This window comes from Leptobacterium flavescens (assembly GCF_010671605.1).
GTDB lineage: Bacteria > Bacteroidota > Bacteroidia > Flavobacteriales > Flavobacteriaceae > Leptobacterium > Leptobacterium flavescens.
The window spans coordinates 862302-918676 of record NZ_JAABOO010000002.1 but is presented as its reverse complement, the minus strand read 5'-3'; the positions used below and the strand labels follow the sequence as shown (position 1 = coordinate 918676).

General features: G+C 41.3%; 61 protein-coding genes (2 of these 61 cut by a window edge). 28 read left to right on the top strand and 33 right to left on the bottom strand.

Annotated elements, in window-relative coordinates:
- Positions 1–899: the 3' portion of a thioredoxin-disulfide reductase gene (trxB, locus tag GWK08_RS11710; RefSeq protein WP_163607374.1), read on the top strand. 76 nt of this gene lie to the left of the window's left edge; only the last 899 of its 975 coding nucleotides appear in the window; its start codon lies off the left edge, out of view; its stop codon occupies positions 897–899.
- Between the two features lie 101 nt (positions 900–1000).
- Here the strand turns inward: trxB and GWK08_RS11705 are convergent, their stop codons facing one another.
- From GWK08_RS11705 to GWK08_RS11685, 5 genes are all read right to left on the bottom strand, one after another.
- Positions 1001–1726 carry a head GIN domain-containing protein gene (locus tag GWK08_RS11705; RefSeq protein ID WP_163607373.1) on the bottom strand — a complete coding sequence of 242 codons (726 nt, stop codon included), beginning with the start codon at positions 1724–1726 and terminating at the stop codon, positions 1001–1003.
- Positions 1727–1871: 145 nt separating this feature from the next.
- A complete protein-coding gene (locus GWK08_RS11700; protein WP_163607372.1) occupies positions 1872–3584 on the bottom strand; it encodes a PspC domain-containing protein in 1713 nt (570 codons plus the stop codon).
- Positions 3581–3919, bottom strand: a complete 339-nt coding sequence (locus GWK08_RS11695) for a PadR family transcriptional regulator (protein WP_163607371.1) — start codon at positions 3917–3919, stop codon at positions 3581–3583. The genes GWK08_RS11700 and GWK08_RS11695 overlap by 4 nt, the downstream gene beginning before the upstream one ends.
- A gap of 76 nt (positions 3920–3995) precedes the next feature.
- A complete protein-coding gene (locus GWK08_RS11690; RefSeq protein WP_163607370.1) occupies positions 3996–4535 on the bottom strand; it encodes a hypothetical protein in 540 nt (179 codons plus the stop codon).
- A gap of 22 nt (positions 4536–4557) precedes the next feature.
- A complete protein-coding gene (locus GWK08_RS11685) occupies positions 4558–5028 on the bottom strand; it encodes a DUF4870 domain-containing protein (protein WP_163607369.1) in 471 nt (156 codons plus the stop codon).
- Positions 5029–5173: 145 nt separating this feature from the next.
- On the opposite strand from GWK08_RS11685, the gene GWK08_RS11680 reads away from it, so the two are divergent.
- From GWK08_RS11680 to GWK08_RS11670, 3 genes are all read left to right on the top strand, one after another.
- Positions 5174–5635 (top strand): DUF4442 domain-containing protein, encoded by a 462-nt coding sequence (locus GWK08_RS11680; RefSeq protein WP_163607490.1) that lies wholly within the window; start codon positions 5174–5176, stop codon positions 5633–5635.
- Between the two features lie 80 nt (positions 5636–5715).
- Positions 5716–6516 carry a TIGR00266 family protein gene (locus tag GWK08_RS11675; RefSeq protein ID WP_163607368.1) on the top strand — a complete coding sequence of 267 codons (801 nt, stop codon included), beginning with the start codon at positions 5716–5718 and terminating at the stop codon, positions 6514–6516.
- Positions 6517–6617: 101 nt separating this feature from the next.
- On the top strand, positions 6618–6815 hold the full coding sequence (locus GWK08_RS11670) for a hypothetical protein (protein ID WP_163607367.1): 198 nt from the start codon (positions 6618–6620) through the stop codon (positions 6813–6815).
- 39 nt (positions 6816–6854) lie between these two features.
- On the opposite strand, the gene GWK08_RS11665 is transcribed toward GWK08_RS11670, so the two are convergent.
- Positions 6855–7790 carry a LysR substrate-binding domain-containing protein gene (locus GWK08_RS11665; protein ID WP_163607366.1) on the bottom strand — a complete coding sequence of 312 codons (936 nt, stop codon included), beginning with the start codon at positions 7788–7790 and terminating at the stop codon, positions 6855–6857.
- A gap of 116 nt (positions 7791–7906) precedes the next feature.
- Here GWK08_RS11665 and GWK08_RS11660 point away from each other — a divergent pair, with 116 nt between their 5' ends.
- Positions 7907–8386 (top strand): Dps family protein, encoded by a 480-nt coding sequence (locus GWK08_RS11660; protein WP_163607365.1) that lies wholly within the window; start codon positions 7907–7909, stop codon positions 8384–8386.
- A gap of 49 nt (positions 8387–8435) precedes the next feature.
- Here GWK08_RS11660 and GWK08_RS11655 read toward each other — a convergent pair whose 3' ends face one another.
- From GWK08_RS11655 to GWK08_RS11625, 7 genes are all read right to left on the bottom strand, one after another.
- Entirely contained in the window at positions 8436–8864 is a 429-nt protein-coding gene (locus tag GWK08_RS11655; RefSeq protein WP_163607364.1) for a DUF2141 domain-containing protein, read from the bottom strand.
- A 145-nt stretch (positions 8865–9009) separates the two neighbouring features.
- Positions 9010–10341, bottom strand: coding sequence for a DUF58 domain-containing protein (locus GWK08_RS11650; RefSeq protein WP_163607363.1), 1332 nt, complete (start codon positions 10339–10341; stop codon positions 9010–9012).
- A complete protein-coding gene (locus GWK08_RS11645; protein ID WP_163607362.1) occupies positions 10341–11390 on the bottom strand; it encodes an AAA family ATPase in 1050 nt (349 codons plus the stop codon). The genes GWK08_RS11650 and GWK08_RS11645 overlap by 1 nt, the downstream gene beginning before the upstream one ends.
- Positions 11391–11400: 10 nt before the next feature.
- On the bottom strand, positions 11401–12597 hold the full coding sequence (locus tag GWK08_RS11640; RefSeq protein ID WP_163607361.1) for a DUF4350 domain-containing protein: 1197 nt from the start codon (positions 12595–12597) through the stop codon (positions 11401–11403).
- Positions 12594–13370 carry a DUF4129 domain-containing protein gene (locus tag GWK08_RS11635; protein ID WP_163607360.1) on the bottom strand — a complete coding sequence of 259 codons (777 nt, stop codon included), beginning with the start codon at positions 13368–13370 and terminating at the stop codon, positions 12594–12596. The genes GWK08_RS11640 and GWK08_RS11635 overlap by 4 nt, the downstream gene beginning before the upstream one ends.
- The gene (locus GWK08_RS11630) at positions 13348–14295 is read right to left on the bottom strand and encodes a hypothetical protein (RefSeq protein ID WP_163607359.1); all 948 of its coding nucleotides are present in this window, start codon (positions 14293–14295) and stop codon (positions 13348–13350) included. The genes GWK08_RS11635 and GWK08_RS11630 overlap by 23 nt, the downstream gene beginning before the upstream one ends.
- The gene (locus GWK08_RS11625) at positions 14282–15259 is read right to left on the bottom strand and encodes a stage II sporulation protein M (protein WP_163607358.1); all 978 of its coding nucleotides are present in this window, start codon (positions 15257–15259) and stop codon (positions 14282–14284) included. Before GWK08_RS11625 ends, GWK08_RS11630 begins: the two co-directional genes overlap by 14 nt.
- A gap of 22 nt (positions 15260–15281) precedes the next feature.
- Between GWK08_RS11625 and GWK08_RS11620 the strand changes: the two genes are divergently transcribed.
- Together GWK08_RS11620 and GWK08_RS11615 are read left to right on the top strand one after the other, a co-directional pair.
- Complete coding sequence (locus GWK08_RS11620; protein ID WP_163607357.1) at positions 15282–16025, top strand: RDD family protein; 744 nt, start codon at positions 15282–15284, stop codon at positions 16023–16025.
- Entirely contained in the window at positions 16025–16627 is a 603-nt protein-coding gene (locus GWK08_RS11615; protein WP_163607356.1) for a trimeric intracellular cation channel family protein, read from the top strand. Before GWK08_RS11620 ends, GWK08_RS11615 begins: the two co-directional genes overlap by 1 nt.
- Here GWK08_RS11615 and GWK08_RS11610 read toward each other — a convergent pair whose 3' ends face one another.
- The gene (locus tag GWK08_RS11610; protein WP_163607355.1) at positions 16628–17344 is read right to left on the bottom strand and encodes a peptidylprolyl isomerase; all 717 of its coding nucleotides are present in this window, start codon (positions 17342–17344) and stop codon (positions 16628–16630) included.
- Here GWK08_RS11610 and GWK08_RS11605 point away from each other — a divergent pair.
- Both GWK08_RS11605 and GWK08_RS11600 read left to right on the top strand, forming a co-directional pair.
- Entirely contained in the window at positions 17343–17984 is a 642-nt protein-coding gene (locus GWK08_RS11605) for an NUDIX hydrolase (protein WP_163607354.1), read from the top strand. The two genes, GWK08_RS11610 and GWK08_RS11605, sit on opposite strands and share 2 nt — an antisense overlap.
- 48 nt (positions 17985–18032) lie before the next feature.
- Positions 18033–18836 carry a lysophospholipid acyltransferase family protein gene (locus GWK08_RS11600; RefSeq protein WP_163607353.1) on the top strand — a complete coding sequence of 268 codons (804 nt, stop codon included), beginning with the start codon at positions 18033–18035 and terminating at the stop codon, positions 18834–18836.
- Here GWK08_RS11600 and GWK08_RS11595 read toward each other — a convergent pair.
- Both GWK08_RS11595 and GWK08_RS11590 read right to left on the bottom strand, forming a co-directional pair.
- The gene (locus GWK08_RS11595) at positions 18833–19471 is read right to left on the bottom strand and encodes a hypothetical protein (protein WP_163607352.1); all 639 of its coding nucleotides are present in this window, start codon (positions 19469–19471) and stop codon (positions 18833–18835) included. The genes GWK08_RS11600 and GWK08_RS11595 overlap by 4 nt on opposite strands.
- Positions 19472–19475: 4 nt before the next feature.
- Positions 19476–19970 (bottom strand): RNA polymerase sigma factor, encoded by a 495-nt coding sequence (locus GWK08_RS11590; RefSeq protein WP_163607351.1) that lies wholly within the window; start codon positions 19968–19970, stop codon positions 19476–19478.
- A 130-nt stretch (positions 19971–20100) separates the two neighbouring features.
- On the opposite strand from GWK08_RS11590, the gene GWK08_RS11585 reads away from it, so the two are divergent.
- Positions 20101–21408 carry an NAD(P)/FAD-dependent oxidoreductase gene (locus GWK08_RS11585; RefSeq protein ID WP_163607350.1) on the top strand — a complete coding sequence of 436 codons (1308 nt, stop codon included), beginning with the start codon at positions 20101–20103 and terminating at the stop codon, positions 21406–21408.
- Here GWK08_RS11585 and GWK08_RS11580 read toward each other — a convergent pair.
- The 3 genes from GWK08_RS11580 to xerD form a co-directional block, all read right to left on the bottom strand.
- Entirely contained in the window at positions 21395–22102 is a 708-nt protein-coding gene (locus GWK08_RS11580) for a lysoplasmalogenase (protein ID WP_204336045.1), read from the bottom strand. The two genes, GWK08_RS11585 and GWK08_RS11580, sit on opposite strands and share 14 nt — an antisense overlap.
- 318 nt (positions 22103–22420) lie before the next feature.
- Positions 22421–23665: a metal-dependent hydrolase family protein gene (locus tag GWK08_RS11575; protein WP_163607348.1), complete on the bottom strand. Its 1245-nt coding sequence runs from the start codon at positions 23663–23665 to the stop codon at positions 22421–22423.
- A gap of 12 nt (positions 23666–23677) precedes the next feature.
- A complete protein-coding gene (gene xerD / locus GWK08_RS11570) occupies positions 23678–24574 on the bottom strand; it encodes a site-specific tyrosine recombinase XerD (protein ID WP_163607347.1) in 897 nt (298 codons plus the stop codon).
- Between the two features lie 344 nt (positions 24575–24918).
- Here xerD and GWK08_RS11565 point away from each other — a divergent pair, with 344 nt between their 5' ends.
- The 3 genes from GWK08_RS11565 (at position 24919) to GWK08_RS11555 (ending at position 26699) form a co-directional block, all read left to right on the top strand.
- Positions 24919–25449 (top strand): porin family protein, encoded by a 531-nt coding sequence (locus GWK08_RS11565; protein ID WP_163607346.1) that lies wholly within the window; start codon positions 24919–24921, stop codon positions 25447–25449.
- Between the two features lie 104 nt (positions 25450–25553).
- Positions 25554–25967, top strand: coding sequence for a type II 3-dehydroquinate dehydratase (gene aroQ / locus GWK08_RS11560; protein ID WP_163607345.1), 414 nt, complete (start codon positions 25554–25556; stop codon positions 25965–25967).
- A 12-nt stretch (positions 25968–25979) separates the two neighbouring features.
- Positions 25980–26699 (top strand): Dph6-related ATP pyrophosphatase, encoded by a 720-nt coding sequence (locus GWK08_RS11555; RefSeq protein ID WP_163607344.1) that lies wholly within the window; start codon positions 25980–25982, stop codon positions 26697–26699.
- Positions 26700–26705: 6 nt separating this feature from the next.
- Here the strand turns inward: GWK08_RS11555 and GWK08_RS11550 are convergent, their stop codons facing one another.
- The 8 genes from GWK08_RS11550 to GWK08_RS11520 all read right to left on the bottom strand — a co-directional run bounded on the left by GWK08_RS11550 (position 26706) and on the right by GWK08_RS11520 (position 31395).
- Positions 26706–26987: a DUF3817 domain-containing protein gene (locus GWK08_RS11550; RefSeq protein ID WP_163607343.1), complete on the bottom strand. Its 282-nt coding sequence runs from the start codon at positions 26985–26987 to the stop codon at positions 26706–26708.
- Between the two features lie 54 nt (positions 26988–27041).
- Positions 27042–28433 (bottom strand): dihydrolipoyl dehydrogenase, encoded by a 1392-nt coding sequence (lpdA, locus tag GWK08_RS11545; RefSeq protein ID WP_163607342.1) that lies wholly within the window; start codon positions 28431–28433, stop codon positions 27042–27044.
- Positions 28434–28502: 69 nt separating this feature from the next.
- Positions 28503–29075: a DUF1572 family protein gene (locus GWK08_RS11540; protein WP_163607341.1), complete on the bottom strand. Its 573-nt coding sequence runs from the start codon at positions 29073–29075 to the stop codon at positions 28503–28505.
- Positions 29076–29079: 4 nt separating this feature from the next.
- Positions 29080–29211 (bottom strand): hypothetical protein, encoded by a 132-nt coding sequence (locus tag GWK08_RS19330; protein WP_262887807.1) that lies wholly within the window; start codon positions 29209–29211, stop codon positions 29080–29082.
- Between the two features lie 30 nt (positions 29212–29241).
- Entirely contained in the window at positions 29242–29646 is a 405-nt protein-coding gene (gene msrB / locus GWK08_RS11535) for a peptide-methionine (R)-S-oxide reductase MsrB (protein ID WP_163607340.1), read from the bottom strand.
- Entirely contained in the window at positions 29633–30157 is a 525-nt protein-coding gene (gene msrB, locus GWK08_RS11530; RefSeq protein WP_163607339.1) for a peptide-methionine (R)-S-oxide reductase MsrB, read from the bottom strand. Before msrB (GWK08_RS11530) ends, msrB (GWK08_RS11535) begins: the two co-directional genes overlap by 14 nt.
- 55 nt (positions 30158–30212) lie before the next feature.
- Positions 30213–30713, bottom strand: a complete 501-nt coding sequence (gene msrB / locus GWK08_RS11525; protein WP_163607338.1) for a peptide-methionine (R)-S-oxide reductase MsrB — start codon at positions 30711–30713, stop codon at positions 30213–30215.
- A gap of 133 nt (positions 30714–30846) precedes the next feature.
- Positions 30847–31395: a collagen-like protein gene (locus GWK08_RS11520; protein WP_163607337.1), complete on the bottom strand. Its 549-nt coding sequence runs from the start codon at positions 31393–31395 to the stop codon at positions 30847–30849.
- 217 nt (positions 31396–31612) lie between these two features.
- Between GWK08_RS11520 and GWK08_RS11515 the strand changes: the two genes are divergently transcribed.
- The 7 genes from GWK08_RS11515 (at position 31613) to GWK08_RS11485 (ending at position 42554) form a co-directional block, all read left to right on the top strand.
- On the top strand, positions 31613–33553 hold the full coding sequence (locus GWK08_RS11515; RefSeq protein WP_163607336.1) for an alpha-1,4-glucan--maltose-1-phosphate maltosyltransferase: 1941 nt from the start codon (positions 31613–31615) through the stop codon (positions 33551–33553).
- Between the two features lie 12 nt (positions 33554–33565).
- The gene (locus tag GWK08_RS11510) at positions 33566–35203 is read left to right on the top strand and encodes a trehalose synthase (protein ID WP_163607335.1); all 1638 of its coding nucleotides are present in this window, start codon (positions 33566–33568) and stop codon (positions 35201–35203) included.
- Between the two features lie 10 nt (positions 35204–35213).
- On the top strand, positions 35214–37118 hold the full coding sequence (gene glgB / locus GWK08_RS11505; RefSeq protein ID WP_163607334.1) for a 1,4-alpha-glucan branching protein GlgB: 1905 nt from the start codon (positions 35214–35216) through the stop codon (positions 37116–37118).
- 61 nt (positions 37119–37179) lie between these two features.
- Positions 37180–39579 carry a glycoside hydrolase family 31 protein gene (locus GWK08_RS11500; RefSeq protein ID WP_163607333.1) on the top strand — a complete coding sequence of 800 codons (2400 nt, stop codon included), beginning with the start codon at positions 37180–37182 and terminating at the stop codon, positions 39577–39579.
- A gap of 46 nt (positions 39580–39625) precedes the next feature.
- Positions 39626–40441 (top strand): M48 family metallopeptidase, encoded by an 816-nt coding sequence (locus tag GWK08_RS11495; RefSeq protein WP_163607332.1) that lies wholly within the window; start codon positions 39626–39628, stop codon positions 40439–40441.
- A gap of 82 nt (positions 40442–40523) precedes the next feature.
- Entirely contained in the window at positions 40524–41831 is a 1308-nt protein-coding gene (locus GWK08_RS11490; protein WP_163607331.1) for an MFS transporter, read from the top strand.
- 219 nt (positions 41832–42050) lie between these two features.
- The gene (locus GWK08_RS11485; protein WP_163607330.1) at positions 42051–42554 is read left to right on the top strand and encodes a DUF6252 family protein; all 504 of its coding nucleotides are present in this window, start codon (positions 42051–42053) and stop codon (positions 42552–42554) included.
- A gap of 79 nt (positions 42555–42633) precedes the next feature.
- Here GWK08_RS11485 and GWK08_RS11480 read toward each other — a convergent pair whose 3' ends face one another.
- Genes GWK08_RS11480 through GWK08_RS11465 form a run of 4 tightly spaced genes read right to left on the bottom strand, consistent with a single transcriptional unit; the run spans position 42634 to position 45592 of the window.
- Complete coding sequence (locus GWK08_RS11480) at positions 42634–43383, bottom strand: head GIN domain-containing protein (protein WP_163607329.1); 750 nt, start codon at positions 43381–43383, stop codon at positions 42634–42636.
- A gap of 31 nt (positions 43384–43414) precedes the next feature.
- Positions 43415–44497 (bottom strand): DUF4097 domain-containing protein, encoded by a 1083-nt coding sequence (locus GWK08_RS11475; protein WP_163607328.1) that lies wholly within the window; start codon positions 44495–44497, stop codon positions 43415–43417.
- Positions 44478–45038: a hypothetical protein gene (locus GWK08_RS11470; protein ID WP_163607327.1), complete on the bottom strand. Its 561-nt coding sequence runs from the start codon at positions 45036–45038 to the stop codon at positions 44478–44480. The genes GWK08_RS11475 and GWK08_RS11470 overlap by 20 nt, the downstream gene beginning before the upstream one ends.
- Positions 45035–45592, bottom strand: a complete 558-nt coding sequence (locus GWK08_RS11465) for an RNA polymerase sigma factor (RefSeq protein WP_163607326.1) — start codon at positions 45590–45592, stop codon at positions 45035–45037. The genes GWK08_RS11470 and GWK08_RS11465 overlap by 4 nt, the downstream gene beginning before the upstream one ends.
- Before the next feature lie 288 nt (positions 45593–45880).
- On the opposite strand from GWK08_RS11465, the gene lon reads away from it, so the two are divergent.
- Both lon and cmk read left to right on the top strand, forming a co-directional pair.
- Positions 45881–48331: an endopeptidase La gene (gene lon / locus GWK08_RS11460; protein ID WP_163607325.1), complete on the top strand. Its 2451-nt coding sequence runs from the start codon at positions 45881–45883 to the stop codon at positions 48329–48331.
- A 102-nt stretch (positions 48332–48433) separates the two neighbouring features.
- Entirely contained in the window at positions 48434–49135 is a 702-nt protein-coding gene (gene cmk / locus GWK08_RS11455) for a (d)CMP kinase (protein ID WP_163607324.1), read from the top strand.
- Between the two features lie 21 nt (positions 49136–49156).
- On the opposite strand, the gene GWK08_RS11450 is transcribed toward cmk, so the two are convergent.
- Positions 49157–49537 (bottom strand): LysM peptidoglycan-binding domain-containing protein, encoded by a 381-nt coding sequence (locus tag GWK08_RS11450; protein ID WP_163607323.1) that lies wholly within the window; start codon positions 49535–49537, stop codon positions 49157–49159.
- Positions 49538–49902: 365 nt separating this feature from the next.
- On the opposite strand from GWK08_RS11450, the gene rpsA reads away from it, so the two are divergent.
- Positions 49903–51684, top strand: coding sequence for a 30S ribosomal protein S1 (gene rpsA, locus GWK08_RS11445; RefSeq protein WP_163607322.1), 1782 nt, complete (start codon positions 49903–49905; stop codon positions 51682–51684).
- 63 nt (positions 51685–51747) lie between these two features.
- Here the strand turns inward: rpsA and GWK08_RS11440 are convergent, their stop codons facing one another.
- On the bottom strand, positions 51748–52833 hold the full coding sequence (locus tag GWK08_RS11440) for a serine hydrolase domain-containing protein (protein ID WP_163607321.1): 1086 nt from the start codon (positions 52831–52833) through the stop codon (positions 51748–51750).
- Positions 52834–52957: 124 nt separating this feature from the next.
- On the opposite strand from GWK08_RS11440, the gene pyrR reads away from it, so the two are divergent.
- The 5 genes from pyrR to pdxH all read left to right on the top strand — a co-directional run.
- Positions 52958–53497, top strand: coding sequence for a bifunctional pyr operon transcriptional regulator/uracil phosphoribosyltransferase PyrR (gene pyrR, locus GWK08_RS11435; RefSeq protein ID WP_163607320.1), 540 nt, complete (start codon positions 52958–52960; stop codon positions 53495–53497).
- A 5-nt stretch (positions 53498–53502) separates the two neighbouring features.
- Positions 53503–54432, top strand: coding sequence for an aspartate carbamoyltransferase catalytic subunit (locus GWK08_RS11430; protein WP_163607319.1), 930 nt, complete (start codon positions 53503–53505; stop codon positions 54430–54432).
- 4 nt (positions 54433–54436) lie between these two features.
- On the top strand, positions 54437–54769 hold the full coding sequence (locus tag GWK08_RS11425) for a ribonuclease Z (RefSeq protein WP_163607318.1): 333 nt from the start codon (positions 54437–54439) through the stop codon (positions 54767–54769).
- Positions 54769–55674, top strand: coding sequence for a ribonuclease Z (locus tag GWK08_RS11420; RefSeq protein ID WP_163607317.1), 906 nt, complete (start codon positions 54769–54771; stop codon positions 55672–55674). The genes GWK08_RS11425 and GWK08_RS11420 overlap by 1 nt, the downstream gene beginning before the upstream one ends.
- Positions 55675–55780: 106 nt before the next feature.
- Positions 55781–56375, top strand: partial view of a pyridoxamine 5'-phosphate oxidase gene (pdxH, locus tag GWK08_RS11415; protein ID WP_163607316.1) — the 5' portion only. Its footprint extends 53 nt past the window's final position; the window shows 595 of its 648 coding nt (coding positions 1–595); the start codon lies at positions 55781–55783; its stop codon lies beyond the right edge, outside the window.

The window sequence follows — 56375 nt, the reverse complement described above, 5'->3', positions numbered from 1 at the left end:
CTGCAAGAGCAGATCTGAAACCGGTAATGTACACTGGAATGGAGCCCGGAGGGCAGCTGACAACCACTACCGAAGTAGATAACTTTCCGGGATATCCGGAAGGAGTAGACGGCCCTACCATGATGGTGCAATTGCAACAACAGGCCGAGCGTTTCGGAACTGAAGTTCGCATCGGAATGGTAACCAAAGTCGACTTTAACAAGGAAGAGGGAGGTATCCATAAAGTAACAGTAGATAACAATAAGGAAATAGAGGCGGAGACGGTAATTATTTCTACCGGAGCTACTGCCAAATACCTGGGACTGCCCAGTGAGCAGCGTTTAAGAGGCGGTGGAGTTTCTGCCTGTGCCGTATGCGACGGTTTCTTTTATAAGGGACAGGATGTTGCTATTGTAGGAGCAGGAGATACCGCAGCAGAAGAAGCTACTTATCTGGCCAATATCTGTAAAAAGGTTACCATGTTGGTGAGAAAAGATTATATGAGAGCTTCCAAAGCGATGCAGCACAGGGTAAACGCCATGAAGAATATAGAAGTGCGTTATAATACCGAAGTTGATGAGGTTCTTGGAGAGCAGGTAGTTGAAGGTTTGAGAATGGTTAATAATCAGAGTGGGGAAAAGGAAGATATTTCAATAACCGGACTCTTTATTGCCATTGGTCATAAACCTAATACCGATATCTTTAAAGAGCAGTTGGATATGGACGATACCGGATACCTTATTACCGAAGGAAAGTCTACGAAGACCAATATTCCCGGAGTATTCGCGGCCGGAGATGTTCAGGATAAGGAATACAGACAGGCAGTAACTGCTGCGGGTACAGGATGTATGGCTGCATTGGATGCGGAGCGTTACCTGGCATCGGTAGAATCGCTTAAAGAAGAGCAGGTAGAAAGCTAATCAGTTTAACTGAATTACAATAAAGTAAAAGGGCACCCTCGAGAGGATGCCCTTTTTAGTTGGTTAGATTTAGATATTGGTTAGGTTGATTGGATGTTTATCTATTGTTTGTAAACGCCTCCTGCAGAAGATCTTCTCTTTTTAACCACAGGATCTCCCGAGTAACGTACATCTCCTCCGCTGGAAGCATTTGCCGTTAATTCATCCGTAGCATTTACTTTAATATCCGCGCCGCTGCTGGCATCGGCAATACACTTAGAAACTACCAGTTTCCCCGCTCTGATATCACTTCCGCTGCTTGCGTCGGCAATCAGAAGGTCGGCAGTTCCGGAAACAACGATATCGGCACCGCTGCTGGTATCACATTCTACCTCGGTAGCTTCTACTTCTACCTTAAGATCGGCACCGCTGTTACTGCTCAGTTCGATCTTGTCTGCTTTTATTACATCAGTTCCGTAAAGATCAGCTCCGCTGGTACTTCTCAATGCGGCGATATCCGGCAAGCTTACATGAACCTTTTTGGACTTGGCACGTCCGATTCGCTCTTCGGTATGAATGTGAAGTACTCCGTTTCTGATGTCTGTTCTGATAAGCTCGATGACATTTTCATCGGCTTCTACCGTAATGCTGGTTTTATTATCCTGCGTTACATACACGTCCAGGCCCTCAGTAGCTTTAACTACTGTGAAATCTTCATCTGCAGCTCTTTTTTCAGTAACTACATTCCCGTTTCCTCTTTTACCTTCCCCGAGATTAATATCGAATTGGCAGGAGACAAACAGTAAGGAGATCAATACTGTAATAATGATTTTTGATAGTGTTGTCATAACGTTACGCTTTAGATTGTTTTGTTTTTCTTGATTGTTTTTTTATCAGATTAACAGTTGCCAGTCCTTTTTTTGGTTGGTTTTCGTTTTTTTGATTGGTTGTTTAGGGACTGACAACCATTAATCGTCACTACTAACTAAATTTTTATGTGGTTTCTATTTTTAATCCGTTTTCATCAAGCTTCATTTCCAGCTTGTCTCCGTCTTTGTCCTCTACCTTGATATCAATACCCTCTTCGTCTATCAGAACACGATTTGTCTCGTCTTCTTCACTGTCATCTTCATCTTCACAATCAATACAATGTAGTTCGTTGTCATCATTCATTTTCCATTTGTGGTTAATGATACTCGACCTGCTGTAGTTAGGCTCGTAATTCGTACTTCTTCCTATACCGCTGTATGTCGAATCGTCAAAGACTATTACTGTTCCTTCCGGAACATAGATGGAAATTCTTATCTCCTGATCCCTGAATTTATTCTCCAGCGGAGTGGTCAGGAAGTCGTCCAGGATCAAGGTATTATCCTTAAGCTCATAATTGTATTCTATGTTTTCCGCTCTGTTTCTCGCACTTTTAAAGTTGCGTCCGTCAGCTTCCTTGCGAATGTTGATATAAGCCAGGGAATCTTCTGATTGTCTGATATTAAAGATAACATCTTCAGAGTAAATACGCTCATTGTCATTTCTGTCTACTACAATATCGAACCTTGAATCTCTGTAATAATGATCCGAATAGTTATTACTATCGTTCATTTTAATATGCAGCGTATCCTGATCTGCCAGATAAAGCTCCTCCTTAACTACAGTACTTCCTGTATAAGCGTGCTCAGAAGCTTGTCTTACTCCCATAATAAACAGACCTACAACAGACATCAGCCATAGTCCAAGCAGACTGAATTTTGCAATATTTCCTATTGACTTAAGGTTGTTTACAAGGATCTTCAATCCTAAGTAAAAGAGGAAGAAGAACGGGATCCCTACGGCAAAGAACGTAATAAGCGATGCCAGCCAGATCGGGGTTCCTGAAGTGTTAAAGATATCCACAAAATCGATTCCTGGTATATGGATGATATCTGCTATCCCTACGGTAAACAGGCCTACAAAAAGACCAATAAGGGTAGCCGCACCTGTTATCAGGAGGATGATCCCGATAAACTTCGCAATAATTTTAAAGAAGAAAACTATGATATCACCCAGGGTATCGAAAAAACCCTTTGAGCCGGATTTTACGTTGTTGCCTATCTTTTCATAATCGACATCCTTTACCTTTTCGGCTACATTATCGAATCCTTCCTTAACTTTTTTTTCAATATTGCTGATATTGACCGGATCTCCGGTCATTGCAATCTTCTGGGAAGTAGTACTGGCTTCAGGTGCCAGGATCCAGAACAGGATATAAGCTATCAATCCGAAACCGGAAAAAATAGTGAAAAGGATAAACAGAAGGCGTACCCAAACGGCATCTATTCCGAGATAATATCCTAAACCGGAACAAACCCCTCCTATATATTTATCATCCATATCCCTGTAAAGCTTCTTGGAACTGGCCGTACTGCTTTTGGTTCTCTTTTTAGGCTCATCGTCAAAGATCTCTTCATCCACCAGGTAGTCCTCAGGTTGTCCCATTACCGCAATTACAGCATCAACTTCCTTAGTGCTGATCACCTGTCTGTCATTTTCCATCTTTTCGGTAAAAAGCTCAGCAATACGCGCCTCTATGTCAGAGATGATCTCATCTCTTCCCTGAGTATCGGAGAATGAACGTCTAATAGCATCTAAATAGCCCTGCAATTTTAGATACGCATCTTCATCAATGTGAAAAAACGTTCCTGCTAAATTTATGTTTATAGTTTTATTCATTTTTCTTGTTTTTGGCTTGTTACTATATTAACTGCATTTTTTAGTTCATCCCACGTAGTGGTCAATTCTTTTAAAAATATTTTCCCCGTTTCCGTTAACTGATAGTATTTGCGCGGAGGCCCGGAGGTGGATTCTTCCCATCGATAGTTGAGTAAACCCGTATTTTTCAGCCTGGTCAGCAGAGGATAAATTGTTCCTTCTACCACCAACATTTTAGCGTCTTTAAGTGTGTTTAAAATCTCCGAAGCATATTTATCTTCATCCTTGAGGATGGACAGTATGCAGTATTCCAGCACACCTTTACGCATTTGCGCTTTAGTGTTTTCAATATTCATAGAGTTTGTTTTTTGATATTGTTAAAACTGTTCATTTTTTGATCGATTGATTGATTGATGAAATTGGTTTGCTTATTTAAATGGTCTTTATATATTGATCGGACATAATTATTGCGCTGGTACACAGGGTGATGAGGACTATGCTCAGCACATTTAATTTTACCGAATATTTCTGCTCTATGGTGGTTGTCCTTACCAGGTAAAACAAGGTCAGGCAAACTAAAATCGGGAGTATCCAGTACCCAAGCCCCAAAAAGTGACTTATCCTTGCTTCGTCATTCGGATTGATGGGGGTAAGGCCCATGGCCAGAAACCTCATAAAGAATGCGATCAGCAAAAAGGGATAGAAATAATAATTCCCGGTCCTTCTTATAATGTAAAAGAACAATACCGCCTGAAAAATCGTGAACAGGGGGCCCGCTGCGGTAACCATATTCCTGTCAAAGGAATTTGCGTACTCCCCGCTTTTTAAAAAGGCAGAGTTAAGGGTCATCCCCATATCGTAACCCAACGACTTTCCCATTGCCCAGTGAGCTAACTCGTGTAAGCCGAAACTTAGAAGAACCCCCAGGATCAACAGTGCTATGTATTTAATATTTATTCGTTGCGTTTTCATTTCTGCCGTTTATTGTAAACAATTATTTTATAAAGTTGATGGTAAGGGGATAACGGTATAATACTCCCTCGTTAGCTCTGATGGTGGCGGTAATTGTACAGTAAATATCCAGTACAAATAAACCAAGTGCCAATACTCCCGCTATTCCCAGATAGGCCAATCCGCCTCTGAACCTGAAACCATTATCGAAATCGAGATCGAAATGATGGGTATTGTGTTCAAAAATGTCGGCAAAGCCTATAAAATCCCAGGAGGTAAACAGTATAACCGGAATGGCAATAATACCAAGAGCCATACTGTACAATAGGATACTGATCTGAAAATTCAGGGCTTGTTTTCCGTGATGATCAATATAATCTGATTCGTTTTTGTTTGATGTCCATAATATAAGCGGAATGATAAAATTCCCGAAAGGGAAAAAGTATTTGGCAAAGGTAGATATGTGTACGAATGCCGCCAGATTTTTTTGATGTTTGTTGATTGATGAGTCCATTACATATTATTTTCTTATGCAAATATATATCCAAAAGAAGGTATTATGCAAAACAAAGTACTAAATATTAACAAAAAATTAACATTTGATGATTTCAGCTTGCTATAAATATTTTTGATAACTTGTCATGGATAAATTGTATTCTATGGGACTTACTCCGGCTAAACTTAACTTCTTCACTCTCTTTAAATTACCTGCTGCATGGCTATGCGGAGTTCGGGTAAAACATATAGATGATACCAGCTGTACCGTAAGGGTAAAACACCGCTGGATCAATCAAAATCCGTTCAATTCCATGTTCTGGGCCGTTCAGGGAATGGCCGCCGAACTCACCACAGGAGCCCTGGTAATTTCCAGGATCAGAGCCAGCGGAAAGGATATTTCCATGCTGGTTGCCAATAACAACGCTACCTTTAGTAAAAAGGCCAGAGGGAGGATAACATTTAACTGTAAGGACGGTCATCTTATAGATAAAGCCATTACAGAGACCATAAATACAGGAGAAGGCAGAACCGTATGGATGAGGTCTGAAGGAGTGGATAAAGACGGGGATGTGGTATCTGCTTTTAACTTTGAGTGGACCGTTCGCCTGAGACCCGCCAAATAGTCGCTTTAAAGTTGTAACATAATATAAAGCTGTACTACTTATAATTTGAAATAACATCATAATCAAAAAACATAAATTAAATGACATCACACGAAATTGATTACCAGATCTACGGTGAAGAAATGCAATACGTAGAAATAGAACTGGATCCACAGGAAGCTGTTGTTGCAGAAGCAGGAAGCTTTATGATGATGGATGACGGAATTAAAATGGATACTATTTTCGGGGACGGTTCCAATCAGGATAAAGGCGTATTAGGAAAGCTTTTTTCTGCGGGGAAACGTCTTCTTACCGGGGAAAGCCTGTTTATGACGGCTTTTTTAAATGAGTTTCACGGAAAGCGCAAGGTGAGTTTTGCTTCTCCCTATCCGGGAAGGATCATTCCTATAGACCTGACCGAGTTTAACGGAAAGTTTATTTGCCAGAAGGATGCTTTTCTCTGTGCCGCCAAAGGTGTTACCGTGGGAATAGAATTTTCCAAGCGCCTGGGACGTGGGTTTTTCGGAGGTGAAGGCTTTATCATGCAAAAGCTGGAAGGTGACGGGATGGCCTTTGTTCATGCCGGAGGTACCATGGCCAAAAAAGAACTCGCAGCCGGAGAAACTATGAAAGTCGATACGGGCTGCATTGTAGGATTTACACAGAGTGTGGATTACAATATTGAGTTTGTAGGCGGGATCAAGAATACTGTTTTCGGGGGCGAAGGACTTTTCTTTGCCAGGCTGAGAGGCCCGGGTACCGTATATATTCAATCTTTACCTTTTAGCCGTCTTGCCGGAAGGGTGCTTGCTGCCGCTCCGCAGGGAGGAGGAAAGGACAGAGGAGAGGGTAGTTTGCTCGGCGGATTAGGTAATATTCTTGACGGCGATAATCGTTTTTAATTTGTTTAACACAAGTACTTTTAAATTTAACTTTTCGGCAACAATAATAAACAAGTTTAAGCCGTTTATTTGTAGTTAAGTAACTAAAACGATCTTTTGATATGGCCAGAGCTATGTTTGAATATACCCAAACTATTCTACAAAAGGTTAGCTTTGATCCTGTTCTGTTCTGCAAAGAACTTGAAAAAGCGGTAAGGCGCCTGCTTCCTTATGAAATTGAAGAGTTGAGAATTTGGTTAGACCAATTCACAAACGGGAAGCCAGAATTAACACATTGTCTAATTTATTTAAATCCATAAAAAAGCCACCGTTCAGGTGGCTTTTGTTTTTTATCTCTTTTAGCGTACCGGGCTTATGATCTCTACATTCTGAAAAGCAATTGCTCCTCTGATGATCCCGGAAATTGCATCCTGCAAAGCTTCTATGATATGTATCTTTAATTCGCTTTTATGATAGATCAGACTCACTTCCCTGGCCGGATTCGGTTCATTAAAGAAACGCAGGCTCTGTTTTTCATTTTCTTTAAGGTCCATGGTATGTAAATAGGGTAGAAGTGTCATTCCCAGGCCTTCGTTAGCCAGTTTTATCATCGTTTCAAAACTACCGCTTTCCAGCTGAAAATGATCGTCCTGATAAGCTTTTACATTCTTACATAGATTAATGACCCCATCCCTGAAACAATGCCCGTCTTCCAGCAGAAGGATATCATCTATATTAAGATCTGTCGCATCTACCTTCTTGTTCTTGTGTAATCTGTGGTTTTCCGGAATATAGGCTACAAAGGGCTCGTAATACAGAACACGCTCTTTTATATTCTCATTATGGAGCGGTGTTGCCGCTATGGCAGCATCCAGGTGACCTTCCTGGATCTTCTGTATAATGGCCTCTGTACTTAACTCTTCGATCTTTAAATTTACTTTGGGATATTTCCTGATAAAATTATTGAGGAACATGGGGAGAAGGGTAGGCATAATGGTCGGGATGATCCCCAGTTTAAATTCCCCGCCTATAAATCCTTTCTGCTGATCCACGATATCCTTGATCCTTCCGGATTCATTAACTATGTTCCTTGCCTGATCCACGATCTTTTTCCCCACCTCTGTAAGCTGTATGGGTTTTTTACTCCGATCGAATATCAGGATATCCAGCTCATCTTCCAGCTTCTGGATCTGCATACTTAAGGTAGGTTGGGTAACAAAACTCTTTTCTGCCGCCAACGTAAAATTCTGATATTCCGCAACGGCCAATACATATTGAAGTTGTGTTATGGTCATATAATAGTTTTAGATGATAAAAATATAAAAACTATCGATAAAATCTATGCTTTAAGTGAAGAATATCGTTAGTAATTTTGAAATGATAAAATTTAGTAACTGATAAATAGTTTGATATGCAAATAAATAGTTTAGGATTAGATACCCGAAAAACAGAGGAACTTACGGTAGAATTAAACAGCTTACTGGCTAATTTCCAGGTGTTTTATCAGAATTTAAGAGGAATTCACTGGAATATCAGAGGGAAGCGTTTTTTCGACCTGCACGCCAAGTTTGAAGAATTATATAATGATGCCCAGTTAAAAGTAGATATGATCGCAGAACGTATATTAACCCTAGGAGGTACTCCGTTACACACTTTTGGGGACTATGTTCGTGTAGCATCCGTTCCGGTAGGAAAAGATATTTCGTTAGATGAAAGTGCCATTAAACTGGTAGTCGATTCCCTTACCGAACTGCTGAAGATCGAGCGTAATATCCTCGAACAGTCTGATGATGCCGCCGATGAGGGAACAAATTCCATGATGAGCGATTTTATTACCGAACAGGAAAAGACGGTCTGGATGATGAAGGCCTGGCTTGATGAAAAGATATAATACAAAAAACGCCTTTCAGTTCGAAAGGCGTTTTTTTTGGCTTGATTATTTATATGCGGATGTTTAACTCGAGGTCTTTGTCTTTTACTTCAAATTTAGCATTCCCGAATTCCGGTGGCCCGAAGCTCATATCGTTATTGGACATTCCATAACTTTCTTTCGGCATACCGCTGGCATCGAAATCCATTCTGTTATTCTCATTTTCATCATGTAATACCATAATTGCATAAGTACCTTCCGGAACGTTGGTAAAGGTGATCTTTACTTTTCCATCTTCAATCTTACCGGAAGCATTCTGTATACCCGGTCCTTGCATAAAGGTTTCGCTGGTATGAAGCCCGAAAAGGACATTTCCGTTGTTGTTTTTAATATTCTCCACTACCACTGTAATGGTTATTCCTTTGGTTTCCTCGCTTTCCTGAGCGCTGACAAAAAGAGAACTTAACAATAAGCTAAAAAATACGATTAGTGATTTCATAATTTTATGTGTTTAAATTGATTTGTTTTGAATTACTGATCCAAAGGTCATTCAATAGCTAAACAATACATAAAATGAAATACCGAACTGTTATATATTCGGGATGAGTTGTAGAAGACAGATTTTGACTGAAACAGGCGGAAGGTTAAATAAGCCCTCTGGCCTTTATTTCCAGGTATTTGTTGATGGTATCTATGGTCAGGTTCTCGGGACTGGTCAGAATAGAGTAGATCCCGTATTTTTTGAGCTCATTTACGATCAGCCTCTTCTCAAAAACAAATTTTTCCGCTATCACCTTATCGTAAACCTGCTGAACGCTTTCAGCCTTTTCGGTAACCAGGTTGTTCAGCTCTGTATTCTTAAAGAAGATCACTACCAGAAGGTGGTTTTTGGAAATTCCCTTTAGATAAGGGAGTTGTCTTTTCAGGCTGTCGAGGGTTTCAAAATTGGTATAGAGAAGTAAAAGGCTCCTTTGGGTGATATTTCTTTTTATATTGCCGTACAACCTGCTGTAATCCGACTCATAAAAATCGGTTTTTATATTGTAGAGCCCTTCTAGGATAAGGCTCATCTGAGAAGTCCGTCGCTCTGCCACTACCACATTCTCCACTTTTTTGGAGAAGGTAAAGATCCCGGCTTTGTCCTGCTTTTTAAGAATAACATTGCTGATCACAAGCGAAGCGTTAATGGCATAATCTAACAAGCTCAGTTCATCAAAAGGCATCTTCATTACCCGGCCCTTATCGATCACCGAATAAACGGGTTGAGATTTTTCATCTTGGTACTGGTTAACCATCAGTTGGTTCTTTTTGGCGGTAGCTTTCCAGTTAATGGTACGGAGATCATCTCCCTGAACGTATTCCTTTATCTGCTCAAACTCCATAGTATGCCCGATCCTGCGTATCTTCTTGATCCCGTACTGATCCAGCTTGTTGTGAATAGCCATCAGATCGTATTTCTTCAGCTGAAGGAAAGAAGGGTAGGTCGGTACCATCTCATCGGAAGAAAAAGTAAACCTCCTGGCCACAAGGCCAAAAACCGTGGAAATGTAGACGTTCAGCTTCCCAAAATTATATTCTCCTCTTTCGGTAGGGCGAAGCTCATAACTTAAAGCGGAAGTACTCGAAGCTGCCAGTCTTCTTTGGATCCGGAAGTTCCTGAGTTGAAACTGCTCCGGGGTCTCATCTATGATCGTGGCGTAAACCGGAAAAGTATAATAATTCTCTAAACTGAGTTCAATAGGGTTCTTGTCTCCGTTAGAAAGTTTTTCGGGAAGTATCCTCCTGGCCTGAATACCTTTCCTGGCAAAGAACAGGATAAGTGTGTCAAGGACAAAAACCGTGAGGAAAATAATAAACAACAGTTTGGTGATCGCCAGTAGTTTTGGGAATAAAAAACTAATGACAAACAGAACTATTATCCCCAGACAGGTATAAAAGAATCGGTTTTTTATATAAAAAGGCCTTAAGAACTTCACTACCTTGGGATTTCTACGGATTGAATGATCTGGTTAATAATCTGCTTGCTGGATACTCCTTCCATTTCTCTTTCGGGTGTTACAATAATACGGTGCTGAAGTACGGGAACAGCCACCTGTTTAATATCTTCGGGTGTGACAAAATCCCTACCGTTTATCGCCGCATATGCTTTGGAAGCCTTCAGGATTGCAATAGACGCCCTTGGTGAGGCTCCCAGATAAAGAAACTGATTATTCCTGGTATTGATAATGATCTCTGCAATATATTTTAACAGATGAGGTTCGATAAGAACTTCATTCACCAATCCCTGGAACTTCCCTATTTTTTTACTGTCGAGGAAAGAAGTTATTTTCTCTGTCTTTTCCGCTCCTTTGAGCAGATGCTCCCGGTTAATGATCTCTACCTCTTCTTCCAGGGAAGGATATTCTATATCTATTTTAAAAATAAAACGATCCAGCTGAGCCTCAGGTAACCTGTATGTTCCTTCCTGTTCTACCGGGTTCTGTGTAGCCAGTACCATAAAAGGAGGAGGAAGAAGGTATTTTTGATTGTCTATGGTAATCTGACGCTCTTCCATTACTTCAAAAAGTGCGGCCTGTGTTTTTGCGGGCGATCTGTTAATCTCATCAATCAGCACCATATTGGAGAATATGGGCCCTTTTTTAAACTCGAACTCCGATTTTTTAAGATCGAATACCGAGGTTCCCAGAATATCCGACGGCATCAGGTCGGGAGTAAATTGTATCCTGCTAAAATCTACCTTTAAGCTTCGGGCAAGTAATTTGGCCGTAATGGTCTTTGCCACTCCGGGAACACCCTCGATCAATACATGGCCGTTAGCCAGAAGGGCCGTGATAAGCATGTCTATCATGTGTTTCTGCCCCACGATAACCTTCCCGAGTTCCTCTCTTATCTGTTCTACAGACTGTTGAAGTTCGCTCAGATCTATCCTGCTTTTAAATTCTACGTTTTCCTCTGAAGTATTTGTAGTTTCCTCCGCTGCGGGCGAATTAAGCTCTTCATTATGTTTTTCTTCAGGATTATCCATAATCAATTATTTATTTTTTATTGTAAAATTCTTCTATTGCTTTATTTAATCTCAAAAGGTCACCTTCATCGCAAACCGTTTTGGAACGAAGATGAATGATCAGATCTATAAGTTTCTTGACCTTAAGCTTATCATTCCCTGTTTTCAGCGCCAGGTTTTTAATGAACTGGTCATTGAGCACCTGGGTATCCAGATAATGATCATTCCGTATTTTCTCGAAGAAATAGGTGATCTTTTTATCAATGATATTCTGGTGATCTTTGGTTTCGTAATAGAGGTTTCCGATGGTCCTCGTAAACTCTACGGTTGTATTTCTCAGGGGTTTGATGACTTTTACGATACGTTGCTTTCTTTTGGCATTAAAGATCATAAAGATCAGTAAAGTGAGCAGTGCCAGGTTCCAGGCCCACCTTAAAGCAGGCTGAGAGAGAATATAACGCATGGAAGAACTTCCGAGTTCTTTTCCTCTCTTATTGGGCGAATCGAAAAATACGGTCTGCTCCGGTAAATAGGACAAAACATCCTCAATGTAATTGTAATTCCGGTCTTTTAAAAGGTAATAATTGGTAAAGACCACAGGTTGTGTATGCAGGTAGAAATACCCGTAATGATGTTTTACCTTTATAAAATTAATACGTTTCTCCTTAAATTCCTGGTATCCCAGAACTGTAGAACGGGTAGAATCGATCTTGGAGAAATAAGCGTTTTCCGCGCCCTTTTCCACTTTAATAGAGTCGCCCCGAAATACCGGGTTTGCAAGCCAGGTCCTGGCTTTGGTACTCCTGTTTAATGCATAGGAAATATCAACTCCCAGAGAATCCCTGAGTTTAGGCGGAAGGTTTCCGGAAGTAATAAAAACCGTATTCCCGTGAGCTGCAAAATCCAGAAGCTCCTGGGTGGAAATATCATCTGTACTATAAAAACGATTAATATACATATAACTACCCTCTACATTGTAAAGGGAGTCTGCCCAGTTGTAGTTCTCATCAAAATACTGATAGGGCGTTGTCTTAATATCTTCAATTTCCTGACCCTGCATAATAGAAGCCAGTTCTTCCCTGAAAACTTTTAAACCATACGGTTTGCTGTGTTCCTCATTATAAGTAGGGTTCCAGTCTATAGGTTCCGGCTGGGAGAATTCTATAGCCACTGCAGCTATGAAAAGCACAATTAAGAGACCCAGATATATTTTTACCGTCTTATTCATGCCTTCAGGTCTTTTAGAATATTAGTAAAAGTTCCGGATATCTTCTCGAACTGCTTCTCATTTATTTCAAACTCTCCGTACCACACATAATTATAGAGATAGGAGGTGTACCTGAAATCGTTTTTAAAACGGCTGTTATTCAGCTCGTACAGATAATCGTTATTTGTTTTTTCAACATCATAGGCTATCAGCTCCTTATTGGAAAGCTCTTTCAGCATCCACAAATAGTAGAACCTCACGGCACTCCTGTATTCCCCGTCTGCTATTGCCCGGTTGATCAGTTTCCTGAAGTCGGTGATCCCGATATTCTGTTCAATATCTTCTACATTAATGATCTTCCGGTCTGAAGATTTTCCGAAGACCCATCGGCCTTCCCGGTTAAGAATGGCTTTAACGATAATAAAGACCACGGCAATGATGATCAGGACATAAAATATTTTGATGAAAATATCGGCAATATTACCTGCCTCCAGATCAGAATTGAGATTAAACCATTTTTTAAAGACCCTTGCCAGCCATTCTTTAAAACGGGTAAACCACCCCTTGTTTTCCAGGTCTTTTTCGTAGATATATTCTTGTCCCGAATATTTTTCCCTGAAATCCATACTGAAATGTCTTTTTTCCACCTTAGCCGTATCCTGAAGCAACGAATCTTTTTGTATTCCGGCAGAATACATATCACCAGCTGCGCTAAGGTTGCTCAATCCCATCCAGAAGATCAGGCAGAAAAGGATATATCTCAGTTGTATTTTAGTATGGGTCAGAGGTTCCAATTTGGTCGATAACGCTTTTTGTATTGATATTTTCACTTTCTTCTTTGAGGCTGAAAAAAACAACCCCCTGATTCATTTGCAGAATGGTGTTGAGGATGATCCCCAAAAGAATGGTAACTACATATACCAGTGTTGCCAGGGTAAGGATGGCAATTACATTATCCTCAGGATTATCTTCTATATTCTGGCTGCTGCTGAAGATCGATATAATGCCTATAAAATAAGGGATGAGAGTTACCAGCCCTTGTACGGTTTGTGTCATCAGGTAAAAAAGGGAAACGCATCCTGTAGCCGCCCAGAACTTTTTAAAACAGAGTTGTAAGGCATAACTAAAACTGTCAAAGACCCCTTTTTCTTCCTGTAAATATTCGATCAGTGCAAACTGATAGATCATCATGATCAGTGCCATGACCATAATAATTAACAGCATGCCTACGATGGTGATCATCAGGACAAATGATATGATCCCCGCAGCTATAAGCACGGGAATGGAAACAATAATACCGGCCAGAATAAAGATCAGGATCTTACCCGCTTTTTCTTTTAAATAGTTTAAAATGTCTTTTGTACCAAAGGAAGACCCCTGGTGTTTTTCGTAAAGAATAAGATAAACAGGAGTGTATACGTAATTTAAGACCCCGGCTATAAGAGCCAGGAAAAAAACTGCAATACCGATAAGGATCATTAGTCCTCCGTTCTCATTCATATAATTTTCCATAGACGCTGCTGCATCCGGATTGTTCAGGTTACTGGTAATGAAATCCGTATAGAATCTCATAAAGAAATAAAAACAGGCCAGCAGGATAATAATAAATGCTCCGTTAATGATAAAATAGTGCTTAAAGAAATGCCTCCCGTTCTGCTTTAAGAAAGCAAAGGTATCCTGAAAATATTCTGCAAATCCCCTCGGTTTATACAACTCCATAACTGTGCCTTAATTTTTTGTTTACTATAAACGGATATACAAGATAATAATATGAGATAATAGATAATGTGATCAGGATAATGCCTACCGATAACCAGTTGGGCATAATATTGGAATAGCGGGTGATATATCCTTCCAGGAATCCGGCCGCAAAGGTAAACGGAAAGGTGCTGATCAATATTTTAACCCCGTTCTTCACTCCGATCTTAAAGGATACAAAACGGGAATAGGTTTTCGGAAAAAGTATACTGGCCCCGAGGATCAGTCCGGCTGCTCCTTCAATTACAATGGCAAAGATCTCCATAGCACCGTGTATCCAGATCCCTCTTACACTTTCCCATAAAACACCCTCGGCCTGAAACATATATTGAAAAGCCCCGAGCATGATCCCGGTTTGAAGCAGTTTATAGCCTGTTCCTACACCTCCGAATATCCCGAGTACAAAGGTCAGGATACCTACATAGAGATTATTCAGGGTAATACCGATAAAACTCCCCCAGTTACTCCCGCTTTTATAAATGGCCACCGGATCTCCTTTTTCGATATTTTCCATGGTGGTATTTACATAATGATCTCCCAGAATAAGGCGTACAAAGGTGTCGTCTTTCGCAGCAGAAAGTACCCCGATAGCAGTGAAAGTAAAAAAGAGGAGGAAGGCGTACAAAACATATCGTCTGTATTCGTAAACGATGAGCGGGACCTCGGTTTTCCAGAATTCGATAAACCTGTTTTTATCTTCTCTTTTGGTTTTATAGATCTTCTGAAAAGCTTTGGCTGCCAACTGATTCAGATAGCCAATTATCTTACTTTTAGGGTAATAGGTCTGAGCGTAAGACAGGTCGTTGATAAGTTGAATATAAAGAGAAGCAAGCTCGTCCGGGTTTTTAAGTTGTTTCCCGAAAATGGTTTTTTCAAAGTTCAACCATTTTTCCTTATTTTGCTTGATAAATGCGACCTCTCTCATATGGGTTAAAGTAAAAGATAAAATGGCAGAGTTACAAATAAATACTACTCAAAATGTGAATATAAACTTTACCACTGCGTCAGTGGGAGAGCGTATTCTTGCCTACGGAATAGATATAGTGATCAAGATCGCCTATGCGGTGATTATTTTTCAGCTTGTCTTTAAATTATTTGGCATTAATGAGTGGTTGGAAGATTACGATATGTGGTCGCAGATCGCTATTGTGGTCCTCTTTCTTCTTCCTACTTTTTTCTATTCCCTTTTACTGGAGGCTTTACTCGACGGGCAGACTATCGGGAAGCGGCTTTTAAAGATAAAAGTGGTAAAAATAGACGGGTATCAGGCCTCTTTTGCAGACTATGTAACCCGCTGGTTTTTCAGGATTATCGACACCAATATGTTGAGCGGGGTAATAGCGCTTATCATGATCGTTTCCAACAGTAAGAATCAGCGAATCGGGGATATTGCTGCGGGTACTGCCGTCATCTCCATTAAGAACAGGATCACCATAGATCATACGATCCTTGAGAATATATCGGAAGACTATGTTCCGGCTTATCCGAGTGTGATCAAGTTATCTGATAACGATGCACGGATCATCAAGGAAACCTTTATAACAGCCAAGAAAACAAGAGACCATGCCACCCTTCTGAAATTAAAAGCCAAAATTGAAGAAGTGACCGGCACCAAGTCTGTTCATAACGACACTCATAGCTATATAGACAAGATACTGAAGGATTATAACTATTATACCCAGAACATGTAATGCTTTTTTACAGCCTAGACATTATCGGAACTTTTGCTTTTGCTATTTCCGGCTTCCTTACCGCCCTTAACAAACGCCTGGACCCGTTCGGTCTGTTTATTGTTGCCTTTGTTACTGCTCTCGGCGGAGGTACTTTACGAGATATACTCATCGGAAGAACTCCCGTGGGATGGATGATCGATCTGAATTATGTGTATATCGTCATTGCAGGAGTATTTTTTGCTGTCCTTTTCAGGCGAAAGCTGAATTATCTCAGAACCTCCCTTTTTCTTTTTGATACGGTAGGATTGGGAGTGTTTACCATTATTGGAGTAGAGAAGGGGATAGATGCAAACCTTCACCCGATCATATCGATCGCTCTGGGTACGATGAGTGCTTCCTTCGGAGGTGTTATTCGCGATATTTTGTGTAATGAGATCCCGGTAATTTTCAGAAAGGAGATCTATGCCACGGCCTGTATAGCTGGAGGAGCATTCTTTTTTATCTTAAAGGAAACTCCTTTAAACGACGACTGGATCTATGTAATAACAACGGGGATCGTTATCCTGATACGCCTTTTGGCAGTCCGTTATCAATTAAAGCTCCCGCTTATCCAAAGTTGATCATTTTACGATCTCTACCTTCTCGATAACTACATTCTGAAGCGGCCATTCGTCAGAACCCGTGGCTACGGAATTTATTTTATCTACTATATCCATACCTTCTACAACTCTTCCGAAAGCAGTGTATTTCCCATCCAGGTGATAGGATCCCGGGCGGGTAACAACGATAAAGAATTCAAAAGGCGATGCCAGTAAATGCGGATTGTTGATCTCACTGCTGGGCATGGAAACGGTTCCTCTGTGGTGCTTGTGTCCTTTTCTGGTATCCGGCGGTAAAAGATAACGCCCGATCTCCTTCCTCTTTTTTCCGGTAGCCCTGTTATCTGAGTTCCCTCCCTGGATAATAAAATCTTTAACCACCCTGTGGAAGTAAGTGCCGCTGAAATAATCCTTTTCGGCCAGGTAAATAAAGTTAGCACGATGGTAAGGAGTGTTCTCAAAAAGTTTGATCACGAAACTCCCCTGGTTGGTGGTTACCCTGACCCTGTCTTCCTTATGCTCTTTTTCGTATTCGAAAAAGAAAGGAATAGCATTGTCTTCGGTAAGCCTGAAAGGCTCTTCTTCTTTTTCTTCAGGAATGCTATCTGCCTGTTTTTCGTTTGGATTTTCCGTATTATTTTCGGTTGCAGACTTTGAATTTTGTTGCTTTTGCTGATTGCATCCGATTAAAAATATAAGTAGTAATATTGCAGATATTCTGATTGATTTTAATAGCATGAATTTCGACCTTTTTCAAGAATTTGCTCCAAAAATAGCAAATATGACCCTTCCCGGACAAGAATCCCATTATAAAATGGCTCCGCTTGCACGTCTGAAGCAATTGAGGGAAGAAGCTATCAGGACAAAGAATCCTCGGGAAGCTGCGGTTTTAATGCTGTATTATCCCGATAATGAAGGGCAGACAAGATTTGTTCTGATACACAGGAAAACCTATCCCGGAGTGCATTCCAATCAGGTGGGGTTTCCCGGAGGAAAGATAGAGGAAGAAGACAGGAACATGGAGCATACGGCACTTCGCGAAACCTGTGAAGAGATCGGGATCAGTCCGCAACAAATTGATATTTTATGCCCTCTGACCGAGATCTACATCCCGCCCAGTAATTTTCTGGTATATCCTTTTATGGGAATTATGAACGATACCCCAGAATTTACCCCTCAGGAAGATGAGGTGGAAAATATAATTGAGGTATTGCTTTCGGATTTCCTGAATGACGAGATCTTATTTTCAGAAAAATTAACCACATCCTACGCAAAAGAAATCAGCGTACCGGCTTTTAAGTTAAACGGTTATACGGTTTGGGGAGCTACTGCAATGATGCTGAATGAAGTTAAAGAGCTATTAAAGAGTGCCTTTTAATGGCTAATATTTGTACTTTTGCAGTTCGCTTTAATTGAAAATCGTTATATGGGATTGTTTAAAAGAAATCCTTTCGGACATATTCTCTTCTTGAAAAAATGGCTTATCCGTATCGCCGGAGCAATGACACACAGTCGTTATCGCGGCTTTAATCAACTACAGATAGAAGGATCGGAGATCATTAAGGATTTATCGGGAACCAATGTCCTTTTCGTTTCCAATCACCAGACTTATTTTGCCGATGTAGTGGCCATGTTCCATGTGTTTAATGCCAGCCTGAGCGGCAGGGTCGATTCGATTAAGAATGTAGGTTATCTCTGGAGGCCCAAACTCAATATCTACTATGTGGCGGCAAAAGAGACGATGAGATCAGGCCTTTTACCAAAAATAATGGCCTATGCGGGAGCTATCACGGTAGAAAGGACCTGGAGGGAGAAAGGAAAGGATATTAAAAGAGAGGTGAATTCCCAGGATACCGAAAATATAGGGATAGCCCTTAAAGACGGATGGGTGATCACCTTTCCCCAGGGTACGACCAAACCCTGGAAACCGATACGTAAGGGAACGGCCCATATCATAAAACAATACAAACCTGTAGTGGTACCTATAGTTATTGACGGCTTTCGACGTTCATTCGATAAAAAGGGGATAAGGGTCAAAAAGAAAGGGATCCTTCAATCCATGGTTATAAAGGAACCTCTTCAGATAGATTACGAAAATGAAAGCGTTGAAGAGATCGTAGAAAAGATCGAATACGCCATAGAACAACACCCATCATTCCTCAAAGTAATTCCGCAGGAAGAACTTCTGGCTATGGAAGAGCTCAATAAATACAGGCAGTGGAATTATTAAACTTCCATTTTCTGCAGCTCTTTATAATTCTTTCTGAGCCTTCTTAAGAGAATACCGTAGATTAACTGATAGATCAGCCATATAACCAGGGTACTGATCATTACGATAATAATGGAAAGTATTATTATGATAATCCATTGAGAGGAAGTGAGATCCTGGTTTAACTCGTCCCTGATAGCATTCATAAAGTTTTCACTTTTCAGCATACTCACACTTAAAATACTACCGTATATTGCGGTAAGTCCAAGGGCAATGGCAATATATCTTCTAACTGTTTTCCTGGTGCGGAAAATATTATTCATAAGGGTCTTGGTATTGTCTATAACCGAGATCTCCCTGTAGTTCATGTAAAAGCGATATACAAAGTATCCTGCAACCGCATAGGTTATGATATAGATGGCAATAGTTATCCCTTTCATATTATAAGCTTCCATCTCTGCCCAGTACTTTTTATCGGCGGTGAAAATAAAAATAATAACACCAAGCACCAGCTCTATGATACTGATATAGAATATCCATTTGACTATAGAAGACGATCTTTTCCAGATCATCTTATAAATCTCATCGTACGTAAGCTTCGGCATCGACTGGTCGCTGTTCTGCCAGTTCTTTTTCAGTAATTCTAATTCATCCATAATATCATGGGTTCAGTATAGTTCGCAATTTTGTCTTAATACGGTTCATCTTCACTCTTGCATTTACCTCAGAGATACCTAAGGTTTCCGAGATCTCCGTATAATTCTTATCCTCCAGATACAGAAAGACCAGGGCCTTTTCTATATCGTTAAGCTGTTTGATGGCTTTGTACATCAATTTTAGCTGTTGTTCTTCCGTATCGTCATAGTCGTTCGTCTTTATCTTAAAAACAACACTGTCATAGTTCTGTGTATTGATCCGCCTTTTCGATTTTCTGTAAAGAGTAATAGCAGTGTTAAGAGCCACTCGATACATCCAGGTACTCAGTTTGGAATCTCCTCTGAATTTAGGGTAAGCTTTCCACAACTGTATAGTGATTTCCTGAAATAAATCGTTGTGCGAATCCTGATCATTGGTATATATTCGACATACCTTATGAACGATATTTTGGTTGTGTTCCAGTTGGGTAACAAAACTATGTTCAAGCTCTTTGTCCACTAATTTTTTGGCCGTTTATTAATATGTAAGTAGCATTTAATGCAAATATGTTACAAAAGTTTTAAAATTATTCAAGGCAGTGTTAAAAAAGCAATAAGATACCGTATTTTTGTAGTACAAATAATTAAGAATGAATATACCCTTAACAAGTCATCCAAGAGTTGTTATTATTGGAGGAGGTTTTGCAGGGCTGTCCCTTGCAAAGAAGTTAGCAAGACAGGAGTTACAGGTAGTTTTACTGGACAGACATAATTATCATACATTTCAACCTTTATTGTATCAGGTATCAACCGGAGGGCTTGAACCCGATTCCATTGCATACCCGATAAGAAAGGTATTAAAGGACTTTCCGAATTTCTTTTTCAGGCTTGCCAATGTGGAAACCATAGAGCCGGAAGCCAAAACGATACTTACCGATATCGGTTCACTTAAATATGATCATCTGGTCATTGCCACAGGATCCAAGACCAACTTTTTCGGGAATGCTTCCATAAAGGCAAACAGCATGGTCATGAAGACCATTCCACAATCCCTTAACTTAAGGAGTCTGATCCTGCAGAATTTTGAGCAGGCACTTTTAAAATCCGATCTGAATGAACGGAATGCCCTGATGAATTTTGTGATCGTAGGAGCCGGACCTACCGGAGTGGAACTTGCGGGAGCCCTGGCCGAGATCAAAAAAGGAATCCTTCCGAAGGATTATCCGGACCTGGATATCCGGCAAATGCAGATCAACCTGGTACAGGCATCAGACAGGGTGTTACCCGCCATGAGTGAGGTTTCATCCAGGAAAGCCGAAATATTCCTTGAAAGACTGGGCGTAGATGTCTGGAAAGATGTGAGAGTAACGAATTATGACGGAGAAACCGTTACCACGGAGACCGATCTTTGTTTTAAGACAGCAACGCTTATCTGGACAGCCGGAGTAGAAGGAGCCACCATAAAAGGTGTGGACAGCAAAGAATTACTCGTGAAAGGTAACCGCATAAGAGTAGATCGCTTTAATCAGGTAGAAGGCCTGGAAAATATTTATGCTATCGGGGATATTGCGTGGATGGAAGAAGAGAAATTCCCTCACGGCCACCCTATGATGGCGCAACCTGCTATACAGCAAGGGAAGCATTTGGGAGAAAACCTCATACGCCTGACCAACGGTAAGAAGATGAAACCCTTTAGCTATCACGACAAAGGTTCCATGGCTACCGTAGGGAGGAATAAAGCAGTTGTTGACCTTCCAAGATTCAGGTTCCAGGGAGTTTTTGCCTGGTTCGTATGGATGTTTGTACACCTTTTCTTTTTGATCGGATTCAGGAACAGAGTCGTTGTTTTTATCAACTGGGTATATAACTATATCAGGTTCGACAGAGAAGCGAGGCTAATTATACGTCCGTATAAAAAAAAGGAAGTTGCGGAAGCGGCAGAGGTTAAAAACGTCTGAATTTTTTGTTCTCAACCAGAACTCCGTGTACAATAAGTAACTGGCTGATACCGTAAAAGAACATCATCCAGATATTTCCAAAGGGAACCGATTTGTAAAAAGTGGTCAGTGCCCATATGCTTTCGGAAACCATAAAAAGAACAGTTCCGGCCAATACCAGATAGTAACTTTTGTTGTTGACTATTTTGTATCTCAGATAGGCCGATTGGGTAAGGTTTAATACGGTAAAGAAATAAAACAGGGTCGGAATTAAATAGCCACCCAGGTTATCGTATATAAAGTAATAGATAGCCATTAAATAGAGGCAAGCCACTATAAGAAAAGGAATGGAACGATCTACATCAAAATGGGCACTCCTGTACAACAGAGAACTGTATACGATATTGGCCATAAAATAAGCCATCAAGCCAACAAAATAAAAACGTACCCCAAAACCTTCCAGCAGGAACCCGCTTCCTACAAGTACCATTAAAAGAGCCATCATCATTAATCTCCGTTCCTTTTTAGGTTTGTTTTTACTGTTCTTGTAATAAAAGAACATAAGAGATAATGCTATCAGGGGTTTGGTAAGATCGCGGTAGGGTATCAGGTATTCTATACTATGGAATACGATATCTGTTAACAGTATTGTTAAGAAGATAATATTGAATATATATGCCTTTTTGATCTTCAATTCAAAAATATAGCTGACCAAAGCTTTTACTTCGGGTTATTAAACAATATGATCGGCCGTTGCCGGTTCATTTTATCGCATCTTAACCTTCATATAAAGCTGTGCTCTATACAATAATCTTAGTGAGGGGGAATCTTAAAACTCTGTTTTATCGATTAAATGCAAATTTCTTAGATAAAACGCAGAAAATGTATGTTCTAGTACAAAACTATTCATTTTTTTTATTTATCCGAAAATTATTGTTAATTCTTTGTGAAATTTTCAGGAAATATAAAAAAACACTCCCTTATAGATATTGACCTCATAAAGGGAGTGATAATTAAGTTTTACTGAAAGGACTTATCTTTTTACGATCTTCCCGTCTTTCATTACGAATTCTACCGCTCTGAGGTCGGAGATATTTCGGGAAGGATCGCCTTTAACAACGATTATATCTGCCAGGAAACCGTTTTTAAGCTGCCCCAGTTTGTCAAGTTGAAAAAGAGCTGCATTTACAGAAGTAGCCGATCTGAGCGCTTCCAGTTTGTCCATTCCGTATTCTACCATTAACTCCAATTCCAGTACATTCTCTCCATGCGGAAATACACCAACATCTCCTCCAAAGCTGATCTTAACACCTCTTTCCAGTGCCAGTTTAAAACTTCTCTTCTTATTGACCACTCTTGCCGGTTCCGGATCTTTGTCTTTGTTCCAGCCTGTGTACTGGCTAATAGAATACGATGCAGCAATAGTAGGGCAAAGAGCCACTCCCTTTGCTACCATCAGGTCAAAAACCTCTGCAGTAGCTCCGTCTCCGTGCTCTATGGTGGTTACTCCGGCATTGATAGCCCTTTTCATTGCCTCGGCAGTAGATGCGTGAGCTACAGTTACTCTTCCGCTGCTTTTAGCCGTTTCTACGATGGTTCTGATCTCTTCCTCGGAAAAGGTAGGTTTGGCTGTTCTTCCCGGGCCCCATCGGTAATCGGCATATACCTTGATAAAATCGGCGCCGTTCCCGATCTGCCTTCTGGTAACCGTGGGTAAATTAACCCCATCTGCCTCTTCTGCTCCGAGAGGAACTTTTACGAATTCATGAAATCCCTTGGGTCCGTAACTTCCCGTAGCAACTATGGCAGGACCAGCAACCAGGAGTCTCGGACCTTCAATAACCCCTTTCTCGACAGCATCTTTCATCCCGACATCCAGATAACCTGCACCTTCACTTCCCAGATCCCTCATGGTGGTGATACCTGCGTATAAGGAAGCTTTTAAGTGATTTACCGCACGGGCGGCCCTTTCTCCATAAGATTCTTTCAGGACCTGATCATTCCAGGAAGTCTCATTATACGGATGTAACAGGATATGTGAATGCCCTTCGATCAGGCCGGGGAGGAGTGTATTATCTCCGAAATCGATGGTTTCACTGTTCCTGAATGTTTTGGAAGGTCCTGCATAAACAATAGTGTTTCCGTCAATATGGACACTCCAGTTTTCCTGCATATTCTGACCGTCAAAAACCCTTTTGGCTTTCAGATGATACCGGTTTTGAGATTGAACTAAAAGACCCAGTAAAAGGGTAATGAGTAATAATGTTTTACGTTTCATAGCTGTTTTAAATTATTTTCTCGGATGATATGTTTCCATTATTTCTTTTAAATGACTTCGGTCTACATGCATATAGATCTCTGTGGTGGTAATGCTTTCGTGCCCTAACATAAGTTGTATGGCCCTCAGGTCTGCTCCGTTTTCCAGAAGATGGGACGCAAAAGAGTGCCTGAAGGTATGAGGACTTATGGTTTTCTTTAACCCTGCCAGCTCTGCCAATTGCTTTACAATGGTAAAGATCATGGCCCTGCTTAATTTTTTCCCTCTCCTGTTGAGATAAAGGATGTCTTCATAACCTTTCTGAACAGGAATATGGGCACGTACTTCTGAGATGTATATATTGATGTATTTCTGTGTATGACCTCCTATAGGAACAAATCGCTGCTTGTCGCCTTTACCGGTAACCTTAATAAAGCCCTCATCAAAGTAAAGATCGGAAAGCCGCAGTTCAATAAGTTCCGAAACCCGTAGTCCGCAGCCGTAAAGACTCTCGATAATAGACCGGTTCCTTTCGCCTTCCGGCTTGGAGAGATCGATGGCCGCAATAAGCCTGTCTATGTCCTCCTCCGACAACGTATCGGGTAATTTCCTCCCGATCTTGGGCGATTCTATCAGATCCAGGGGATTGTCTTTCCGGTAGTCCTCAAAACACAGGTAATTAAAAAAGCTCTTTAAACCGGAAATGATCCTGGCCTGCGATCTCGGATTGAGTTTTTTGGCAACTTCGTAAATAAACTGTTGAATAACCTCCTTTTGAATATGGATAGGAGAAAGGCTTATTTTGTTTTCTTCAAGAAAGAATACAAGCTTCCGGATATCGAGAACATAATTTTCAATAGAGTTAGCAGATAGCCCGCGTTCTATTTTTAAATAATGTTCATAATCCCGTATGGCACTTTCCCATTTCATACGAGTAAATATAAACAAAAGTCACCTTGTTCAGGTGACCTTGAATTTTTTAGAGAAATTACCTTACCCTCATAACGTATTTGCTCTAAACGATTTAACTTCAGGGAGAAAGAGTCCCGAAGCCGTCAATAAAATTAGGAAGTAAAGGGCAGATTTACTAATTCTTTGAGCCTATTGCCTGATATTTTATAGAAATTTAACATTTAACCGTAGAAATGTGTAAAAGCTTCACTTCGGCCGTTTTAAAGATATCTCTTATAATATTAACAACAATTTAACGTTAAACCTGACGGGTAGTACGAAAACACCTCTAATTTTGAAGTATTAACTTAAACAACTTTAACATGAAAAAACTATTGATGCTGGCATTGGCAACCGTTGGATTTATTTCATTTTCTAATGCACAAAGCGCTAAGTTCGGAGTAAAGGCCGGAGCTAACTTTTCTAACCTTAAAATAGATACTGCTTTAGGTGGTGGTTCTCCTGACGGAGCAACCAGCTTTTATGTAGGTGCTCTTGTAGACCTTGCTGTTTCCGATAAATTCCATATCCAGCCGGAAGCACTTTATTCAATTGAAGGTGCGGACGATGCGGATATCACATTTATCGATATTCCGGTAATGGCCAAATTGTACATTATAGACGGATTAAATGTTCAGGCAGGACCTCAATTCGGGATCGTTGTTGATGCCGACGGAGGTACGGATGGTTTAAAAACGACCAATTTTTCTCTAAATCTGGGAGCAGCTTATGAGTTTCCAGGTGGTTTCTTTGCTGATGGAAGATACAATTTTGGACTTTCCGATATCAGTGATGTAGACGGAATAGAGCTTAATACAAAAGGATTGCAATTAGGTATTGGGTACCGATTCTAAATCCCGATTGCAAATTATACTAAAAAGGGCAGAGATTTCTCTGCCCTTTTTGTTTGCGCTTTTTTATACCTTTGGTTTTTGATATTTTTACTAAAATTATCTTGATGAAACTGATCATTATCAATGGCCCTAATCTCAATCTTCTCGGAAAAAGAGAACCCGAGATCTACGGAAGTACCACTTTTGAAGATTACTTTGGAGAACTTCAGGCGAAGTATCCCGATGCGGAACTGGAGTATTTCCAGTCTAATATAGAAGGAGAGCTTATTGATAAGATCCAGGAAACCGGTTTTTCATACGATGGTATTATTCTTAATGCCGCAGCCTATACTCATACTTCGGTTGGGATCGGAGATGCGGTTAAAGCCATTAAAACTCCTGTTATAGAAGTGCATATTTCCAATACTTTCGAAAGGGAGGAATTCCGCCATGTTTCCTATATCTCTCCGGCTGCGAAAGGAGTTGTTCTCGGCTTCGGGCTTCAGAGCTATGACCTGGCTATTCAAAGTTTCTTATAAAGCAGTCAGACAGTGGAAAAAGCATATTTTAACTGGAGCAGCGGGAAAGATAGTTCGCTGGCCTTACACAGGCTGCTGGAAGAAGGGAAATACGATATCGTTAAACTGGTCACAACCGTAAATACAGATTATAACAGGGTTTCCATGCATGGCCTTCGCAATGAACTCCTGGAATTACAGGCCGATGCTATTGGTCTTCCACTGCATAAGATCCCGCTTTCCGGAAATGTGTCCATGAAGGAATACGATAAGGTAATGAAAAGCCAAATGGAACTCCTGAAACAACAGGCTTCTATTGCTGTTTTTGGTGATATTTTCCTGGAAGACCTGAAAAAATACAGAGAAGAACGTTTATCCGAAGTGGGGATCAAAGCTGTTTTTCCGCTTTGGAAAGAAGATACAAAAGCACTTATAGATGAATTCCTGGATCTGGGATTCAAAGCCATTACCGTTTGTGTTAATGCAAAACTCCTGGGCGCCTCTTTTGTCGGGAGGGTGATCGACAGGGATTTTATTAAAGAATTGCCTGAAAATGTAGATCCCTGCGGAGAAAACGGAGAATTCCACACCTTTGTGTTTGATGGCCCGATCTTTAAAAAGGCAGTACCCTTTAAAATAGGAGAGAAAGTACACAGAACCTACAGCCCGGCCGGTGATGATGACAATTGCTTCTCGGATGAAGAGAAAAGCTGGGATACCGGATTCTGGTATTGTGACCTTCTACCTCAATAAAGATCTTTACTCCTTCAGATATTTGCGGTCTGCATAAAAAGTCCCGAAAGGAAGGAGGGAAGCTATAAACAGGATCCCGAACCTTTTAAGAGACCAGGACATTTTCCGGCAGAGCCAGACGGCGAGTACCACATAAGCTATAAAGAGAAAACCATGTACATAGCCGATATAGATATTGGGTTGTGTAATGTCTGCGGCGTATTTAAGCGGCATTCCGACCCCGAACAGGAGCAAATAGGAAATGCCTTCGAGGATGGCTGTTATTCTGAATGACCTGAGTAGTGTCATATAAAAACGTTTTAGAAAAAAAATCCCTCTCGGAAAGAGAGGGATCAGTATTTATTATAAATGAATGACTTCGTCGTAAGCATCGGCTACGGCTTCCATGACCGCCTCACTCATGGTGGGGTGGGGGTGTACCGCTTTGAGAACTTCATGACCCGTGGTCTCCAGTTTTCTCGCAACAACCGCTTCAGCGATCATATCGGTCACTCCGGCTCCGATCATGTGGCATCCAAGCCACTCTCCGTATTTGGCATCGAAGATCACTTTTACAAAACCATCGGCATTTCCTCCTGCTTTCGCTTTTCCGGATGCAGAGAAAGGAAATTTACCGACCTTAAGCTCATATCCCTGTTCCTTTGCCTGTGCTTCTGTAAGACCTACGGAAGCAACTTCGGGAGTACAGTAGGTACAACCGGGGATATTACCGTAATCTAATGCTTCTACGTGCATTCCTGCAATTTTTTCCACACAAAGGATCCCTTCTGCAGAAGCTACGTGTGCCAGTGCCTGTCCGGGAGTAACATCTCCTATAGCATAATAACCCGGAATGTTTGTCTGGTAATAATCGTTTACAAGGATCTTATCCCTGTCTACTGCAATACCAACATCCTCCAGGCCTATATTCTCGATATTTGTCTTTATTCCTACGGCAGAAAGAACGATGTCTGCTTCCAGAACTTCTTCTCCTTTTTTAGTCTTTACCGTAGCTTTAACCCCATCTCCTGAAGTATCAACTTTGGTTACTTCGGCAGAGGTCATGATCTTCATTCCGCTTTTCTTGAAGCTTCGCTCCAATTGTTTTGAAACATCAGCATCCTCCACAGGAACAATGCTCGGAAGGAATTCTACGATGGTCACTTCGGTTCCCATAGATTTGTAGAAATATGCAAATTCAACTCCGATAGCTCCACTTCCTACCACGATCATTTTCTTGGGCTGTTTTGGCAGGGTCATGGCTTCTCTGTAGCCAATTACCTTTTTCCCGTCCTGCGGTAAGCTTGGCAGCTCTCTGGAACGTGCTCCGGTAGCAATGATAATATGATCTGCGCTGTACTCTGTAGTTTTTCCGTCCTTATCCGTAACATCGAGTTTCTTTCCTGTTTTCAGTTTTCCGAAACCTTCAATAACATCTATTTTGTTCTTTTTCATAAGAAACTGAACCCCTTTGCTCATTCCGTCTGCTACACTACGGCTACGCTTAACAACTGCGTCAAAATCTTTGTCGTAGTCCTTAACCTTTAAACCGTAATCTTCCGCATGCTTTAAATATTCGAAAACCTGAGCAGATTTTAAGAGGGCCTTAGTCGGGATACATCCCCAGTTCAAACAAACCCCTCCGAGGTTTTCCTTTTCAACGATCGCCGTTTTTAAGCCTAATTGTGAGGCACGTATAGCTGTAACATATCCGCCCGGACCACTCCCCAGGACGATTACATCATATTTACTCATATCTTATGAATTTAATTGTCAAATTTTTGAAGTCACGAAGTTACGTAATAAGTTTTGATTGTATAACATTTAATCTTCTTTTGAAGGGAGATATTCATCTGTATAGTGACGCCTTCCTTTTTCCTCGCCGAATTTTTCCTTATTGTACTCTTTGGAAGTACCTTTCGGGATGGATAAAGATTGCCACTCATCGCTACTTATCATACGGGCTATATACACTATTTGCCCTGTATGATAGGAGTAATGAGATAATTGCCGGTTAATGGCTTCTATTACCGTATGCCCCTCGTTTCTTATATAGATAATGGCTTCCAGATCTTCCGGTTTGAGTGAATTCAGACCGTCAAACAGGCAATTCCACCCTTTTTCCCAGTCAGCCAGCATTTCTTCCTTGCTGCTATAGGTGTCCTCGAATTCCTCATCGCGCTTTCGCCATTCCTTTTCTCCGTCTTCGGTAAGGAAATTAGTCCATCTGCTCAACATATTCCCGGCCATATGTTTTACAATGATGGCAATGCTGTTACTCGCTTCATTATACTGCCAGTGAATACCTTCTTCGGGGATCTGGTCAAAGGACTTGTCTCCGAGATTTTTGTTGAACAGGAATTGCTTTTTTACAGAATCAAGATAGTTGTTTTGCATAGGATTAGAATTTTATAGGAGCATACACCGCCATATAACTTATGTTCTGATCCGTATTTACGGCTTTGTTCAGGACCGTCAGGACTTCCGATTGGAAATAGCTTGTACAGGTCACTGACAGAAGTCTTTTTTTCATTGTTTAAGTATATTGGTTGGTATGGTTAATTTACTCTTTTTCAAAATCCAGACTGGCCGAATTAACACAATAACGCTGGCCTGTCTCGGTAGGGCCGTCATCGAAAATATGCCCCAGGTGTCCACCGCAATTTGCGCATAGGATCTCGGTACGTATCATTCCGTAACTCCGGTCTTCCTCATAATTTATGGTCCCTTTTAAGGCATCGTCAAAACTGGGCCATCCGCACCCGCTTTCAAATTTGTTTTTACTTTCAAACAACGGGGTTTTACACCCTTTACATTTATATACGCCATCTTCGAAATGAAGGTCATATTTTCCTGTAAAGGCAAATTCGGTATCCTTTTCACGAAGGATCTTATATTCTTCGGGAGAAAGCAGGGCTTTCCATTCTTCTTCGGTCTTTTGGACCGGGTATTTTTTATTTTGGCTCATAAGCAGATACAAATTGAAGGGAAACGGAATTGATACAATGCCGTATTCCGGTAGTTTCCCGGGGACCGTCATTAAAAACATGTCCCAGGTGTCCTCCACAATTGGCACATTTTACTTCGGTACGGCTCATTCCGTGAGAGGTGTCGGCTTCATATTCCAGGTTTTCATCATAGCCTCTGTCGAAGGAAGGCCATCCGGTACCACTGTTAAACTTGTGTTCGGACTCGTAAAGTTTTATACCACAGGCAGCGCATACATAGCTTCCTTTTCCGTAAAATTTATCGTATTTACCAACAAAAGGCCGTTCCGTTCCTTTTTGACGGAGCACAAAATACTCCATTTCATTCAGCTGGGCCTTCCATTCTTTTTCTGTTTTGGAAACAGGATAAATCTTACGGGGTTTGTTTTCACTAACCTCAGTTTGGGAAGTTATTTTTTCTACGCTTTTTTTTCGGGGACTCTCGGTACACCCCAGCGCAAGTAGCATTAAGATTAAAACAATTTTTCTCATACGATCTCAAAAGTATTTGAAAGCTTGCTTATATGATAAGGTCAGGTTCTTTGATCTATTTCTTTTCCGGAACGAATTTCAGAGCAGCTCCGTTTATACAATGTCTTTTTCCGGTGGTCTGTCTCGGTCCGTCATTAAAAACATGTCCAAGATGCCCTCCGCAAACAGCACAGTGCTCTTCTGTTCGTGCATAGCCTATTTTATAATCTACTGAGAAATCTACATTTCCTTCAATCTCCCTGTCAAATGAAGGCCACCCGGTGCCACTGTCAAATTTGTGTTCGGACTTAAAAAGGGGAGTATCACAACCCCGGCAGACATAAACTCCCGCCTCATAGTTTTTATTGAGCTCACTGGTAAAAGGTCGCTCCGTTCCGGCCTGTCTTAAAACATAGAATTCCAGATCCGAAAGCTGAGCTTTCCATTCCTCTTTAGTCTTGTTTACAGCGTATTTTTTCTCTTGCTCCGCCGATTTACCTCCGGCCTTTTTATCCTGGGCATTCCCAACGCAGGCAGCCATCAGAATAATAGCAAATAATAGTATTAATTTTTCCATTTTCATTTTTTTTGTAAAAATATCAAATAGCCGCCTAAAAAGCATTAAAATAAACTTAATTTTTAAGGCTTGAATGCATGAAAAAAGCCTCTCAGAGAGAGGCTTCGTCAGTTTGCAAATGATTTAATTACAATTATAAAGGTAACTTTTTAATGTCTTTGCTGCTCAGGTTAAGCGTTTTCATAACCGTGTTGAAATTGCCCAGATCTATAGTGGCATTCTGTGCAAATTCTCCTGGCACCACAACTATTCTGAATACCTGATCCTGAGTAAAAGTATCAGGCGTTAAAGTCAGGTCGAAATCACCATCCAGAAAGATGCTTACATCTACAAAAGTGTGGTTAAATGTATATTGTAGTAAACCTTCATTCAGGAAGAAGTTCTGAGGAAGGGGAGTCCACACATCGAGTGTTCCTCCGTTTCCGTCATCTACGGTTTCTTCCAGAAGGAATACCAAAACCGCATCAGATTCAAACACTTCTATACTGGAAGGGAAAGTAAAGTCGAGTGTAAAGTTATTTCCCTGGGTAAAATCGCCCTGGATCTCTACCACCTGCCCGAGGATATTAACCCCGTCTATTCCGTCGGCACCGTCAATTCCCGGAGGTCCCGGATCTCCTTCACAGGACACAAAAAATAAAGCGAGGGAAATGGGAAAAATAAGTCTGAGTAATTTGTACATGTTTTTCGATTTTAATAGATTAATATTGGATGAACAGCAATAATCAATAACCGTTCCATTTTTCTTTTTGGTAACAGAATTTTAGAAGATAAATCAATTGGCTCCGAATTTAAAACACAATGGGAAGTTTTTATTGAGACTTCTATATATAGTGGGATACGGGCTTTTTTTAATTCCTTTTTTCCTATTTTTAACCTATAACTAATCTACTCAGAAAATGCCGGATCAAAAACGAGTTGTCATAGAAAATATCCTGCCTCAGCTAGACGGAGGCATCCATTTTATAAAGCGGGTGGTTGGGGAAAAGGTCCATATTACCGCCGATGTTTTCTCCGATGGCCACGATATTATTGAATGTTGTGTAAAATACAAGCATTCCAGGGATAAGAACTTTAGGGAAGAACGAATGAAACCGAAAGGGAATGATTTCTGGGAAGCGGAATTCACCGTGGAAAAACAGGGATTTTATACTTATTTGGTCGAGGGCTGGGTTGATTATGCCCTTAACTGGCAGCACGGTATCGAACGCAAGATAGAGGATCATCAGCATGTAAAATCAGAATTACTGGAAGGCATTGAATATATAGATGCCATTCTTCCGAAGGCTAACAAGGAAGAAAAAAAATACCTGAATGACCTTAAGAAAGATTTTGCTTCTGAAGAGGCTTATGAAAGTGCAGTAAAAGGAGCTGCATCCGCAGAGCTCAGAGACATCTTTAAGAAATATCCGGAGAAGTTCCTCGCGAATCAATCCGATGAATTAAAAGTATATGTAGATCGCGAAAAAGCGCGCTTTTCTACCTGGTACGAGTTCTTTCCGCGTTCTGCTTCGAGGGAAGAAGGTAAACACGGAACTTTTAAGGACTGTGAACTCCTTTTGCCGAGGATCGTGGAAATGGGTTTTGATACCCTCTATTTTCCTCCGGTGCACCCGATCGGAGAGGTAAACCGCAAGGGGAAGAACAATACTACCGAAGCTTTTGAAGGCGATGTAGGTTCTCCCTGGGGGATAGGCTCTAAAGACGGAGGGCATAAATCTATTCATCCCGAACTGGGTACCGTAGAAGATTTTAAATCCCTCGTAAAAAAGGCAAAGGAAATGGGACTGGAAATAGCAATGGATTATGCTTTGCAGGCCGCTCCGGACCATCCCTATGTAAAGGAACACCCTCAGTGGTTTAAATGGAGGCCAGACGGAACCGTTCAGTATGCGGAGAACCCACCAAAAAAATACCAGGATATCCTGCCCATTTATTTTGAAAGCGAAGAATGGAAAAAACTCTGGGATGAGTTATACGATATAATGAGATTCTGGATCGAAGAATGCGGGATCAATGTGTTCCGTGTGGATAACCCTCATACCAAACCCTTTTATTTCTGGGGATGGCTCATAGAAAAGGTAAAATCCAAACACTCGGATGTGCTATTCCTGTCGGAAGCCTTTACACGTCCCAAGGTGATGCAGCAACTGGCAAAGCAAGGCTTTACACAGTCTTATACCTACTATACCTGGAGGAATACCAAGAACGAACTGATCGAATATATGACAGAGCTCACCCAGACCGATATGAAGGAATATTTTCGCCCTAATTTCTGGCCGAATACTCCCGATATTAACCCTTATCCCCTTCAGGGATCTAATGAAGCCACCTATCTGATGCGGTATTTTATGGCAGCAACCCTCAGCTCCAATATCGGTATCTACGGCCCGGTATTCGAACAGATGGTGTCTGATGCGGTTCCGGGGAAAGAAGAGTACCTGGATTCCGAAAAATATCAGTTGCGGTTTTGGGATTGGGAAAAAGAGAATAAGCTAACCAATGTGATCAAAAAAGTAAACCTGGCCAGAAAGGGATGTGAATCCCTTCAGCAAACCAATAATCTCCAGTTTTGTGAGACGGATAATGAGATGCTGCTGGCCTATTACAAATATAACGACGACAGGACCGATGAGACCCTGATGATCGTCAATCTCGATTCGTATTACTCCAAGCAGGGATGGATAAAGGTTCCGCTTCAGGAGTTGGGGATCAGGGAAGGACATCAGTTGAGAGTGTCAGACCTGGTAACGGGAAGCAGTTATGTATGGGATAAGGAATGGTGTTTTGTAGAATTACACCCGGCCCTGCCATTTCATCTGTTTAAGATCAATAAATAAAAGTTAAGTATTATGGCCGATTCTGTTAAGAAAGCAGTGAGTTTCAATACCCCTTTTAATTTTAAGACCAGCTGGGAGAAGGCTTTTCAGAATGAAGAGTTCGTCAAGGTATTTTCTGAGGATATCCTGGAAAATTATATTGTGAACAGAAGGTGGTATGCGGGTAAGGCCAGTACTCTGAAATATATTGAAGTTGTCGACTTCTTTAAGATAGAATCCAAGATAGAGACCTATTTTGGCGTCTTACTGGAAGTAAATTTCCAGGAGGCTTTTTTTCAGAATTATTTTATGCCCCTGGCATTTTGCCCGGTGAAGGACCTGAAATCGGGAACTACCATTTCGGAAGTAAGTTTTAACGGAAAGGAAGGTTATCTGATGGATGCCATCCATAAGGAAGAATTCAGAAAACTTCTTTTCGAAAAGATCCTTGGGGCCGGAGAAGAAAACCCGGCTTTAAAAGTGAGGTTTCATAAAGGAGAGGCCTTTAAAGAGAAAAAGTATGAAGGATCCCGGTTTATGGGAGTGGAACAAAGCAATACGTCTATTATCTATAACGACAGGTTTGTTTTAAAGTTCTTCCGGCGGATCTATATCAATACCAACCCCGATTATGAGATCAACCGCTTTTTAACGGAACGAAAAAAATTCGGGAATACCCCGGCCTATACCGGGAGCGTGAACCTTCACCTCGGAAAGGATGATGATATTACGCTGGCGCTGATGCAGGAACTGGTGCCCAATCAGGGAGATGCGTGGGAATATATGCTTAAGGAGCTGGATAAGGTGTTTAATAACCTGAAAACCAAAAATATCAGGATGGAACGCCTGCCGGAAGTATCGCTTTTTAAGCGCCTGAAAATAACAGATATCCCTCCGGAGATCATAGACTGGGCCGGCCTGAATATTTTTATGAAAGTCAAGCAACTGGCACTTCGAACCGCCGAAATGCATATTGCCCTGGGGAGTGATACCCATGATACGGCATTTACTCCCACTACTTACAATAGCGATTATACGGTATGGCTGAAGAACCGGTTGATATATCAGTTCCAGAATCGTCTGAATACCATAGAGAATAACCTTCATAAACTGGATGGCCTGGCACTCGAACTGGCCAAGCAGTTCCTGGACCGGAAAAAGCTGATCCGGAAACATTTTCTCGATTTCGACTGGACCCGTTTAAAGAGTGAGAGGATCCGTATTCACGGCGATTATCACCTGGGGCAGGTACTGGTTAACGGAGAAGATTTTTATATCCTCGATTTTGAAGGAGAGCCCGAAAGTACCATCAGGGACCGGAAAGTAAAACAACCTCCTATGAAGGATGTTGCGGGAATGTTCCGCTCCTTTCATTACGCTATTTATTCTACCATATTTACCAATATGGAGAATTACTCTTACGATAAGAACGACCTCTTCCGTACGGGAGAAATATTATACAGATACCTGACCGGGGTATTCCTGGAAACCTATATAGAAAAGGCACAAAGGGAAAACCTGAACATTGGATATATTCATGAAATTGAATTCCTCCTCAAATACTGCCTGCTGGAAAAAGCGGTGTATGAATTGGGGTATGAGCTGAATTCAAGGCCGAGATGGGCCGTAATTCCCCTGGAAGGTATAGCCAGTATAATGAACTATAACTAAGCAAACATTTATGAGTAACGTTTTACCTCACAGTTTATTTACCGATTTCGATATAGATCTCTTTAAGGCAGGGAAACATTTTAGGTTATATGAAAAATTGGGCGCACACCTGATAGAAAAAGATGGAGTAAAGGGTACCTATTTTGCCGTATGGGCCCCGTCTGCCAAGGCTGTTTCTGTAATCGGGGATTTTAATCACTGGTTGGAGGGAGACCATCCGCTTAATGTCCGTTGGGATGAAAGCGGGATCTGGGAAGGATTTATTCCCGGAGTAGATCAGGGATCACTTTATAAATACAAGATACATTCCCATAACAATGATATTAAAACCGAGAAGGCAGATCCCTATGCCCTGTATTGTGAGCATCCGCCCAATACAGCTTCCGTAGTCTGGAAACTGGATCACAATTGGGAAGATACAGGCTGGATGGGAGGCCGAAAGGATAAGAACGGATTAGACAAGCCTTTTTCAGTGTATGAAGTACACCTGGGATCCTGGAAAAGGAAAAACGGGAATGAATTCCTGAGTTATCTGGACCTGGCCGATGACCTGGTGGCTTATATAAAGGAAACGGGCTTTACTCATGTAGAGTTTATGCCTGCCATGGAATATCCTTATGATCCCTCCTGGGGATATCAGCTTACAGGCTATTTTGCACCTACTTCCCGTTTCGGGAAACCGGAAGATTTTATGGTCCTGGTAGATAAGTTGCATCAGAATGAAATAGGGGTAATAATGGATTGGGTGCCGTCTCATTTTCCGGAAGACGCACACGGACTGGGCTTTTTTGACGGCTCTAACCTGTATGAACATCCCGATAAAAGAAAAGGGTATCACCCCGACTGGAAAAGCCTGATCTTTAATTATGGCCGTAACGAAGTTAAATCCTTCCTCATAAGCAATGCACTGTTCTGGCTGGATAAATATCATGTAGACGGCCTGAGGGTAGACGCGGTGGCTTCTATGCTCTATCTGGATTATTCCAGGGAAGAAGGAGAGTGGGAACCCAATAAATACGGGGGACGTGAAAACCTGGAGGCCATTGATTTTCTCAAAGAACTGAATGAAGAAGTATATAAGAATTTTGAAGGGGTCCAGACCATTGCCGAAGAATCTACTTCCTTTCCGATGGTATCCAAACCAACCTATATAGGAGGGCTTGGCTTCGGAATGAAATGGATGATGGGATGGATGCATGACACTCTTACCTATTTCAAAAAAGAACCGGTATATCGCAAATACCATCAGAACGATATTACCTTTAGTATGACCTATGCTTTTACCGAGAATTTTATGCTGCCACTGTCTCATGATGAGGTGGTTTACGGCAAGCATTCTATTTTGGGAAGGATGCCGGGAGATGAATGGCAGCGTTTTGCCAACCTGAGAACGCTTTATACGTATATGTTCACCCATCCGGGGGCCAAGTTGCTTTTTATGGGGGCAGAGTTCGGTCAGTCCGAAGAGTGGAATTTCCAGCAAAGCCTGGACTGGCACTTACTTGAATACGATTACCACAAGGGGATGAAGACTCTTATTACCGACCTGAATAAGTTGTACAGGAACCATCCTGCGCTTTACGAAAAGCAATTCAGTGCCGAAGGTTTTCAGTGGATCGATTACAGCGATTCCGAAAATTCCGTACTGTCCTATATCCGAAAGGGCAATCGTTCTGAAGATGATCTTATTGTTGTGTGTAACTTAACGCCTATAGTGAGAGATAACTACAGGGTTGGCCTGCCTGCCGGAGGGAAGCTTGTACAGCGTTTTAACAGCGATTATAAAAAATACGGAGGAAGCGGAGTGAGTAATAAAAAAGAGATCCCGATAGCGGAAAAAGAATGGCAGCACAGGAGCTTTTCTGCCGAGATCAGGATCCCTCCTCTAGCCGTGGTCGTTTTTCAGATTTTATAAACATTTTTTTTATATATCAGACCAAAAGCTTTCATTTGTAGCTAATTGTAAAATATCCGCCATGATTACAAATACTGAACTGGAATACAAGGGTAACTTGTATCCCACAAGAATCCTCAGCTTCAAAAAAGAGGTTGATAAACTGTTTTTCTTCACCGAGAACGATGTTATTCTCGAGCTTACCGTTATCAGAGACCGCGTTTTGAGATTCAGGTATGCCACCGAAGGCGTATTTGAACCGGATTTCTCTTATGCACTGGCAAAAGAGGCCAGCAGGGGCTATAATCACCTGGATGTGGAGGAAGCTGATGAAGAATACATTGTTAAGACAGGAAAATTAGAAATCAGGATACTGAAGGAAAACCTTCGCGTACGGGTTTTTGACCTGGAAGGAAATCTGATCAATGAAGATGAACTGGGTTTTCACTGGGAAGAGAATTACGAGTACGGAGGGAATATCGTGAAAATGAGTAAAGGGGTCAGGGAAGCCGAAAGTTTCTACGGCCTGGGAGATAAGGCTACTCATTTAAACCTAAAAGGGAAAAGACTTCACAATTGGGGAACCGATCAGTACGCCTTCGGGAAGGATCAGGATCCCCTGTATAAATCGGTACCGTTTTACGTAGGACTGAATCACAAAACTGCCTATGGCGTTTTCTTCGATAATACTTTTAAAACCCATTTCGACTTTTGCCAGGAGCGGAGAAATGTAGCCAGCTTCTGGGCAGACGGAGGAGAAATGAATTATTATTTCTTTTACGGGCCTTCGGTTGCGGAGGTGGTTACTTCATATACCGATCTTACCGGAAAACCGGAGCTTCCTCCTTTATGGGCCCTCGGATTTCATCAGTGTAAGTGGAGTTATTATCCAGAATCCAAGGTAAAAGAGATCAGCGGGAAGTTCAGGGAATTACAGGTTCCCTGTGATGCTATATATCTGGACATAGATTATATGGAAGGTTTCCGTTGTTTTACCTGGAACAAGGAGTATTTCTCAGATCCGAAGAGGATGGTCAAAGAACTTAAAGAGGATGGCTTTAAAACCGTGGTCATTATCGATCCGGGAATTAAGGTTGATAAGGATTACTGGGTATATCAGGAAGCAAAGGACAAGGATTATTTCTGCAAACGCGCAGACGGCCCGTATATGAGAGGGAAAGTATGGCCGGGAGAATGTAATTTCCCCGATTTTACCCACCCGGACGTCAGAGAATGGTGGGCCGGGCTATATAAGGAACTGATAGGAGATATAGGAGTTAAGGGAGTGTGGAACGATATGAATGAACCCGCAGTCATGGAAGTGCCTACCAAAACCTTTCCGCTGGATGTGAGGCACGATTATGACGGTCACCCCTGCAGCCACCGCAAAGCGCATAATGTTTACGGAATGCAGATGGCCAGGGCTACCTATGAAGGGGTTAAGCGATTTGCCTATCCCAAGCGTCCGTTTATCATTACCAGATCTGCCTATTCCGGGGCACAACGTTATACTTCCTCCTGGACAGGAGATAATGTAGCTACCTGGGAACATCTCTGGATCGCCAATATTCAGGTACAGCGCATGTGTATGAGCGGGATGAGCTTTACCGGTTCTGATATAGGTGGCTTTGCGGAACAACCTACAGGAGAATTATTTGCCAGATGGATACAATTAGGAGTATTCCATCCCTTTTGCAGGGTGCATTCAAGTGGAGATCACGGGGACCAGGAACCCTGGTCTTTCGGGGAAGAAGTACTCAATATTACCCGTAAGTTCATTGAGATGAGGTATCAGCTGCTTCCGTATATCTACACCATGTTCTGGAGATATATAAATGATGGGATTCCCATGCTAAAACCGCTGGTATACTACGATCAGGAAGACAATCAGACCCATTACAGGACCGATGAGTTTATTTTCGGAGAGAAAATACTGGTATGCCCGATCCTGGAACCGAATGCCAAGGGCAGACGTATGTATATCCCAAGGGGCGAATGGTATAATTACTGGACAGATGAAGTGGTCTCAGGGGGAAAAGAACACTGGGTATCCGCAGATATAGACAAGATACCCCTGTTCATCAAAAAAGGAGCTATCATCCCCAAATATCCTATACAGCAGTATGTGGGGGAGAAAGAGATCAAAGAACTGAGTCTCGACGTATATTACAAAAAAGGAAAAGAACAATCGGCTGTTTACGAAGACGGGCAGGACGGTTATGATTATAAAAAGGGGCGTTACAGCCTTCGTACTTTTAAACTGACGGGGAGAAAGAACGAACTGATCCTTCAACAGCATAAGGAAGGAAAGTATACCACTTCCTATGAAAAAATAAAGCTTTGTTTACACGGACTGCCGTTCAAGGTAAGCAAGATAGAATTCGATAATGAGGAGGTAGCGTTCGAAAAAGTGAAACTCAACGGAGATAATAGTATGATTATCGATAAAGATTTTACCGAGCTTCACATTATAGGGGAATAGTTTTAAAGTTCGTAATTTTATAATGACATTAAAAAATCACGCAATTATGAGACGATTTGTATTTATATTTTCGATATTATTCTTTGTTGTTTCCTGTAAAACCAACCCTTTTACAGGTAAAAAAACCTTGAACTTTGTGAGTAATAGTCAGTTGTTCCCGACTTCTTTCCAGCAGTACAATCAGGTATTGGGAGAAAGTAAGGTAGTGAAGGGAACAAAGGATGCCGAGATGATCAAGAGAGTAGGGCAACGTATTGCTGCGGCAGCAGATAAATGGCTTACTGCTAACGGTTATCCGGGATATTTAAAAGATTACAGATGGGAGTATAACCTGATCAATGACGATCAGGTAAATGCCTGGGCTATGCCCGGAGGAAAAATTGCTTTTTATACCGGAATATTGCCGATTACACAAAATGAAACCGGGGTAGCGGTGGTTATGGGGCATGAAGTAGCGCATGCTCTGGCAGATCACGGAGCTCAGCGTATGAGTGCAGGTACCCTTCAGCAGATCGGAGCCGTGGGAGTAGCGGTAGCGACCAGCGGAAAGGATGCGGAAGCACAGAATACCTGGATGCAGGCTTATGGTATTGGAACTACGGTAGGGGGAATGTTGCCTTTTAGCAGAAGCCATGAAAGTGAAGCAGATGCGATCGGGATCCAGATCATGGCCATAGCCGGATATAATCCGTATGAAGCCGCAGAATTGTGGAAGCGTATGAAGGCAAGAGGCGGACAGGCACCACCGGAATTTTTGAGTACACACCCTTCCAATGATACCCGTATCCAGAACCTGACCAATCTGGCACCTAAAGCGGTGGAGGAAGCAAAGAAATTCGGAGTGACCAAATTCCAGAAATAATTTCCAGATAATCCATACCTCAAAAAATATTTATATTTTAGAAGCTGCTCAAACACAGAGCAGCTTTTTTAATTTATGATATATGGCAACATTAGCTAAGGGGAGTAAAAAACTCCTGAATGCCTGGGCATTCTACGACTGGGCAAATTCAGTCTACAGTTTAACCATTTCATCGGCTATCTTTCCTATTTTTTACGGAGCACTTTTCAGGGATGCAGGGATCGAAAAAATTGAGGTCTTCGGAGGGCTCATTGCCCGTGGCCCGCTGATCAGCTACGTTACGGCAGCAGCCTTCCTGGTGGTTTCTTTTATCTCACCCTTGCTTTCCGGAATAGCAGATTATACAGGAAATAAAAAGATCTTTCTAAAGTTTTTCTGTTACCTGGGATCGCTTTCCTGTATCGGGCTTTATTTCTTTAGCCTGGAAAATATCTATTTCGGGCTTCTGTGTTATTTCCTGGGACTTATAGGCTTTTGGGCCAGTCTGGTTTTCTACAATTCCTACCTGCCCGATATTGCATTTAAGGAACAACAGGATGCCATAAGTGCCAAGGGGTATTCCTGGGGATATATCGGAAGTGTACTTCTCCTGATCCTCAATCTGCTTATGATCATGAAATACGAGTGGTTTGGTTTTGAAGGTGCAGGAGAGCCTACCAAGATCTCTTTTATCATGGTCGGGATCTGGTGGATGGGCTTTAGCCAATACAGTTTTTATTACTTACCTAAAGGGCATGACCTTGGAAAACCCGCTACTAAAGACGTTATTTTTAACGGCTTCAGGGAGCTGAAAGGAGTCTGGAACAGATTAGGAGATTCTCCCAAACTTAAGGCGTATCTGAGGGCCTTTTTTGTGTACAGTATGGCCGTTCAGACCGTTATGCTTATCGCAGCCTTTTTCGGGGAAGAAGAAATTGCATGGGGTGGAGATACCGAAAGGACCATAGGACTTATAGTGAGTATCTTGCTGATCCAGCTGGTAGCTGTTGCCGGTGCCGAGCTTACTTCCAAAGCTTCCGCCAGATATGGAAATATAAAAACCCTCATCGTTATCAATATTATATGGTGTATCATCTGTGCCTTTGCCTATTTTGTGGAGAGCCCGATGGAATTCTATATCACTGCAGGTTTTGTCGGATTGGTCATGGGAGGGATACAGGCACTTTCCCGATCTACCTATTCCAAGTTCCTTCCGGAAACGGAAGATACCACCTCGTTTTTTAGTTTTTACGATGTTGCGGAAAAGATAGGGATCGTTATCGGAATGTTCATCTTTGGTTTTATTGCCCAGATTACAGGTAGTATGCGGGCATCCATTGTTTCTATTATCCTGTTCTTCGCCATAGGACTTATCCTGTTGTTGTTTATCCCCAGGGACAAAAAACCGTAAAAGAGAAACTGAAAAACCGTAGAAGGGTAAAAAACACCCGGAAAATAAGGGGTTATCGTAAAATGCTAATTATTTAGAGAAAGATTGGTTCAATATATTTTTTCTAAAAGAATTCTTAAATTTTTTGTGTTTTTGAACGATAATTTAACACTTTTGTCGAACTTAATTTTGTAGCTCGAAGGGAATAATCTATATTCGCCCCGTAACAAAATTAGGAATATGACTATTAAAAGATTATTCCTACTATGCTATCTAACCCCAATACTTTTATTTTTCAACTCATGTTCAACAGACGGTGATATAACTCAGGAAGAGTTAAACACTGTAAACTTTCTTCAGGTAGATGTTGGACAATTTAAATTCAACGCAGACAGAGTAACAGTTAACACCCAGGGTACCCTCGTAAATATTGTGGGAACCAATGTGGAGACCGATCGTTCTGTATTCCTTACTTTCCGTATGGACACAGAAGATGTTGTTGTTCTCGGGAAGACCGAGGAGAACCCCGATGGTAATATTGCAGGTTATCTTCTGAATGCTGAGAATGAAGGGTATTTAACAAACCAGATCGACGGGATTTCCGGGGAGATCATTATTACTTCTTATGATGAGGTGAATAATACCATTTCCGGAGAATTTAATTTCACCGCTCATAATGAGGATTATATTCCGGTGAAACTGCAAAATGGTGTTTTTGAAAAGGTGAGTCTAAACAGGGAGTAAACCCGGACAAACATAATTACAAAATAAAAGCCGTGCTTAAAACAAGCACGGCTTTTATCATTGATTGATGATTTATGTATTACCCTCTTGAAACATCTCCTGATCCTACTACTTTGGTATCTTCTTTGGTCGGGTTTCCTTTGTATCGGATATCTCCCGATCCGGTAACACGAGCTTTCAGATTACCATTACAGTGAATTTTTATATCTCCTGATCCGGCAACAGAAACTTCCACATCTCCGGAAGTAAGCTCATATCCGTGAATATCTCCGGACCCGGCTACTTTTCCTTTAAAAAAGGAGGTTTTACCTCTAAGTCTCAGATCTCCTGATCCGGCTACGCTTCCGCTTAATTCATCAGCTTCCACATCCAGGTTCATATCTCCCGATCCGGCTACACTAGCTTTAAAGCCCGAAGCTTTTATTACCATATCTTTGGTATTCACATCTCCGGACCCTGCCAATGACACGGAAGAAATATCTTCAACCGGAACTATGATAAGGATTTTATTCCCGTTTTTTGACCCGCTTTTACGGGAAGGTTGCAAACTGTAGCCTTTTTTAACATAGATCTTAAGATGATCGTTCTTGATCTCGGTCTCTACGTATTCCAATAGATTTTCATCCATTACCAGGGTAAGTTTTCCCTCAGATCCCGATACCAGTTCTACATCAAGATTTCCGGCTACGCCAACACTTTCATAATCTCCTAAGCTGCGTTCCTTGGTTACGATATTCCCATCGCCTTTTACTTTTTTGCTGCCCCACCATTGTGCATTTACAGTGGTTGCAAACAACAGCCCTAATCCTAAGGTTATAAGTTTCTTCATGATTTTTGTCTATTTAATGTTTATGATTGATTTAACTTTTAAAAAAGGTCACTCCTCCGTAGTCGGCAGTAATGGAAATGTTTTTACCGCTTCCGGCACTTCCGTAATGCCCCTGATAATATTTGTCGCCCGAATTGGATCTTTTGATCTTGTAATCGAAATCATCTCCACCTCTCATGCTTGCGTATTCCAGGCGTACTTCAAAATTAAAGTGATAATCCGGTGCATAACCGATCTTAATTCCGGTATAATCGGCTCTGATCGTAACATTTCCCGCATTTCCGGTAAGCTGCTCTATTCTCAGAGATCCGTAATCTGCTGTGATATCCACATCTCCGCTTATGCTTCCTAAACGCGTAGTGATATAATCTCCGGAACCGCTTACGCTGTTCGCTTTTCCAATATTCAGGCTTCCGTAATCTGCCGAGTATTTAATGTCTTTTCCATCTTTAACCGTAGAATCGGTATAGTCTGCACTGATCGTTAGATTTCCTGCTCTATCAATCTCAAAGCCTGAGTAATCCGCACTGATCTTTCCGCCTCTCATATATTCTATGGTAGATTTTCTGGTATAATCGAAAGAAAGGATATTGTTGTTACTGAGAAGCTCTCCTATGATCAGGCGTCCGTAATCACAGCTGATCTTAGCATCTCCTTCAATTTTATCCAGATTAATATGACCGTAGTCGTTATTCAGATCAACACTGTTGGTTACAGGTACCTTAATGGTATAGTTGATCTTCATATTTACATTGTTCTTTTTGGATCCCCACCAGGAACTGGTGCGGCTTTTGTTAAAGATGGTCTTGGCCTGAACCAGGCTTCTTGAAGCTTCAAAATCCACGTCTATCTGATCCAGTTTCTTCTGCACCTTTTCTTCGTTGTTTCCGTTGGTCATGATATGAACCTCGATAACTACTTTATTCTGGTTCCATGAAGTGACCGACAGGTTTCCGTAGCTGTTGCTTATCTTTAAGGCAGCGTCGGCAGACACATCAAATTCTTTATTGATTTTCTTTTCTTTGGTGTATTTTCCTTTCCAGTTATTATTTGCAAGTACCAGTGAAGGTATAAGGAAAAGTATACATAGGTATTTAGATAATTGTACTTTCATTTTGCTGATCTTTTTGTTCTTTAATTTCTTCAATTTGGATCAATACTTCTTTTAAGAGGTTAATTCTTGTCTGGAAGTTGGTAATCATTGCGTAGAGCAATTGTTTACTGTCTCCGTTCTCTAAAAGAGCATTTTCCAGCTTTTCATAATCTTTTTCTAATTTTTTTAATTGAACCATTGCATCGTCAATGATTACTTTGGTTTCGGCTGTGGTGGCCGCGTTTACCTTTTCCACTTCCTGTTCAAGGAGGGAAGCAAAGTAAAATTGTGTTTCCTGGATCTCAGGAGAAACGACCACTTCATTTTCCGTGTTGTATTTGTTGATCCCAATTCCAACTGAAACCAGTAACAGGAAAGTAGCTGCAATAGACAGTGGCTTCCACCAGTTTCGTTGTTTGCGTTGAGAAGTTACAGGAGTACTTGTGTTATCATTGGCCATTAATTTTTGTAAAAAGCGATCCTGATGCCCTTCCTGAGGGTTTTCCAGGTCAAATTCGCCTTCCAGTTGGTTAAACAGTTTTTCTAAATGATCCTTTTTCATGTGCATATCTGCGTTAATTTCTTTCGTAAACTTTCCTTCGCCCTGGAGATCGTGGTCCTGCAATTTGCATAACTGATCCCCATTATCTCACAAATTTCTTCGTGATCGAACCCTTCAATTAAATGTAGGGTCAAAGAAACTCTGTAATTATCTTTCAGTGTTTTCATGGTCTCCAAAACTTTTTGAGCCTGAACGTTTGTAAACTCATGATCTTCAGTAACTCCATCGTTATCTTCAACCCTATACATTACTTCCTCCAAAGAGACACTATTGCTCTTTTGTTTTTTACGATAATGATAGATACTGTTGTTTACTACTATACGCTTTAACCAGGCTCCGAAAGTCACTTCTCCTTTAAAAGTATCAAGTTTCGTAAACGCGTTTAAAAACGATTCCTGCATAATGTCTTCTGCTTCAAATGAATCTTTTACGATCCTTAAGGCTGTGTTGTACATGGCCTTGTAATAGCGATTGTAAATCTCCATTTGCGCAAATCGGTCGCCCTTGGCACACGATTGTAATAATACATCAGTATGTAACTTTTGTTGGCTCAAAAAGTTGATAATTTGTTATAATGATGACACAAAATTTAAATTGTTACAGTTGACCTCAATTTTTTCAGTTTTACACCGTAATTTTCTAAATCCACAGCTTTCGTATTCGTGAAAATACACTTAAAAAATAGGGGAACCCCTTAAATTGGCATAACTATTGCCTAGGTATAATCGCAAGCGGTCCCGTACACAGATATGATTGATATAAGGGCGTTTGTTTAAAAAGATACAAGTTAATAAATAAAGTGTCACCCTGTCGTTAATGACAGATTGACTTTAAATAAAGATATGGGTAAATCTAATTTTTTAAATATTGACAGTTTGTCATTTCACGGAATCGATGAGGATGCAGAACTCATTCCTTTAATGACCCCGGAAGATGAAGAGGAGATCAATAGGGAAAGCCTTCCCGATGTTTTACCGATCCTCCCCTTGAGAAATACGGTATTGTTCCCGGGTGTTGTAATTCCCATTACTGCAGGGAGGGATAAATCCATTAAACTTATTAAGGATGCCAATAACGGAAGTAAGGTTATAGGTGTAGTTTCGCAAAAGGACGAATCGATTGAGGATCCGGGTATAGACGATATCAACTCTTTGGGTACGGTAGCACGTATTTTACGCGTACTTCAGATGCCTGACGGGAATACTACGGTGATCATCCAGGGAAAAAAGAGATTTAAGATAAATGAGATCCTTACCACGGAACCTTATATGAATGCATCCGTAGGGGAGGTTTCGGAAGTGAGGCCTGCCGATGAGAATGAAGAATTCAAGGCCATTATAGATTCTATTAAGGAACTTTCGTTACAGATCATCAGGGACAACCCGAATATCCCAACCGAAGCTTCCTTTGCCATTAAAAATATAGAGAGTAATTCCTTCCTTATCAACTTTGTTTCTTCCAATATGAACCTTTCGGTTAGGGAGAAGCAGGAATTACTTGCAGTAGATGACCTTAAGGACAGGGCACTTGCCACTCTTAAATATATGAATGTGGAGCTCCAGAAACTGGAGTTAAAAAACGACATTCAATCCAAGGTACGACATGATCTCGATCAGCAGCAGCGTGAGTATTTCCTTCATCAGCAGATGAAAACCATTCAGGAAGAGCTCGGTGGCGGAGGTTCTGAAGAGGAGATCGAGGATATGCGCGGAAAAGCCAAGGACAAAAAATGGAATAAAAAAGTAAGGGAGCATTTCGATAAGGAGCTGAGTAAAATGCAGCGAATGAATCCGCAGGTAGCCGAATACTCTATTCAGCGTAACTACCTGGAGTTGCTTCTGGAACTACCCTGGGATGAATATTCTTCAGATAAGTTCGATCTTAAAAATGCTCAGGGCATCCTGGACAGGGATCATTACGGTCTGGAAGATGTAAAGCGCAGGATCATCGAATACCTGGCTGTCCTGAAATTGAGAGGAGATATGAAATCGCCTATCCTATGTCTTTACGGACCTCCGGGAGTTGGTAAAACATCTCTTGGAAAATCTGTGGCAGAAGCACTGGGAAGAGAATACGTAAGAATGTCTTTGGGTGGATTGAGAGATGAGGCAGAAATAAGAGGGCACAGAAAAACCTATATTGGAGCTATGCCCGGAAGGATCATACAATCTATTAAAAAGGCAGGGAAATCCAACCCGGTATTTGTACTGGATGAGATAGATAAATTGTCTAACAGTCATCAGGGAGATCCGTCTTCTGCTATGCTGGAGGTACTGGACCCCGAGCAGAACACAGAATTCTACGATAACTTCCTGGAGATGGGGTACGATCTGTCTAAAGTATTATTCATCGCTACAGCCAATAGCCTTAATACCATACAACCGGCTTTAAGAGACCGTATGGAGATCATTAATGTTACCGGTTATACCATAGAAGAAAAAGTAGAGATCGCCAGACAGCACCTTTTACCGAAGCAGCTTAAGGAACACGGACTTTCTTCCGAACACCTTAAGATCGGTAAAAAACAACTGGAGATGATCGTAGAAGGTTATACCCGTGAGTCGGGTGTTCGTTCTCTGGAAAAACAGATCGCTAAAATGGTTCGATATGCGGCCAAGTCCATTGCCATGGAAGAATCGTATGCGGTAAAGGTTTCCAATGAAGATATTATAAAGGTACTCGGACCTGCACGTCTGGAAAGAGATAAGTATGAGAACAATGAAGTTGCAGGTGTGGTAACCGGACTGGCATGGACCAGTGTGGGAGGAGATATATTATTTATCGAATCTATTCTTTCCAAAGGAAAAGGAAGCCTGAATATTACGGGTAACCTGGGGAAAGTGATGAAGGAATCGGCTACGATCGCCATGGAATACATTAAGGCCAATGCCGATAAATGGGGAATCCAACCCGATATTTTTGAAAAATACAATGTACACATACACGTTCCGGAAGGAGCTACTCCTAAAGACGGGCCCAGTGCCGGGATTACGATGCTTACCTCCCTCGTATCCCTGTTTACTCAGAAAAGGGTGAAAAAGAGCCTGGCTATGACCGGAGAGATCACCCTGAGAGGAAAGGTATTGCCGGTAGGAGGAATAAAAGAAAAGATCTTGGCGGCCAAAAGAGCAAGGATCAAAGAGATTATCCTGTGTGAAGACAACAGAAAGGATATAGAAGAGATCAAGCAGGAATATCTAAAGGGACTTACTTTCCATTATGTAACGGAAATGAGTGAGGTGATCGATATTGCCGTAACCGATCAGAACGTAAAAAATCCTAAAAAACTTTAATACACTGATTGTGTATATCCTATAGACCCCGATCTTAAGTGTCGGGGTTTTCTTTTTTTAAAAAGGGCGGTTTGCCTCAATTATTTTCTTTTATTTTGCGGTATGCAGAGAAAAATTACAATTGCTATCGATGGTTTTTCCTCTACGGGAAAAAGTACGGTTGCTAAAAAACTGGCTGCCGAATTAGGATATGTTTACGTAGATACCGGAGCTATGTACAGGGCTGTAACCCTTTACGCCCTGAACAACGATATTATAGGAGACTCCGGATGTAATAAAAGGGCAATGAAGAAACACCTGCCTGAGATCAAACTGCATTTTGAGTTTAATGAGAAGCTGGGTTATGCCGAGATCTACCTCAATGGTAAGAATGTGGAAAAAGAGATCAGAATGCTTCGTGTTTCCAGTTTTGTCAGCCCTATAGCCGCTATTAAGGAAGTGAGGGTAAAACTGGTAGAGATCCAGCAGGAAATGGGAAAGAACAAAGGGATCGTTATGGATGGCCGGGATATAGGAACCGTGGTGTTCCCGGATGCCGAACTAAAATTATTCCTCACGGCCTCTGCAGAAACAAGAGCGCACAGACGCTATAAGGAATTGCTGGACAGGGGAGATGAAGTGAGTTATGAGCAGGTCCTGAAAAATGTTACCGACAGGGATTATATCGATTCTCACCGCGAGAATTCCCCTCTGGTAAAGGCTGAAGATGCTATAGAGATAGATAATTCGGATATGGGGCTGGAAGAACAATTTGAAAGGATATACGGTTACGCTTTACGTTTAATAAAAAACTCCCCTCAATAGGATTGAGAGGAGTGAGATCTTTTACAGATTCGGAATGATCAACTCCTGATCGGGATAAATAAGATCGGGATTCTTAAGTTTATCCGTATTCGCCTGGAAGATGGCATTGTACTTGGCAGCATTTCCGTAATAATGCTTGGCGATCTTACCCAAAGTCTCTCCGCTTTTTACAACATGTCTGTGATATACGGATTCGTCGGCTATAGTTATGTTTGCTTTAATATCTGATGGGTTTTCTCCTCCTATTTCTTTGATCTTGTCCCATAAAGCATTTTTCTCATAAGGGGTATTGGCAACTCCTTTTATTTTTAACACTCCTCCTTCTTCACTTACATCTCCGTCCTGAATGTTGAATTCCTGGCCTAAGTCCAGTACTGGCTGGTATTTTGATTTAGCACTCATATCATTGAAATTTTAATAATTAATACTCCCAAATTTACATAAAAACAACGTAAAATCTGATTAAATAAAGGTAACCATATGGCCATATATTCGTTAACTGACCTTTTTTGACGCTCAACTACACAAAAAGCGTATTTTTCTGTCCCGGGAAGTATAAAAATTAAAAAAGAGGGAATTCGCCAAAATAGGAGCAGAATATTTGTAGTAATTGTTTGTAAATCAAATAATATAGTTTTATTTTTGCACTCCTTTTTAGCAAACATCAGGAAGAAAAAGGATAAAGACAAAAAATTATTAATAACACTTCTACATGTATCATTGCGTAATTTCCTGAGTAGATGTAGGATACAAATTTTAAATCAGCAATGGCTGAATCAAAAGAAAACACTGAAGTTAAGGAAACTCAAAATCCTGAGGAATTTTTAGCGAATTTCAACTGGCACAATTACGAAGAAGGAATTGATCCTGTTGAGGACGACAAACTTAAAGAGTTTGAAAGTCTTGTAGAAAGCAACTTCGTAGATACTGCAGATGAAGAAGTAGTTGAAGGAACTGTTATCCATATTACTGACAGGGAAGCGATCATCGACATCAACGCTAAGTCTGAAGGAGTAATTTCTCTAAACGAATTCCGTTACAACCCTAACCTTGCCGTAGGTGATAAAGTTGAGGTTTTAATAGACGTTAGAGAAGATAAAACCGGACAATTGGTTTTATCACATAGAAAAGCGCGTACCATCAAAGCCTGGGATCGTGTTAATGCTGCACATGACAATGGAGAGATTGTTAATGGTTATGTGAAGTGCAGAACTAAAGGAGGTATGATCGTTGACGTATTCGGAATCGAGGCCTTCTTACCAGGATCTCAGATCGATGTTAAGCCAATTCGCGATTACGATCAGTACGTAAGTAAGACAATGGAATTTAAGGTTGTGAAGATCAATCACGAGTTTAAAAACGTTGTTGTTTCTCATAAAGCGCTTATCGAAGCAGATATCGAAGAGCAGAAGAAAGAAATCATCGGTCAGCTTGAAAAAGGTCAGGTACTTGAAGGAGTTGTTAAGAACGTAACATCTTACGGAGTATTTATCGATCTTGGTGGAGTTGACGGATTAATTCATATCACAGATCTTTCATGGAGCAGGATCAATCACCCGAATGAAGTGGTTGAGCTTGATCAGAAATTAAACGTTGTGATCCTTGATTTTGATGATAACAAGTCAAGAATCCAGTTAGGTCTTAAGCAACTTCAGAAGCATCCGTGGGAAGCTCTTGATGAGACGATCAAAGTTGGTGATAAGGTAAAAGGTAAAGTAGTTGTTATTGCAGATTACGGTGCGTTCATCGAAGTAGCTGAAGGTGTTGAAGGATTGATCCACGTATCTGAAATGTCATGGTCTACTCACCTGCGCTCTGCACAGGATTTCGTTAAAGTAGGTGATGAAGTTGAAGCAGTTGTTCTTACTTTAGACAGAGACGAGCGTAAGATGTCTCTTGGTATCAAGCAACTGACTCCGGATCCATGGACAGATATCACTTCTAAATACCCTGTAGGTTCTAAGCATCAGGGAATCGTTAGAAACTTTACTAACTTCGGAGTATTTGTTGAGCTTGAAGAAGGAATTGACGGATTGATCTATATCTCAGACCTTTCATGGACTAAGAAGATCAAGCATCCATCAGAATTCGTTAATGTAGGAGATAAGCTTGATGTGATCGTTCTTGAATTAGATGTTGACGGACGTAAACTAAGCTTAGGTCACAAGCAGACTACAGAGAACCCATGGGATAAATACGAAGATGAGTTTGGTCTTAACACTGTTCACGCAGGAGAGATCGCTGAGATCGTAGACAAGGGTGCTACTGTTAATTTCAACGAAGATATCGTAGCCTTCATTCCTTCCCGTCACCTTGAAAAAGAAGATGGTAAGAAATTGAAAAAAGGAGAGAGTGCTGACTTCAAGATCATTGAGTTCAACAAAGAATTCAAGAGAGTTGTTGCTTCTCACACTGCTATTTTCAAAGAAGAAGAAGCTAAGAATGTAAAAGCTGCTGCTAAGAAAGCTGCTTCCGGTGCTGAGAAAACCACTATCGGAGACGTAAACGCAGATCTTGCTGCACTTAAAGCTAAAATGGAAGGGAAGTAATTCCTCTCTTATATAGATAGACAATAAAAACCCTGACGATCCCGTCAGGGTTTTTTGTTGCTTTTATTCGGGTTGGTAAAGGGGATAGGTATTGTCGAGAAGATAAAACCCGAGATCACTGAAATACCTCCGTCCGTTACACAGCACCACAACTCCAATTTGCGCTTCCGGATCGAAACCTGCAAAGCTTACGAAGCCGTTGGTGCCTCCCTTGTGATAAATGATCTTCTTACCGCTTTCTTTCCTTTCCAGAACATGCCATCCAAGTCCTATACTGCCTTCATTTTTATTTAGTACGGATACAGGCTGATGCGTTTTTTTCATGGCTTCAAACAAAGGAGAATCATATAGGTTCATTTGAGCTCCCAGATACTTCAACATATCCCTTGCCGTAGATCTTATTCCTCCCATTGCCGGGAAAATACCGAGTTGGGTTTCGGTGGTATGCTTTCCGTTCCTGAACCCCCGGGTTAAACGATCTCTTTGCCCCGAACTCAGTTTGATTTTGGTATCCGGCATATCGAGCACCTCTGTGATCTTTTTCTCCAGCAGGGATTCATAGCTCAACCCGGTTACGGTTTCCATAGTGTGTTCCAGGAGCATATAGCCCAGGTTGGAATAGCTGGCTTTTGAGGGGTCAGGGGCTTCAAATGAATGCCGGTTGAGAAAACTCCTGAGTTTCCTGACCGTATATTTTTTGTAGCGGTTGTCCTTATTGTCGTTAACATTGCTGGCTTCCCTGGGTAAACCCGAAGTATGGGAGGCCAGTTGCAAGAGATTTATTTTACGGTACAGCGGATCTTCTGTAGTGATACCATCCTGAAGGTATTCGTGAATTGGCCGGTTGAGATCCAATTTTCCTTTAAGCTCAAGATCTGCCAGCAGAAGCGTACTGAATGTTTTTGTGATGGAGCCGATCTCAAAAATAGAATACTCGCCCGGAACCGAATCATCGGAGAGGGATACCTGCCCGAATCCGTAATAACGGGCTCCGTTCTTGTCGATGATCCCTATTACGGTTCCCAGATGATAGCCCTTGTCTATTCTCTCTTGTGTTTGTAAGATAATCTGCTCCGGTAGATCCTGTGTCCGGCCATTAAAAAACACAAGGATACAGAGCGCGAAAAAAGCGGTAAAGTTTTTAAACATCTTATAAAAATTAGATATGGTTACGGGGCTTAGACTGGAATAAGAAGGAGAAGTTTAACCACCAGCAGAATTTATTCATTAAAAATATGTAATTTTGTAAACCAAATACTTTTGGAAATAGATTATGAGTCAAAAAGTCCTGCTTTCTGCCAAAGAAATCAACATCATACTTCACAGATTGGCTTGTCAACTCATTGAAAATCACCTGGATTTTAGTAATACTGTTCTTGTCGGGGTTCAGCCCAGAGGGATCTTTCTTGCAGATCGCCTGGCAAAAGTGCTCAGAGAGGAATACGGGATAGAGAATATTGTATTGGGATATCTCGACATTACTTTCTATCGCGATGATTTTCGAAGAGGGGAGAAACCTCTGGAAGCCAATAAGACCAATATTAATTTTATTGTCGAAGACAAAAAAGTGGTCTTTATAGACGATGTATTGTATACGGGAAGGAGTATCAGGGCGGCTCTGACAGCTATTCAGTCTTTTGGAAGACCTTCCGAGATAGAGCTTTTAACACTGATAGACAGAAGATTTAGCAGGCACCTGCCCATTCAACCCGATTACAGGGGAAGACAGGTAGATGCGATCAACAATGAAAAAGTAAAAGTGATGTGGGAAGAGAATGATGGAGAAGATATTGTATATTTAATTAATAAATAAAAAGAATGAGTCAGTTAAGTGTAGATCACTTATTGGGAATTAAGTACCTGAAGGCAGAGGATATTGAGCTTATTTTTGAAACTGCTGACCATTTTAAAGAGGTTATAAACAGGCCTATAAAAAAGGTCCCTTCTTTAAGGGATATCACTATTGCCAACCTCTTTTTTGAGAACAGTACGCGTACCAAACTGTCTTTTGAACTGGCAGAAAAAAGATTGTCTGCGGATGTGATTAATTTTTCCGCTTCCCAATCTTCCGTGAAAAAAGGAGAAACCCTGGTCGATACGGTAAACAACATCCTGTCGATGAAGGTAGATATGGTGGTTATGAGGCATCCTAATCCCGGAGCGGGTGTTTTCCTTTCCAGGCATATAGATGCCAGTATTATCAATGCCGGGGACGGGGCACATGAACATCCTACCCAGGCCCTGCTCGACAGTTATTCCATAAGGGAAAGACTGGGAGAAGTAGGAGGGAAGAAGGTAGTTATTGTGGGAGATATTCTCCATTCAAGGGTAGCGCTGTCTAATATTTTTGCATTAAAATTACTGGGAGCCCAGGTAAAGGTCTGTGGCCCGAAAACCCTGCTCCCGAAATATATAAACTCATTGGGGGTTGAAGTAGAAACCGACCTGAGAAAAGCACTGGAATGGTGCGATGTGGCAAATATGCTACGTGTGCAGAACGAACGGATGGATATTAGTTATTTTCCATCAACCAGAGAGTATACACAACAGTTTGGAGTAAATAAAACATTGTTGGACGCCCTCGATAAAGAAATTGTTATTATGCACCCCGGACCTATTAACCGCGGAGTGGAAATAACGAGTGACGTAGCAGATTCTAAGCAGGCAATAATTCTCAACCAGGTTGAGAATGGTGTGGCCATCCGTATGGCGGTTATCTATCTTTTGGCATCCAAAATAAAAAAATGAGCGTATGATTTTTGATAAAAAAGGAAATATCACGATTATTACTCAGGAATCGGTTTCCATACCCACTTTTTTAAGCAGACTGAACGAGGCTTATGACAAGATCAATAAGGACAATATTATTATTAATTTGTTTTCCCTGGATAATCTCAAGGTAAGCGACCTTTTGGAATTTCTTCAGGTATCGGATAAACACCGGGGAAGAAACAGATCTTTTGTTATCGTGACCGATACTATTAAATATGACGATATCCCGGAAGAGTTGGTAGTGGTTCCTTCTTTACAGGAAGCCTTCGATATTGTTGAAATGGATGAAATAGAAAGAGATCTGGGCTTTTAATGAAATTGACAATTCTAGGCTGTTATTCGGCCACTCCCAGGACATTTAACAACCCGACCTCCCAGGTTCTGGAAATGAAGGGACAACTTTTCCTGATAGATTGCGGAGAAGGCACCCAGGTCGAACTGCGCAGGCACAAAATTAAGTTTGCCCGTATAAAGCATATTTTTATTTCTCATTTACACGGTGATCATTTTTTCGGTTTACCCGGACTCATATCCACCTTCAGGTTATTGGGCAGGGATAGCGAATTGAATATCTACGGCCCGAAGGGGATCAAGGAAGTGATCAGCCTGATGATGAAATTAAGCGGTTCCTGGACCGATTTCCCGCTTGTTTTTCACGAACTTAACTCAAAGGAATCCGAACTTATACTCGATAATGAAAAGGTAGAGGTAAGGACCATCCCTCTGGACCACAGAGTATATACCAATGGCTTTCTGTTCAGGGAAAAACCCGGAGAAAGGAAACTCAATATTGCCGAAGCTATCGAACTGGGAATAGACAAGGCTTACTATCGAAACATTAAAAAAGGAAAAGATGTAGAACTGGAAAGCGGAGAAGTAATTCCCAATGCCCGCCTCAGTTTTGATCCTCCTGCTCCCAAGAGCTACGCTTTTTGCAGCGATACAGCTTATAAACCGGATATTGTTCCGCTGATAAGCGGGGTAGATGTCCTTTATCACGAATCTACTTTTATGGAGGCGCATGCACATCTGAGCTCTTCCACAAAGCATTCTACTGCCAAAGAAGCAGCTGCTATTGCCAGAGATGCGAAAGCAGGCACTCTTATTCTGGGGCATTACTCTACCCGCTATGGGGAACTCGACGGTTTTAAGGACGAAGCTTCAGGTATTTTTGAGAATGTCTTACTGGCCGATGACGGTAAGGAATTTGAATTTTAGACCGTTTAATTCCCGTTTTTTCAGGCAGGACTCCCCGAAATAATTTTATGGCTATAGTTTCAGATGCTGTCTTTATCTCGTAAATTGCAGGCAAGAAAATAAAGAGATGGAAAAAGATCTTGGAAATTACAGGAAATCATATGAAAAAAGCGAGTTGTTCGAAGGGAGCATCCCGGAAAATCCACTCGAATTATTCCAGAAATGGTTCTATGAAGTGGAGAATTCCGGAGGTGTGGATGAGGCCAATGCCATGACGATCTCTACCATCGGAACGGATGGTTTTCCGAAGAACAGGGTAGTGCTACTTAAAAAGTACACCTATGAAGGCTTTATTTTCTATACTAACTATGAGAGCGAGAAAGGGAAAGCGATCCGGGAAAATCCCAATGTGTGCCTGTCCTTTTTCTGGCCCAACATGGAACGCCAGGTAATTATAAAGGGAAAAGCAGAAAAAATTGCCGAAAATCTCTCCGACGGATACTTCGAATCCAGGCCTTTGGGTAGTAAACTCGGAGCTCTCGTATCAAATCAGAGTGAGGTTATCCCCTCCAGGAAAGTTTTAGAGGATAAATTAAAGGAACTGGAGGCTCAATATGAGAGCGGAGAAGTACCCAGACCGGAACATTGGGGAGGCTATATCGTAAAGCCCGAATCGATAGAATTCTGGCAGGGAAGACCTAATAGACTGCACGACAGGATAA

Bases quoted from the DNA above. Each gene is read 5' to 3' on its own strand.
- GWK08_RS11500 (WP_163607333.1), top strand. From the start codon at position 37,180: ATGATTACAAATACTGAACTGGAATACAAGGGTAACTTGTATCCCACA.
- GWK08_RS11600 (WP_163607353.1), top strand. From the start codon at position 18,033: ATGGGATTGTTTAAAAGAAATCCTTTCGGACATATTCTCTTCTTGAAA.
- GWK08_RS11625 (WP_163607358.1), bottom strand. From the start codon at position 15,259: ATGAGAGAGGTCGCATTTATCAAGCAAAATAAGGAAAAATGGTTGAAC.
- aroQ (WP_163607345.1), top strand. From the start codon at position 25,554: ATGAAACTGATCATTATCAATGGCCCTAATCTCAATCTTCTCGGAAAA.
- msrB (WP_163607338.1), bottom strand. From the start codon at position 30,713: ATGGAAAAATTAATACTATTATTTGCTATTATTCTGATGGCTGCCTGC.
- GWK08_RS11660 (WP_163607365.1), top strand. From the start codon at position 7,907: ATGCAAATAAATAGTTTAGGATTAGATACCCGAAAAACAGAGGAACTT.
- msrB (WP_163607340.1), bottom strand. From the start codon at position 29,646: ATGAGCCAAAATAAAAAATACCCGGTCCAAAAGACCGAAGAAGAATGG.
- GWK08_RS11450 (WP_163607323.1), bottom strand. From the start codon at position 49,537: ATGAGTGCTAAATCAAAATACCAGCCAGTACTGGACTTAGGCCAGGAA.
- GWK08_RS11440 (WP_163607321.1), bottom strand. From the start codon at position 52,833: ATGTTTAAAAACTTTACCGCTTTTTTCGCGCTCTGTATCCTTGTGTTT.
- GWK08_RS11550 (WP_163607343.1), bottom strand. From the start codon at position 26,987: ATGACACTACTCAGGTCATTCAGAATAACAGCCATCCTCGAAGGCATT.
- GWK08_RS11675 (WP_163607368.1), top strand. From the start codon at position 5,716: ATGACATCACACGAAATTGATTACCAGATCTACGGTGAAGAAATGCAA.
- GWK08_RS11420 (WP_163607317.1), top strand. From the start codon at position 54,769: ATGAAATTGACAATTCTAGGCTGTTATTCGGCCACTCCCAGGACATTT.
- GWK08_RS11655 (WP_163607364.1), bottom strand. From the start codon at position 8,864: ATGAAATCACTAATCGTATTTTTTAGCTTATTGTTAAGTTCTCTTTTT.
- GWK08_RS11610 (WP_163607355.1), bottom strand. From the start codon at position 17,344: ATGCTATTAAAATCAATCAGAATATCTGCAATATTACTACTTATATTT.
- GWK08_RS11480 (WP_163607329.1), bottom strand. From the start codon at position 43,383: ATGAAGAAACTTATAACCTTAGGATTAGGGCTGTTGTTTGCAACCACT.
- GWK08_RS11495 (WP_163607332.1), top strand. From the start codon at position 39,626: ATGAGACGATTTGTATTTATATTTTCGATATTATTCTTTGTTGTTTCC.
- GWK08_RS11680 (WP_163607490.1), top strand. From the start codon at position 5,174: ATGGGACTTACTCCGGCTAAACTTAACTTCTTCACTCTCTTTAAATTA.
- GWK08_RS11565 (WP_163607346.1), top strand. From the start codon at position 24,919: ATGAAAAAACTATTGATGCTGGCATTGGCAACCGTTGGATTTATTTCA.
- pyrR (WP_163607320.1), top strand. From the start codon at position 52,958: ATGAGTCAAAAAGTCCTGCTTTCTGCCAAAGAAATCAACATCATACTT.
- GWK08_RS11670 (WP_163607367.1), top strand. From the start codon at position 6,618: ATGGCCAGAGCTATGTTTGAATATACCCAAACTATTCTACAAAAGGTT.
- cmk (WP_163607324.1), top strand. From the start codon at position 48,434: ATGCAGAGAAAAATTACAATTGCTATCGATGGTTTTTCCTCTACGGGA.
- GWK08_RS11695 (WP_163607371.1), bottom strand. From the start codon at position 3,919: ATGAATATTGAAAACACTAAAGCGCAAATGCGTAAAGGTGTGCTGGAA.
- xerD (WP_163607347.1), bottom strand. From the start codon at position 24,574: ATGAAATGGGAAAGTGCCATACGGGATTATGAACATTATTTAAAAATA.
- GWK08_RS11705 (WP_163607373.1), bottom strand. From the start codon at position 1,726: ATGACAACACTATCAAAAATCATTATTACAGTATTGATCTCCTTACTG.
- lon (WP_163607325.1), top strand. From the start codon at position 45,881: ATGGGTAAATCTAATTTTTTAAATATTGACAGTTTGTCATTTCACGGA.
- GWK08_RS11540 (WP_163607341.1), bottom strand. From the start codon at position 29,075: ATGCAAAACAACTATCTTGATTCTGTAAAAAAGCAATTCCTGTTCAAC.
- rpsA (WP_163607322.1), top strand. From the start codon at position 49,903: ATGGCTGAATCAAAAGAAAACACTGAAGTTAAGGAAACTCAAAATCCT.
- GWK08_RS11605 (WP_163607354.1), top strand. From the start codon at position 17,343: ATGAATTTCGACCTTTTTCAAGAATTTGCTCCAAAAATAGCAAATATG.
- GWK08_RS11470 (WP_163607327.1), bottom strand. From the start codon at position 45,038: ATGAAAAAGGATCATTTAGAAAAACTGTTTAACCAACTGGAAGGCGAA.
- GWK08_RS11690 (WP_163607370.1), bottom strand. From the start codon at position 4,535: ATGAAAACGCAACGAATAAATATTAAATACATAGCACTGTTGATCCTG.
- GWK08_RS11515 (WP_163607336.1), top strand. From the start codon at position 31,613: ATGCCGGATCAAAAACGAGTTGTCATAGAAAATATCCTGCCTCAGCTA.
- GWK08_RS11700 (WP_163607372.1), bottom strand. From the start codon at position 3,584: ATGAATAAAACTATAAACATAAATTTAGCAGGAACGTTTTTTCACATT.
- GWK08_RS11520 (WP_163607337.1), bottom strand. From the start codon at position 31,395: ATGTACAAATTACTCAGACTTATTTTTCCCATTTCCCTCGCTTTATTT.
- GWK08_RS11630 (WP_163607359.1), bottom strand. From the start codon at position 14,295: ATGGAGTTGTATAAACCGAGGGGATTTGCAGAATATTTTCAGGATACC.
- GWK08_RS11430 (WP_163607319.1), top strand. From the start codon at position 53,503: ATGAGTCAGTTAAGTGTAGATCACTTATTGGGAATTAAGTACCTGAAG.
- GWK08_RS11645 (WP_163607362.1), bottom strand. From the start codon at position 11,390: ATGGATAATCCTGAAGAAAAACATAATGAAGAGCTTAATTCGCCCGCA.
- GWK08_RS11485 (WP_163607330.1), top strand. From the start codon at position 42,051: ATGACTATTAAAAGATTATTCCTACTATGCTATCTAACCCCAATACTT.
- GWK08_RS11425 (WP_163607318.1), top strand. From the start codon at position 54,437: ATGATTTTTGATAAAAAAGGAAATATCACGATTATTACTCAGGAATCG.
- GWK08_RS11595 (WP_163607352.1), bottom strand. From the start codon at position 19,471: ATGGATGAATTAGAATTACTGAAAAAGAACTGGCAGAACAGCGACCAG.
- GWK08_RS11615 (WP_163607356.1), top strand. From the start codon at position 16,025: ATGCTTTTTTACAGCCTAGACATTATCGGAACTTTTGCTTTTGCTATT.
- GWK08_RS11585 (WP_163607350.1), top strand. From the start codon at position 20,101: ATGAATATACCCTTAACAAGTCATCCAAGAGTTGTTATTATTGGAGGA.
- GWK08_RS11620 (WP_163607357.1), top strand. From the start codon at position 15,282: ATGGCAGAGTTACAAATAAATACTACTCAAAATGTGAATATAAACTTT.
- msrB (WP_163607339.1), bottom strand. From the start codon at position 30,157: ATGAGAAAAATTGTTTTAATCTTAATGCTACTTGCGCTGGGGTGTACC.
- GWK08_RS11665 (WP_163607366.1), bottom strand. From the start codon at position 7,790: ATGACCATAACACAACTTCAATATGTATTGGCCGTTGCGGAATATCAG.
- glgB (WP_163607334.1), top strand. From the start codon at position 35,214: ATGAGTAACGTTTTACCTCACAGTTTATTTACCGATTTCGATATAGAT.
- GWK08_RS11490 (WP_163607331.1), top strand. From the start codon at position 40,524: ATGGCAACATTAGCTAAGGGGAGTAAAAAACTCCTGAATGCCTGGGCA.
- GWK08_RS11510 (WP_163607335.1), top strand. From the start codon at position 33,566: ATGGCCGATTCTGTTAAGAAAGCAGTGAGTTTCAATACCCCTTTTAAT.
- lpdA (WP_163607342.1), bottom strand. From the start codon at position 28,433: ATGAGTAAATATGATGTAATCGTCCTGGGGAGTGGTCCGGGCGGATAT.
- GWK08_RS11685 (WP_163607369.1), bottom strand. From the start codon at position 5,028: ATGGACTCATCAATCAACAAACATCAAAAAAATCTGGCGGCATTCGTA.
- GWK08_RS11475 (WP_163607328.1), bottom strand. From the start codon at position 44,497: ATGAAAGTACAATTATCTAAATACCTATGTATACTTTTCCTTATACCT.
- GWK08_RS19330 (WP_262887807.1), bottom strand. From the start codon at position 29,211: ATGAAAAAAAGACTTCTGTCAGTGACCTGTACAAGCTATTTCCAATCG.
- GWK08_RS11575 (WP_163607348.1), bottom strand. From the start codon at position 23,665: ATGAAACGTAAAACATTATTACTCATTACCCTTTTACTGGGTCTTTTA.
- GWK08_RS11640 (WP_163607361.1), bottom strand. From the start codon at position 12,597: ATGAATAAGACGGTAAAAATATATCTGGGTCTCTTAATTGTGCTTTTC.